The sequence below is a fragment of the Neptunomonas sp. CHC150 genome (assembly GCF_030397555.1).
Lineage (GTDB): Bacteria > Pseudomonadota > Gammaproteobacteria > Pseudomonadales > Balneatricaceae > Neptunomonas > Neptunomonas phycophila.
Window position 1 is genome coordinate 346,029 of record NZ_JAPNXU010000005.1, and the last position, 46,641, is coordinate 392,669.

Here is a 46,641-nt window from a genome sequence, read left to right on the forward strand (position 1 = left end):
AGAAGCGGTGATTGACCGATCTTACTTCCCAAATCACGGTTCCCCAGCTGTGTTGACTATCCTGTCGGGCAAAAGCCGTCATACTACGTGTCATGTCATCCCATCTCGATTAGAATTAGCCTTAGTTCCGATAGTGTAACAGCCTATTAGCTGTCTCTCTATTACGCCAATTGTTAAATAGTACAAGGTATAGCGATCCTATGAGTTCTTCCATCTCTGATCAACTTCAGAATCTTGGCATCACCACTATCCGTCCAAGCGGCCGCCAGCCGGACCAGTTACGCGAGATTAAAATTACCCGTAATTTCACAAAGCACGCCGAAGGTTCTGTGTTGGTTGAGTTTGGTGATACTAAAGTGATCTGCACTGCGAGCGTGGATCGCGGTGTACCGCGCTTTTTACGGGGTTCGGGTTCAGGCTGGGTAACCGCTGAGTACGGCATGCTGCCACGCTCTACTAACACTCGTAACGACCGTGAGGCGGCCCGTGGCAAACAAACTGGCCGTACCATTGAGATTTCTCGCTTAATTGGTCGCTCTTTACGTGCTGCTTTAGATCTTAAGAAGTTGGGCGAAAACACCATCACAATCGATTGCGATGTTATTCAAGCCGATGGCGGTACTCGTACCGCGTCCATTACAGGTGCTTGCGTGGCGCTAATGGATGCGATTAATGTTCTAAAGCAAGATAAGAACGGGGCCTTAAAAGGTAACCCTGTTAAATACATGCTGGGGGCTATTTCGGTGGGGATTTATAAAGGCGAGCCTGTTCTGGATTTAGACTACGCTGAAGATTCCAAAGCCGAAACCGACATGAACGTGATTATGACGGAAAAAGGCGGCTTTATCGAAGTACAAGGCACCGCTGAAGGTGCGCCTTACACGCAAGACGAGCTAAACAAAATGTTGGCGCTTGCTGAAAAAGGCATTAAAGAGATTGTGGCGTTGCAAAAGGCGGCGCTAGCGGCCGAATAAGCGAAAGCCTACCATTAAAAAAGGGTGCCTATTAAGCACCCTTTTTTATTGCCCTAGCGGGCATGCTAGAAGTCGCCTTCGTAGTCGATGATCAAAGGAGCGTGCTCTGAGAACATCTCATCTTTGTAGATCTGAACCGACTTAACCGTTTTGCGTAGGCCTGCCGTGGTAATTTGATAATCCAAACGCGCGCCTTCATTTAAGCTTCGAGCACGGTTGTAGTCTGGCCACCAAGTGTATTGGCGGTCGGCTTTGTTCACTTCGCGGAACGCATCAATGTAGCCCAACTCCCCCAGCATTTCTTCCATCCAAGCACGTTCACTGGGTAAGAAGCCAGACACCGTTTGGTTGGCGTACCAGTTACTTAAATCGATTGTGCGATGCGCGGTGTTAAACGTGCCACAAAAGATAAAGTCGCGGCGTTTGCGTAAGGTCTTTTTAAGGTGCCCCATAAAGTGGGATAAGAACTCATCTTTCGTTAGCTGAGCTTCATGGCTCTTTAGGCCCGAAGGTATGTGTAACGAAGAGACACTTACTTTGTCGAAATCGGCTTGAATAAAACGGCCGTGGAAATCGCACAACTCAAAGCCCAAACCCGTCATGATCGCTTTTGGTACTTGGCGGCAGTATATTGCGACGCCGCTATAGCCATCTTCAAAAGCATCAAAAAAGTAGGTGTTGTAACCCTCTGGATGATAACGATCACCGTCGAGCTGATAATCTTTGGCACGAAGATCCTGCAGGCAAACGACGTCTGCATCCTGATGGATCATCCAGTCAAAGAACCCTCTATCAGCCGCCTGCTCAATACCTTGTGTATTGAAGGTGATAACGCGCATGTATAGTTATTCCTGTAAAGCGAACACGTATTAATATATATACCGGAATTGTATAGGTAAGTTCACCAAAATGAAATTTGATCCCACGGTAAATGTCGTTCTAATGGGCTTGTCAGTGCTAAAATAGCTTTTTTTAATCGTACACAGGACACAGTGATGCAAAAGTACCAGCGAGAGTTTATTCAATTTGCCATCGAACAGAAGGTTTTGCGCTTTGGCGAGTTCACCTTAAAGTCTGGTCGCGTCAGCCCTTACTTCTTTAATGCCGGCCTTTTTAATTCAGGGGCGGTGCTGGCTAAGCTCGGTCGTTTTTATGCCGCGGCTATTCAAGAGGCCAACATAGAGTTCGACGTACTGTTTGGCCCCGCTTATAAAGGGATTCCGCTTGCAACGGCAGCTGTGGTGTCTTTGTCGAACGATTACGGCCTCGATGTACCTTACGTCTTTAACCGCAAAGAAGCGAAAGATCACGGCGAAGGCGGCAACCTTGTTGGCGCCCCACTCCAAGGCCGGGTAATGATTATTGATGATGTGATCACCGCGGGTACGGCTATCCGCGAAGTCATGGATATTATTAACGCTAACCAAGCAACGCCAGCCGCCGTGATGATTGCTTTAAACCGTATGGAAAAAGGCAAAGGTGAGCTATCGGCGATTCAAGAAGTTGAACGCGACTATGGCATGCAGGTGGTGAGTATTGTCTCGTTAACTGACATTGTCGATTACTTAAGCGAAGTCGGCGGCTACGAAGCGTCGGTTAAGGCAATTAACGCTTACCGCGAGCAATACGGTATTGATGCCTAATACTTAGTCGGTAACACGTACTTTAACGGTGCGTGTTGCCGAATCCACCCCGCTACCACAGCGCCCTACACTGTTTATGGTATAGAAATTCTGCCCACTGATCGTTATCACAGCGCAACTGGCTTGATAGTTACAGTCTTGCAAACCGTCCACCGTGAGCGTTCGCGTCGTGTTTGCACAGCTGTTGCCATTATCAGGGTGCAGCAGTTCGGATAAATGTAGCTCTGCACCTGTCTGAGCGGCTAATAACGCACGTGTCGCCAGCGCCTCTTGCGAGCGATACCCCTGCCCTATCGTCATCACTTTCGACATGGCGGCTACTAATAAGGCAATGATGACGATGACAAAAATGGCCGATATTAGGCCCAACCCTGTCTCGTATTTAGCAAGCAAACTCCGATCACGGCGCATTTCGAATTTGCACCTCTTGCTGAATTAATAAAGATTCGCCCTGATTATTGACGGAAAACTCCAGTAACACCAACGCGTTACGCTGTAAGGTCGCATCAATCACTCTAAAGGGGGTTGCTGCACTGACAGGATAAGCCAACAGCCCGCGATCAGGCTCTGTACTCGGCAAGCTGCTCGGCGTTGGCTGAGACGCCCGACGAGTATAGTTGCTGTATCGGTAAAGCCGGTCGCCCACTAGGCAAACACTAACAGGCTGATCAACGAAAAACAGCCGCTGACGCGGGGATGCTCGCTCAAATTGATGTGCGCTGTTTAAGGTCAGTGTTACCGCATTGGATGCCACCAAGCTAGCAGGCGTTGAACTAACCGTCGACGATATCGCTCCCAATGCACCTTCGCGGTAAACCGCGGCCGTACTAATGGGGTAAACCGCCACGCGACTTTGGTTTGCAGTAAAACGAGGCGTGTCACTAAACGGGATAACCGACAGCGAATCGGCTGCAAATCCAATTGGCGCGTCAATATATTGAGTGGCTTCTTGTATTGGGATGTACTCTAAGCAAGTACCAGAGGCATCTGAGGTAGTCCGTACACTATTAGGTAACGCGTTACGTACCTCTCGCACTAAGCGGTCCATAGCAATACGCCCTGCGGCTGCAATCCCTTGCCGACGAGACTGGTCGCTAAAGCCCTTTACAGAGCTAACAATAAAGCCCGTAGTCCCAACAGAAATGATCCCCAGCAACACAATAACAACAATCAATTCAATCAATGTAAAGCCGTGTTGGCGCTGTGTTTTGGGCAACCCTACCATTAGTAATTACCCCGATAAGCGGTAAAACGAATCGCTGTTTCGCCGGGAGGCGTTACCCACACATCGACCTTTTTAGCGGTATGAGCTGGCCGAGAAAAATCACCACCGGCATAGGCCACAACAATCGATACTTGGTAATCATTATATTCGGGGCGCACTAGGCCGAGTGCATTTTCTGAGGGAGTTTCAACCAGTCCATTATAATCATCAACATCATCAAACGCGCTGCGTAATTCCGTTGAGCCATCGCTTTGAGCATCAGGCCCAAGCGCAGATGAGCAGTTCGTTGCGGTGCAAGCAGGAAGTCCGCCTACCGGCGTGTTCTCGTCAAACCGTTTCGTGAGTATTTCTTCGATATAGGCTTGCCCTAAAAATGCGGCTTTGGCTTGGAAAAAAGGATCGCCTGTGCGCTTTGCCATTTGCGCCCACGCCGCAATCATAACCGTGAGCGCCACACCAATAATGGCAATGGTAAGCACTATTTCGATGAGCGAGAAGCCCGCTTCAGAGGCAGGAGCCTTCATAGGCAAACCCCGTTGGTGCAATGCATAGTGCGCGCGTGCCTATGCTAAATTGAACACTGTGTGTCACCGAAAGATTGGTTGGCGAGGTCACTGCCACTAAATCTCCATCGTCGCTGTATTCGGCTCGATAGGTGACACCCTCGTCTAAATCGGCTGAAAAACTGTTTAGCTGAACAGTTATAACCTGCTCTGCATTCAACTGATCATTGACCGTTTGTCCATCAAACTGTAAGGCGATATCCCATTGATCGCCATTACGCGTTAACGTAAAACTTGTGGTGCTATCTTGATGAGCTACCGCAACACGCTGTGTTAACTGAAAATAAGCCAGCAACTCTTGCTGAACAATGGCCTCGGTATACGATGATGTGTTCCCAAAACGCGAAAAGGCCGCAGCACCGAGCACTCCTAAAAGCACCAGCACTGTGACCATTTCAATCATGGAGAAGCCTTGCTGCTTCTTACCTAACAACATAGGTCATGTTAGCAAAATAACTTAATCAAGAGTCACTTCACCTGTCGCTGTATCATAGGTAATAACATCGCTATCCGTGATAGCCGTAGAGTTATTGTAGGTATATACACAATCATCAGACGCCGCCGTTACGATAAAATCAGAACCTGCAGCCGTCGCAACCGAAGGCGCACCCGCTTGTAAAACGGCATCCCACACGGCAACACATCCAGCGGCACTCACTGCTGGGCTTGCTGTAGCACTCGTTACCGCACTTGTACCCGAAGTGACAGGGTATTTAGCGCTGTTCACTACGATATGGTTACTATCCACTTGGACTGAGTTGCCTTGTGTAGTGTTTTCCACAATCGCTTGCGCTTTGACAAGGCTCACAGCGGAGGCTAATGCACCGGCTGTACCTTGGACTGAAGCTCTGTGAGCATCATCAGTGACATCAATAAAGCGAGGCAATGCTACCGCCGCCAGAATACCCAGCAGTGCGATGACTACTACTAATTCGATTATCGTAAAACCTGATTGTCGTTTCATTGTTACAACTCCGCTGTTAAACGACGGTTAACCGCCATACGCTTGCTCTAAAATTGGTTATTCGGGAAGCCTGTTTAGGCTCTTGCGAACAGTAAATTTGATACGCCCTATCAAGGTGACGTATCTATTTGCCACGTAAAAGGTACTGCAGTGCTAAAGACACCGTGATATACCGTTGACGTCGCCGTCTCTGCTTTACCTTGTTTATCGGCCGCTGATTGGTTTAAGTTAAGCACAAATCGTAAGATTTGCTGGTTCTGCCCCTCTATTGTTAAAAATTGATGCCGATTGACTTTGTAAACCAGCTCGCGGTTACTCGTGTCAAAAAACCACACTTCATTCTCTGGCTGATTCATGATGTCGACCAGCGACGCCAGCTCACCTCGATAGTTTTCTGGCGGACGCTCAAGCCACATAAAAGGATTCTCTGCTTGCAATGACTGCAAATCTTTATTACCTGCGATGTAGTATTGCGCCAACTTAATGTTCAACTGCTGTTTTAATTGCCCCAACATGCCTTGCATAGCCGCTCGCTCTGCACGCTCACCCAGAACAACGAGCCTGCTGGATAAAACGCCATACAAGACCGCCACAATGGCTACCACCACCGCCACTTCTAACAAACGCATGCGCCTTAGAGCCATAAACACGCCATCGTTATTTATTAATTGTCGTGCTGAGTTCCCATAAGGGTAAAAACACACCGAGCGCCAAAATCAGCACCATGATGCCTATTGCCACAATCAACACAGGTTCGATAACACTCGATAGGTTTTTGAGGTCGTACTCCACCTCTTCCTCATAGAAGTTAGCTACCTCTTCCAGCATTTCATCCACCCGACCGGTTTCTTCTCCTACCGCTAACATTTGCATGACCAGTGGACTAAACATTTCTGTGCGATAGGCGGTCGAGGTAAAACCTTCCCCGCGCTCGATCCCTCGACGCATGCCCGAGACCTTTTCGCCAATGTATTCATTCCCCATTGCCCGAGAAACGATGGTGAGGCCCTGTTCAATGGGGATACCGGCTTTAAGCACTATGCTAAAGGTACGCGCAAAGCGACCTAACACTGCGCGGTAAAAAATACCGCCAACCAAAGGAAATTTGAGTTTGATTTGATCCCACTTAAGCCGACCTGCGGGCGTTTTCTTCCAGCGCTTAAACATAATAACGCTGCTAACCAATACAAATACGATGATGTACCACCACTGCACCGTAAAATCAGATAACGCAATCAGTGCCCGTGTCTGCCATGGCATATCGCCACCAAAACTCTCGAATACGGACTTAAATGCGGGGATCACAAACACATTGATAATGGCCACCGCTAACCCTATCGCTATAAACACGAACATCGGGTAACGCGTTGCTTGTTTAATATTGCGGGTGGTTTGTCTTTCTAGTTCGAGGTAGACCGCCATCTGCCTAAACGAGTCATCTAAACGACCGGTGTTTTCACCGATATGGATTAAGCTGACATACAAGCTACTAAACAGTTTGGGGTGTTTCGCCATTGTTGTGGATAACGAATTACCCCGCTCTAGATCATCAGCTATCTGAGTCAGCGTTGAAGTAAGTAAGGGGTTACTAACTGTATTTGCAAGACCTCGCATACCATTAGTGATCGGAACTCCCGCACGCGTCAAACTCGACAGCTGTCGGCTGAGCATAATAAGCTCATCAATACTGACGCGCTGGAATAACGCTTTTGACCCAAAACTCTCCTTTGTTGCACCGGCGTCTTCGGCTTTCTCGACCAGCTCAACCTTGACAGGAATAATCCCTTGGTCAGCTAACTGTGCCGCAATATCAGCTTTATTCAGCCCTTCCAAACGCCCTGTTGCTGCTGAGCCATCAGCCGAACGCCCTCGGTACTCAAACGTTGCCATGTTTACTCCAGCTCCAGGCTAGCGTCCGACGGCGCCGCGTCAGGAATGTCCAGGTAAGCTGTTTCGTCCATTTGCTCAGTCACGCGGAACACTTCATCCAACGAAGTAATGCCTTGCGACGCTAACTTCAAAGCACTCACCACTAAGGGTTCATAGCCTTCACTTTGGCGCGCGGCTTTAGCAAAGTCAGAACTATTATTTCGACGCAACGCATCGGTCATTTCGTCATTGAGCTCTAATAGCTCAAAGATCCCTATGCGCCCTTTGTAACCAGTATTATTGCAATACGTACAGCCCTTACCTTGATGCAGATGCTGCGCCTCTACACCGGCTTCTTCGGCTTTAATATCGAGCCATACACTTTCTTGAACCGATGGTTGGTAAGGCGCTTTACAGTTATCGCAAATACGCCGCACTAGACGCTGGGCTAAGATCCCGCGCAACGCCGTACCTGCTAAGTATCCCTCAACACCAATATCAATAAGCCGCATGGCGCTAGAAATGGCATCATTTGTATGAAGCGTGGATAAAACAAAGTGACCTGTCATGGCCGCTCGTAACGCAATATCGGCCGTTTCTAGATCGCGAATCTCACCCACTAATAAAACATCAGGGTCTTGTCGCAAACACGAACGCAGTACTTTAGAAAAGGTTAAACCTATCTGTGGATGAACCTGTACTTGGTTAATCCGCGGCAAACGATATTCGACAGGGTCCTCTACGGTAATAATTTTCCGGCTGGCTTCATTCAGCTCATTTAAGGCGCCGTATAATGTGGTCGTTTTACCACTACCCGTTGGCCCTGTTACTAGCAAAATCCCATGAGGCTGATGAATTAAGCGGCGTAAGCGCGCCAGTAAATAATGGGGTAAGCCGGCCTTATCGAGCCCAATCACCCCACCACTTTGATCTAGCAAACGCATTACCACTGATTCGCCAAACTGCACTGGCAAAGTTGATATACGCACGTCAACAGTATGATTTTTAACATTAATTTGAAAACGCCCATCTTGCGGTAGCCGTTTCTCGGAAATATTGAGCTGCGCCATCAGCTTTAATCTAAGTACCAAAACAGGCGCAATACGCGTCTCCTTCATCACTTGCTCTTGCAAGACACCATCAACACGCTGCCGAATACGCAGCACATTTTCATCTGGCTCGATATGAATATCCGACGCGCCAACCTGCACAGCATCCTCAAATAAGCTCTTTAACAGACGAACAACGGGCGCATCCACCTCATCCGCAGCCGTTAGACGAGACAGGTCGAATGTATCCTCGGCCATCTCCTCATTTACTTCATCGGCGAGTGAGGCAATATCGCTTGTGCGGCGATACATCAAATCAAGAGTCTGTAAGAGCTGGCTCTCGGCAACCACTGCAAGCTCTACCGTCTTGGGTAATAACCGTTGTATTTCATCAAACGCGAAGATGTCTAGCGGGTCCGACATCCCCACCAAAAAGTGGTCAGGGTTGTCTTTGAGCACAATGCAACGAAAACGACGGGCATGCGTCTCTGATAGTTTGAGTACGTCTGGCTGGTTAAAGCTGTAGTGCGCTAAATCAACGAGCGGCACATTCATCTGCTTGGCCAAAAACTCTAAGAACTGTTGCTCTTCTACATAACCTAAGGAGATGAGCGTGCGGCCTAGCTTTTGTCGTGTATCTTTTTGACGCTGCAGTGCCTCCATTAACTGAGGCTCAGAAATCACTCCGCTCTGCACCAACAGATCACCAATACGAATTTTCATTTTAGGCGATGCCATTGTTTTTACCCTTTACTGTAAACGCTGAAGTTGTTGTGCGGCATATTGGCGCAACGCGGGTGGGATATCAGGTATCCGTATTGCATTTTGGTAAGCATCAATGGCTCTACTTCGCTGCTGCAAATGCTCAAGAGAAATCCCCATATTGATCCATGCTCTTGCCTGTTGAGGGTTCAGGGCCAGCACGGTCAAATATGATTGGACAGCTTGTCGGTGGTCTCCTTGCAACTGATAAGCAGACGCCAACAAATCAACATAATCCTCACGAGCTTGCGCTTCGGGATATTGTTGTAATAACGCCAATGCCATATCACCATTGCCTTGCTGCAGTTGCGCTCGTGCATTGAGCAATGCCCATGACAAACTTGCAGGGGCTCCATCGATGACCCGCTGAGCAGACGAATAGTTTTCTGTGGATAAGTAGAGCTGCGCCAACAAATAACGGCTTTGATCACTCTTTTGATATTGCGCTACAAACTTTTCTAAGCGCTGAACAGCGGCATTGATATCATTTTTAGCTAATAGACGACGAGCTTCACGTACGATCGAGCTATCAGTGGGCTTAGTGTTCATCGCCTTTCGCCACGTTCCTGACACTTCGTTGGTGTCGGGCGTATTGTTTTCAGCGCTCACTTCTGGACTGGAGACAGCTGCAGGGCTAGCGGCTGCCGGTGTGGATTCAGGTGTGGATTCAGGTTCAGCCACACGAGCCGCACTCGGCTCCGTTTCAACACGGCTCGATTCCGGTGAACTCTGGTTAGCGACTAATGCTTGGGTTGCTACTGCACCGCTAGGAGCGGCCCGAACCATGGACACATCCACAACCATACGTGCTGGATTTTGACGTAACGATGGCTTAAACCGCATGGGTACACGCGTTTCAATGCGAAAGCGTGTTCCTGTGTCGCTCGGTAGTTGAGTAAAGCGGGAAACGTGGTCTGATAGTGTCTTTGGTAACGCTATTGCTAGTTGCGTTTGTGCAATATCCCATTCAAACGCTTGGGCGCTATTCTCATGAACCGTAAAAGGACGTGTATTGGTTAACCATATAGATAAATAGCCATTGCCATCAGCCAAACCAGTCCAATTAATTTTAGTGACTGTATTAGCGACTGGCTGGGTGGAAGCACCTGCGGGTGTGCTAGTCGCATCGTTATTGACTAACTCGTCGCTTGCTGACTCCAACCCTATCGTTTCAGCGGCTGGCTGCTGCTCTGTTCTAACGGGCGTCAGTGCCTGAGGCTCAGAAACAGATTGAGTCTGCGGTTGTGTTGAAGGAGCAACGAGCTGTTTGTTGATATCTTGTAATATCCAAGGGGCGAATGAGCGCACCGCTAAGTAAGCGGTTAGCAAGCAAAGCACTAAACATACAATGATCGTTACCCACAAACGCTGACGGCTTCGCTTGGGCTTGCTAGACCCTTGTATTGCAGCCACTGCGGATAACTCGCCGCGTTGACGAGCATCCAGATCGCGAAGCATGTCATTCACTAGGCTCATAGCAAGCCTCTTGATTGAGCGGCATAAAGAACTCCAGCGCTGATGAGCGCAATGGTCAGCCCTTTCCACAACCACTGTTGATAGTGATTGGACAGAGTCACTCCCTCGGTATCATCAATAGCGCGCATGACGTGAAAAGCACTCACCGTTGCATCACCTTTGCCATAGGCGCTCATTAGCGCTTTATGCGCCAATATATTCACCAAGCGAGGAATACCGGCTGACGACTCTGACAACAAGCGAATCGCCTTCTTCGAAAAAAGCGATAAGCCGTTATAGCCTGCCCGAGTGGCTCGTTGTTGTAGATATAGTTCTACCGCATCATCGGCCAACGGATGTAAACGACAGCTAAAGGTTATGCGTTGCTTTAACTGGCGTAACGATTGCTGAGCCAGCAAAGTATCTAGCTCTGGCTGCCCTAGTAATACCACCTGAAAAAGCTTTTCGGATTCTGTCTCAAGATTGGTTAACAACCGCAACGCTTCTATTGTCTCTTCCGGCATAGCCTGCGCTTCATCGACAATGAGCACCGTATGCCGCCCCTCGCGCGCATGTGCGACTAACTGCTCGTTAATACGCGCCATGAGCGCTAGATCGCCCAGCTCTAATGCCTCTTCGATACCTATTTCTAATGCAAAGTGCTGACGCAGGGCTTCTGGGTTTAAGAACGGATTAGGTAGGTACGCGGTAATGTAGTCTTGCTCATCTAGCGTGTTTAGTAGTGTGCGGCACAGCATGGTTTTACCGGTACCCACTTCACCCACAACTTTGATAAAGCCATCGCCACCGCTAAGCGCCACCAGCACTAAATTTAATGCCTCTTGATGCGCCGGCAACTGTAAAAAGAAGCGCGTATTAGGCGTTAGTGTAAAAGGCAGCTCTTGTAACCCAAAGTGATCCATATACATATCGAGCGCTCCTATAACCGGTTATTGCAAGCCACGGAAGCTATCTAGCGAGCGTTGCAGCTCTTGCTTCCAGCTATTGCCATCAGCAATCACGGGTCTGAGCAAAATCACCAGCTCACTTTTATCGGAGCTTTGCTGGCGTTGCTGAAACAACTTGCCAACACCCGGTATGTCACCTAAGCCTGGGGCTTTCGCAAGCACATCGTTACTGCTTGATTTCATCAAACCGCCAATCACAATGACTTGCCCACTGCCCGCCCGAACGACACTATCGGATTCACGAATAGAACTTAGCGCCAGCGGAATGTTAAACGCATCATCGCCTATGCTAATGAGCTTTTGCTGATCCTGAACTTCACTCACTGATGGGTGGATATGCAAAATAATTTCGTCGTCATCACTAATTTGGGGAGTCACATCTAAGGCTATCCCAGAGAAGAAAGGGGTTAGTTCTACATCCGGTGTAGATGTGGTTGCCGTACCGGTGGTTGTCGTGTTTTGAATATCGGTCACATAAAACTCGTCTGTCCCCACTTTAATAACTGCTTTTTGATTATTTAACGTAGACACCCGAGGGCTAGACAGTACCTGCACATTACCTTGGCGACCTAGCAAATCGATAAGCGCCGTAAAATCATTTAAGTTAAGTGCAGCACTGAAAATGCCACCAATATTGTCTGGGTTTGTGAAAGATGCAGAACTTTGCCCAACCACGAGGTTATTACGAGAATTAGGCGTACCTATGGCAGACCAATCAATCCCGGCCTGAAAGCCGTTGCTTAGCGTCACTTCTAGGATCTTAGCTTCGATCACCACCTGACGGCGTAATATCAATTCGGCTTTTTCAAGGTATGACTTAAGCGTGAGCAGCTCACTAGGATAAGCACGCGCTACTATTACGCCAGTTTGCGGGGTAACCACAACTCGCTGACCCGCTTCTTGGCCGATAATAGCCGATAATGTTTGTTGTAAATCACCCCAAAAATCCGCTTGGCTACGCGTACTGATTTGCGTACCTTGGACCGTTTGCGTGCTACTGCTATCAGATGAATCAGAGCTATCATCGCTGCTGTCATCATTACTCACTTGCGATACTGAGCCCGAACTCACTGATGTTTGCGACTTGCCTATGCGCTGTATATCCAAGTAGTTAACTTGAAATATCTGTGTTTCTAAGGCTTTAGGGACAACCTGGTACAGATTACCGTTACGCTTATATTCGTAACCGTAGACATCGCGCACCGCTTTCATGACTTCAGCGACCGTCACGTCTTTTAAGTGCAGTGTTATCGCCCCCGCTATCTCTTCATGAACGATCATGTTGTAAGGCGTACCTTCAACCAACCCCATAAAGAACGTGCGAGCACTCAACCGGTCTGCCGACACATCGAAGCGTTCGTCCTCAACCGCCGCTAATTGAGCGATTGACATTGGAGCGAGCGCTAAGGGTGCTGGAGGCGGTTTTAGTGCATTCGTCAGTTGGTTATGCGCAATCGCCTGTTCCAATACTAACTCAGACTCTTTGGCGGGAGGCTCTTGCGTTACATGCCCAACCGTTTGGCAACCAGCCAACACAATCGGCAATAGTAAACAGCCAACTCGAACGGGCATTGGGAGTATCTTTTCTAATTGTATATTCATTAATAATTGGTCTCTCATCTCCGGTGTACCTTCATACCGGATTGATCGGTAACTGATACCCACATCGTCTTTTGATCGATCTGCAATAACACTCGCGTTGGTGTAATTCGAAGCACCTTAGCGCCATCAACAAAACTACCTAAGCTTGCTGGCTGGCCATTGATAATGGCTTGCGCGCCTTTTTTACGTTTAATAATAGACGCTACCTGAAAACTCGCAGCTGGCTGGGCAGCAAAGGCAACCGGCGCTGAGTACTGGCCAGGTCGGGTGGGATCTTTTACTAAAGCGGGCGCTTCTTCAGCTGCCAACCTATTTGTAAACAGCATAGCTAGCAGCAAGCTACTTACTAATAAGGTAGAAACGGTCTTCGGATTTGAGTTAGCCACCCAACCACCCCTCCTCGCCGCTTAACGTATGGATACGCAGCGTCACTTCTGTTGTCGGATATTCTTTAACGTTGAGCTCTAGTACATCCCAAAAGAAAGCTTGGCTTAGTTGTTCCAAGCGATGCAGATATATATATACAGCGGCATAACTGCCACTAACCTTTAGCTCAAAAGCATGTTCATATACTGGAACAGGATCGATCGGGGTTTCTGTAGCTGCTGATAGGCCGGCGGTAGTGTTTGACGCCGCCCCTGCGTTATCGCTAGACGGCTGACCCGTGATATCTAAACGCTGAACAGGCAGTGTTTGTAAGGATAGAAGGCGTAAATCAGATGACTGATCCAAAACCGCCTCTAGTACCCGGCTCATTTGCGTAGGATCAACGAGCTTAGCCGACTCATTAGCGATACGTGACGACATTGCTAAGTCTTGAGAGACTAAGTCATCAATATCCAGGCGAATGGGGGCTGAAGGGTCTTGGGACAACGCACGGTTTAAAATAACCAAACTGGCTTCATTCGCTTTAATAGCCTGCTGCTGTTGAGTGATCCTTTGCGTAGATGACTGGATGGCTTTTTGTTTAGGCTCAATAACCAATAGAAAGAGCAAAACTACCACCAAAACAACCAGCGTTCCTGCGATCAACACACGCTCACGTGGCGTTAAAGCGTTAAATTTCTGGCGCCACGATTCAATCGTTGTAACCCCTTCCGTACTCATTGCGAACCTCCTGTAAGCGTATCCGGATTCGACTTATCAGAGGTCAATTGTTCATCACTATCAGCAAGACGTGACCCGGCGGCATCAAACTGATGATTGTTTGAGCCTTCAAGCGCTGTAGTCGCTAACGTATTGATACTAAACCCCCTAAAAGATGGCATAAGCGATAATTCACTGAAAAACACCGGCATCAAAGATGCCTCCGTGGTGACACCGCTAAAATCAGCAGCCTGCAGAGGGTTATCGAAAGCTAACCGCGTTAGCCACATCCCCTCAGGGATTGTCGCGGCCACATCATGCATCGCGGTAGAGAATCCAGGATGACGATCAGGAGAAATGTGCGACAGCAAGGTCATGAGTCTTTGTTTAGTGCGTAAACGTTGCTCTAAGCGTGCTTGACGCTGCAACAACTGCGCATCAGGCTTTAACAAACCAATCGCTTCTTCAGCCTCTTTAACTTGTTGCTCCAAGGTGTGAGCGCGCAGGGTAACGGCATCCAGCTCGGCAGTCGTTTTCATGTCCATCCAGTACATCCAGGCGGCCCACAATACGGCTACCAGCACAATAGCCACGCAGGCGCGGATGACATAATCAAAGCTGAGCCAATCAGTCTTGGGGGCCACCCTTTCAGGCAATAAATTAATCCGCTGTTTTAACATGCTCATTTCGCCTCCGTATTACGCAAAGACGCGGCAATAGCGATTAAGCACACCTGCTGCAAATCAACGCGCAATGGCTCATCAGAACCAACGACATCGGCTAAGTCCAACGACTGAACATCCGCAGATAGATTGTTACGCAGCTCCATTAACAACGGTGTTTCACCTACTTGCAGCGGCAATATGAGGATACGCACACACGGCGGTTTACCTATCTGGCTTTCGAAGTAATCCATAGAACGCTGGATATCTAGAACCGTATTCTCGACCTGATTAAAAGGGCTATAAGACAACCCTCGGGCTAAATACAAAGCACTGCCCGATAACATGGTGAGGTTACTTCGATCTTCTTCTAAAAAGAGAACAGCCGTGCCCATCTCTTCGGCACATAGCGATTCAGTGATATTTAGTAAGGCCAATTCAGGGATATCAATAGTAACGGCGGACACACCCAGTGCATCCAACCAATCTACGCGTTGATCAATTAACGTCCGCTCGGCCACAACCACATAAATCATCTTACCTCGCCCCCGATAAGCATCGTCGGGTAACTCAATGTAATCGAGATAAGCATCTTCAGGGTTAAATTGGATTAAGTCTTTAACACGCCATAGCAACGCATCTTTTAACTCGTCCACTGGCACATCAGGGGCTTCAATCAGTAACAGTTGGTACTCGCCCTCTTGTAGCACCAAGCTAACAGGGACATCGGTTAAACGGTGCTCAGATAAATACTCAGCAATAACTTTACTGTTTGTAAGCGGTTGAGCTTGCTCAATAAACGCCACCGTCTCTAAATGCGGCGCCCCATCGCGCAAATGATTAACAGCCAACGCCACGCCGTCGGGCATAACCTGTAGCGCCAATAAGCTATCGTGTGTTTTTTTCCGCTTCTTAAATGAAAACACCTACTAATCCCTTCATTCACGCTACACCCAGCTAAACCCGAATGGTTAAGCTCGTAAACCAACAAACGTTTAATTTATAGCGACCAACGCCCCATTAAGTTTAGACGAAGATTCAAAGTTCGCCCGCTCAGTGACTGGGTAGGCCTGTATGACATAGCAAGAAAAAGAGTATCGGAAACAAGGAGGAAGCCCGCTAACACCAACAAGCTCTCGTTTAAAACGCAGAAAAAGCCTAAAGGCCCGTAAGGTCACTGAAAAAAATACGTAAAATCATCAATAATTATGAATTCTTGCTTGCAAGAACTAGGCTTAAATGGTTGAATATGCGCCACTTAAGCCCGGATAGCTCAGTCGGTAGAGCAGAGGATTGAAAATCCTCGTGTCGGTGGTTCGATTCCGCCTCCGGGCACCATTTCCTACAAATGGTACCAAGTAATATATTAAAGCCTCGCCAACCTCACTAGGTGTTAAGCGGGGCTTTTTTGTGGGTGAAATTCATCGATTACCTTTATGTGCTTAGCTAAAGCCCCGATCAAGCATTAGCAAGAGGGGCTAATAATGGCTGCTTACTTCTCGTAAGTATATATCACGTCACCGCCACTGCCCGAGGTACCTGTTTCAGATTCGAAATCCCATTTCGAGCTGAGCTTATACCGCAAGAAGAAGGTGCTGGAGGGTTCCAACAAACCAACGCCATACTTAATATACAAGCGGGGCGAGAGGTACTTGCCAATGAATAACGATGTCTCATTCGCCGAGTCGCCTTCTAGGCCAAAGTCATCCAGCTTTAGGGTTTCGTTTAAATTTTCGGCAATGCTGTTACCACCTTTCATAGCGAGCGCGGCGGCAGCCCGATAAAGTAACGCTTGTTCAGAACTAGAGCCGGTTCCCGGTGCGCGTCCAAACATAAGGTAGGATAACTTACTGCTTTCAGGTAGTGAGGGTGACGAGTAAAGGGTAAAGCGCGGGCTGTTGATGGTGCCAGACACTTGCGCGCCTACCGTAACATCATCACTGTCAATGGTGCGTGATACCCGCAGATCTAGGCCGGGGTTATCCACAGGGCCACCGGTAAATACAACGCTGCCCCGCTCGATGGTCAGGTCTTGTCCATAAAGCGTGTACTCACCCGCGGCTACATCCATATTCCCAGTCGCTCGTGTTGCTTGACGACCGTCATCTTCAATCAAGATGCTACCCAATAGCCGACCTGAGAATCCAAAGGCATCAACATTAACTTTATCACCGAGGGTTAACCGAACAGCGGCATCAATGGCTGGGCCCGCGGCGACTTCGTTTAATTCACTCTCATCCTGCACCACCACTACGTCAGAAGAAACACTCGTACTGTTAACACCACTGGATTTAGGGGGCGTAATGTTCGCTTCCGGTATGGTGAGTTCTCCGCGTACTTTGATCAAGTCAGGGTCGAGCCCCACCTGCAGGTCCGGCGAAATCCATACCTGGATCTCTTTAGTTCCCATCGCTAAGAAGCGCTTGCCTGCTAACGTTAATTCACCCGCCCCCGCCAGAGGGTTGTAATTACCGGCTATATCGATTGTGCCTTCTCCAGATGTTAACGCCCCAGTAATGTCCAGTGTATCGCTACCCTCTCTGTCTTTGATATTGAGCTTGATGGGATCCATCACAATACCAAGAGCGGGTAGTTCTGCGCTGGCATTTTGCAGCTCCATGTAACCTAAAACTTTTGGCTGAGAAAGATTACCTGAGATAGTTAGTTCGGATTGTACTTGCCCTTTTACGGCTTGAACTTGCGGAGAAAACAGCGAGATAAATTTAAGATCACTCAGTTGAGCGTTAAAGCTACCGGCAAGTATCCCTTGATTATAAAGGTCATTCACAGTCATTTTTGCTGTGATACTACCCGCTGGCTGCAACACAGGAATTTGCAAATTCGCGGTGAGGGTTTCTTTTTCACCTATCACGCTCACCAACACATCGCCTGTGGATATATTAAGGTCCTGATCTTCGAGCGAGACTCCACCTTGAAGCACAGTGGCGCTAACATCAAAAATTGGGTTCTTACCCGGCGGTAAGCTGAAATCGGATGATGCCTGCAAAACCCCTTTAGTTACTGTGCCTGCAGGCATAAAGGGTTCCAACAGGGTCAGTGATATTTCTTTTAACGTGGCCGCCCCTTTAGCACCGCTTTTAGTCGACCAACTTCCTTGCACACACGCAGCGCCACTGCCAGTAGGCTGACGATTAAGGCACAATTGTGAAGCGCTTGCTTGCTCCGCACTGCCCGTAATGGCTACCGGGTTGCCTAACTGCCATTTCCCTGCCAATTCATTAGTAATATCAAGCTGCGTTAAGGAGCCTGCCCATTGCGGCGCTTTCCAGCCACCATTTAACGCTAAGGACACATCAACTTCGCCTTCTTTCGCAACCAATGTGAGGTTATGCTGCTCCGGTGTACCTTGCCCTTTAAGCGTAATATCAGACCATTGTTGCCCGCTGAGGTTAACCTGTGTTGCGGTTAGATCTAACGTAGACTGTTGCTGCGCGCCCAGATTAACGTTTACATCAGCTTCGAGCTTAGCGATTCGATTCGTCGAAAACTGTAACGTATCGCCCGCTATATTACCGATGATAACTGGCGCTGTTTGTGTACCTTTTACCGTGCCTTGCCCGGTAATACTGCCCTGAGCATTCGGCAAAATGTCGGCTAGTTTAGGGGCCTTAATCGCCCAGCTTAGGTCAAGGTTGTTTGCTAAGCGCCCGGATGTCGTCAGTTCTGCACCAGCCATCGATAAACGCAGTTGTTCAATATTGACCACATCACCATTCAGCGCGACTTTACCTTGCCCACCGACCGATTGCTCTCGCATAGAACCCGTCAGTTGTTTGATATCAGCCGTTAGTGATAAGACGCCAGCGGTTGATATTTGACCTTGCGATGTCAGCTCAGTCGTCAATTTCCCAGGCCATTCAGGCCACTGAGCACCCGGATTAATACCCTTACCCGTTAATGCAACTTGCCACTTAACCTGCGGGGCCCATTGCGCATTACCAGTGACCGCTAACTCGCCTTCTAGTGTGTTGCCCGTTAGCGAGAATTGCTTAAAGCGCTCGGTGCTTCCTTGAGCATTGAGTTGCCACTGCCCGGCAGGTATGGCATCGCCATTGAGCTGCGTTGACATAGCAATGGTGTACCCATCTAACGGCCCTGTCACACTTAGTGTACCTTGTTCGCTACCCGCGAGGAGTGTATCCCCCGTCAACGGGTAACGCAGCCCTTTCCACACACCGTTTAGATCAAAGGTCGGTTGCTCTTGGATATGTGAGACATCCCCACTCAGCGTTACAGTGCCTTTAGATTGGTCCTGCGTAAATGCAAGTGAAGTCACGGTCACTTGCTCCATGTCGAAGCCGATATCAGCCGAGCCAGACACTGTTTGTCCAGCAAAGTCGGGCACGGCAACGCCTAAGTCGACCAAAAACTGATCGAGCGTTAGCGTACCGGTCGGCGCCTGTAACACATCATTAAGCGTCAAAACCAACTTCGCTTTTAGCAAGCCTGATAATTGCTGCGTTAACTCCAATACATCTGTATTACCGGTCAATTTACCTTCGCCCACTAACGGCGATTTATCCGGAAGGTTTACCGACCAGTTAACGGCGAGATCTAACGGGTATGCATCAGTTGGCGTAACGTCCCCGGCAATCTCAGCTTTACCTTGAGGAGCACTAATGGCTAGCTGATCAATAACGAGCTGATCGCCCTCTGTATGCGTTTTTAGCCGTAAATTATCAATCGTTTGAACAACGCCCGGCGACCCATCCGCTAAGGTTGGCTGTAAAGTTACGCCCGTAATAGTCGCGTTATCGATAGCAAGCTGAACCGGTAAGCTAACGTTCGGTAAACTGATCGGAAATAAGGGTGTTTCACCAACGGGTTCTACTTCGGGCTCCGTATAGGGCAACACCAATGTCGGCTGATCAACCTCCAGCGAGATGACATGTGCAGTCAGGGATAGGAGCGCTGATGGTTCCCAATTAAGATATAAGCGAGGAATAGCCACACGTAGCCCATCCTCTTGCCCGTAGGTTAACGATTGCAGTGTCAGCTCATCTAATAGCGCACCTTCGACCTGCGCCACCGACAACTCACCGGGAGCAAAGCGTTTACCCAAGTCCAATAGTTGACGGGTACCCGATTGCGTACCACCTAAATAAGCCACCGTTCCTACGACCAGCATAATAATCAACAGCACCAGCATTAATAAGCTTAAGCCTGTCCACTTAGCCACTTTACCTGGACTCATAAATCAGCTCCCAAGGTGAAGTGAATGCGGAAACGGTCATCACTGTTATTTTGCGGGAAACCCAAATCCAAGCGAATAGGACCAATTGGAGAAAACCAACGAACCCCAAAACCAACCCCAGTTTTTAAGGATAAATCGGCATCTTCGTAGGCATTACCCATATCGATAAAAGCGGCAACCCCCCAGTCAGAGCCCGTAAACCGGTAATCGGTCTCTAAGCTACCCACTAGCAGGTTAGGTCCACCAACCACATCACCGTCATCGCCCTTAGGGCCTAGGCTTTGGTACGAGTAACCACGTACGCTGGTATCACCACCGGCATAAAAGCGATGAGAGGCCGGTATTTTGTCAAAATCATCCGCCGCTGTTATACCGGCTTCAACACGAGCCAGAACACGAATTTGGTCCGTCAAACTGTGGATAACTTTACCGCTAGCCTGCACTTGCACAAAGTTGGTATCAGACAACACTGAATCAGCGCCACCGATGATCTGCCCTGACAAACGGTAACCATTTTTTACATTCAATCGATTACCCGTGGAAACCGTCGAGGCACTAAATAAGGGGTACAGTAACGTAGAACTATCCGTCTCACCGTCCAGCGTATAGGTTTCTTCTTCATACTGTAATGAAGTCACCATCTGCCATTGCTTCCATTGCCACTGCTCAGAAACACCGATAGACAAACTCTCTGAATCAACGGTATCGGAATGCTCATCCTCATAGTTCAAATTGATGGTATAACGCTCAGTCATGGGGTTTTGGCCAGGAATCGCGTACTCCAATGAAGCGGAGTTAGTAATTTGCGATAACTGCACGTCCCCGCTTAACTGATGGCCAAGCGAGTTAACCCAACGCCGGGTTACTCCTAAACGCACTCGCGCACCGGTATCAGTACCATAGCCACCACCGGCCTCATAACGTGTACGTTTTTGAGGTTCGAGGATAATATCAATAGGGACTTGCTGGTTACTTGCATCGCTCCATAGCGGGCGAACCTCAACACGAGAAAAGTAATCGCTATCTAACAAGTTCGTTTGCAGCTCAACCAGCTCACTCGTTTTAACAGCCTGCCCTTCTTCAAATGGCAAATAACGAGTCAGCAGCTTTTCAGAAATCGGGCTATCAGAAAAATTAACCTGACCAATGCTGTATCGAGGGCCGCTGGCAAAGTGGAGCTGAACATCAGCCGTGTAGCTGTCTATTTTTACCAAGACCTGACTCTTAGTCACTTCCCCTTCATGGTATCCCCGCTCAGCGGCCAACGATAAAATTTGGCTTTTAAGCCCGTCATACTCACTGTGTATTAAAGGGTTACCCGGCTTAACAGGTGTACTCGCTAGTAGCCTCTTAAATACTACATCCTCGGCAGCGGCTCCATCAATCGCGATATCAACTTTGCCATACGGTATAGGGTTGCCCGGTACGATGGAGTAGGTCGCCACCCAAACATCGGGGCCATCTTTAAGCTCTGAGGTAATAATAGGGTTGTAGTAACCAAAAGGCTGCAAGGCGGTACGAATTTCGTCTTCAGCTTTGCGGTTTAAATACCGCACACGGCTCTCACTTGTGAAGGTTTCACCGTTAAGGGACTCAATCGTTAAAAAGGCTTTTACGTTGTCAGCAACTTTACCCTCTACACCTTGAATAACCACATCAAGCTTGGCTGCCGATGCATTGGAAGTAAATGCCCACAAACTCACTAAGAAACAAACGATGGCTCTACTGCGGTAACGACTCAATACTCATACTCCTACAATCGCCAGCAAGACGCTATTCAAGCAGGCTATTTTTCAATCGTCCATAATTAAGAGGCAGCACGCTTTTTGCTGCTGCCTCTTACTATAAAAATTACAAAAATATGGATGATAGCAAAGCGTGTACGTAAGACACTAAAAACCCGATTTAATTATCGGGTTTTATATAAAAACGAGGCATTGAGCAAGCAGCAACTTTTATTGAAACGCCCCGGCATACAAAGCTGTTACCTCATTCATACGCTTTAGTACTTTTTCTGCAGAACGATCAATTAAACCGGGCACGTAGACATGTTCGTCCGCTGCTTGCGAGGTCATAGTAAAGCGCTTAAATTGCTGCCGCACATCGGCTAATGATGATGAAATAGCAGAGCTATTGGTCGGGTTAGATGATAAGTAATCCAAGGCGGAATCAAACTCTTGATAGGCTTGTTCATAAATAGGCTTAATTTCTGCTTCAAAACCCCACGCCATCAATGCGTAGCTGGCAGCCATGCGCTGACTTAACATCCGTTGACGGCCTGCTACATTGACCAACTGCCCTGTTCTTGTCTGAGATTGGTGCTCCAGCGACAAGACAACTTGATTCGCCGCCGCCAACAGCGCATCATTTTTATTTCGCAGTGATAAGGCTTTGTTTTTTTGCGGTGTTTGCTGAAACTCTTTTTTAACAATAGCCCACTGTTCAGTGACGTTCGCTAACAACTCAAGCGTTTCCAAATCATTCGAATAGCGCTTTAAATTGACAAGCTGCTGATCAAAAAGCGCAATCGATTCATCTAGCTGCTGTTGCGCACTGCGGCCACGAATTGACTGCCCTATTAAGGCATAATTTTTCAGCATTCGCTGCGTCAACATACGCTGGCTGCCAGCTTGATTAATCGCATCACCAAGCGTATTGATTGACTCTGCCTGCACGTTGGCGGTCGGTAATGCTATGCCTACTACAAGCATCATTATCAAAGCTAGCATCAACACCACACGATGCCTTACTTGATAAAAAGCGGTTAGCATTAAGTTCGTACTCATCAGGACTGAAGTTCCACTGTACAATTGATACATGTTTTTTCCCGCTGACTGTTCCTTGTTTACTATTCAATAACCGCCAGTTTACGTCATCACCGCCTGTAAACTTTTATTGGCCACCTTACCCAGCAAGGCTTCCACATGATCCAACAATTCATTCTCATTCCACGGTTTGGTGAGGTAGACACTCACACCGGCTGCGGCGGCCTCTACACGATGCTTTTGGGTCGAGCGTGATGTAATCATCATGACAGGAATATCCGCCAACTCACTTCGGCTAATCACAGTGGACGCTAACTCCATGCCATTCATGCGTGGCATTTCTAAATCGGTCACTATTAAGTGAGGCGCTTTTTTCTCTATCTGACGAATAGCATCCACACCATCAATGGCAGTGCACACCTCAAAGCCGGCATCTTTAAGCAACAAAGCCAACGACTTTCGCGCACTCAATGAATCATCTACGACCATAATCAACGGCAGCTCAGAAACCGGCTGCTGTTCAAGCTGCGACAACCAATTGTGATTCTGGCCGGTCAGTCGATCGAGTCGCGTGGCTAAGTCAATCACAGGGGCGACAGCACCATTGGATAATAATGTTAGCCCTGGAATTCCCGGAATTTCAGGGACATACGGCCCCATTTGCTTAAAGACGAGCTCACGTAATGTAATCACTTCGCTGACTAATACAGCGACAGTTTCGCCTCCGGCTTCAACCAATATGACCTGAAAGATAGGATGTTGGCGGTAGTCCACCAAGGGTTCGCCCACCAAAGACTCTAACGGATAAGCTGTATAACGCTCCCCTTGGTGCTCAAAATAGAGCTCTCCTTGCGACTCAATCAGCGCCCCATCTAATGACAATATCGTTTGTCCCAAGCCCGAGGATGACAGCGCGTACACTTGCTGGCGCGAACGCACTAGCAAAGCTCTAATCATAAGCGAACTTGAAGGTAACGAAATTAAAAAGCGGGTGCCTTGCCCTTGGCGCGCCTCAATGGAGAGCGTGCCATGCAAACGGCGAATCTCTTGATGCACTACATCCATGCCGATACCACGCCCCGACAGCTGGCTAGTATCACGGCGTGTCGAAAACCCAGGTAATAGAATCAACTGCTGTATATCGGCTGTTGATACTTCCTGCGATTCGCTAATGAGCCTTCTTTCTATCGCCTTAGCTCGAACCAAATCAGCGTCAATGCCTGCACCATCATCTTCACACTCAATTAAGATGCGATCTTGTTGCTGACGAAAACGCAATGTTAGGCGCCCAGTTTCAGGCTTAGATGCTTCAAAACGTAGATGTGGTGTTTCAATACCATGATCAACGGCGTTACGAATTAGGTGCATCAACGGGCCCGTCAACTGATTGAGGATTTGACTGTCGATGAGCGTACTACCGCCTTCGATTGTCAACTCAACCCGTTTATCCGTTGCACGACAAGCTTGGCGCATAATCCGCTCAAAGCGGGCCGTTAAGGTACTCACCGCTACTTGGCGTGCGCGCATCACTGCATCCAAGGTTTCTCGCTGCACACCGGCTTGAGCTATTTGTAGGTCATTCAGCTTTTGTACGCGCCCGGCCATTTGCAAGTCGACTTCCCGCACATCCGCCGCGGTCTCATTCAACATCGAAAAGCTAGTGTGCATTTCGTGGTAACGGTCCATTTCTAATGGATCAAACACGCTGGATTCGTCACCTTCCTCTGGAGAGTGCGATGTTTGCTCGTCTGATTGCAGTGTGTAAGATTCGTTGAGGTGCTGCTCTAGCTCTAACAATAGCTTTTGAAGCTGGCGGTGTCGGTCTCGGCTGATCCTCGTAAGCCCTCGCAGCTCAGCGAGCTCGTCACTAAGCTGAGATGTTAACGCGGTATTTTCACCCGTTATACGGAACAAGTCGTCAAGCAAGACACGCGGTACTCTAAATTGCGTATCATCAACAGCGGGTGCACTGGAAACTACGGCTACCGGAGGCTCAGCTTCTACTTCCTCTTGAACCACCTCGCGGGCCTCAAACACACTGGCGCTATCATCATCGTCAGACGACATGGCATCACCGGCAACAGCATCAACTCCTTGGCTGCGCAATGTGTAATACCAATCCATCATCGACTGCAATGCGGTACTGGCTACATCAGGTACTGGAGAGCCGGCCAACAAAGCATCGACTATTTGCGCCAAGCTATCCGTTGCCATTTGCAGGTCGTTTCTAATCGCGCGTCCTAACGAGACCTTCGCATCGCAGACGGCCTCCAGAATATCTTCCATCCGGTGGGTAATATGCGAAATAGCGGATAAACCTGCCATGTTAGCCAAGCCTTTAAGCGTGTGGGCATAACGTTGTGCATCCATGAGCTGAGCCGCAGCCATTTGCTTGTCACTGTCGGCTTTTTGAGCATGTTGTAAGGACAGCATCAATGAATCGACAAGCATTGGTAGCTCGTCATGAAGCATCGTCATCAAGCCTTCATCGATATCTCCGGCATCAGGCATTGATAAGTGATCATCTGTCACTACTTCAGGTTCAATTACCGTTGCGGTTTTAACCGAGGCAACAGCCATTAACTGGCGCAAATATTCAGCTTGGTCAGGCGTTAGAGGCACAGGCAAACTAGGCTGGCTAAATAGCGGCAGCAAGGCATCGCTCAATGCGTCATCCGCGGTGGACTCAGCTAAGCTATCTAGATACGCAGCAACAGCCGATACGCATGAGGTTACCCAACGAATATCCGCGTCTTCCACGCCCTGCTCGGCGACACTGTGCACATTAATGCATAAGCCTTCTAACAAGCATTGAACAGCGTATAACTGGACTGACTTAGCAGCACGTATAATAGGGGCTAAGTCCGTGGGCAACTGTTGCAATGCTTGGGTAGATAGATCCTCATCAATATCGCTTAGTAAAGCGCGTATTGAGTCACTTAGCATCGATAATACTTCGCCATCGACTTGGCTTATATCATCCGTTAATAACGCCGGATCTTGTGTGCAAAATACGATTTCCTCTTCGTCCAAGGAAGCACTTTGCGCCGGTTCGTCGTTCGTTTGTTTCGCGACAATAGCGGCACAATCGTCATGCAGTAACTCAAGCAGAAAAGTAAGATCATCTAACGAGATAGGTCGCGGCCAAATGTCGCTACTGAGCACCTCAATAATGTCATCAACTGCGCTAGAATCCCCTGCCAATAGGCGCAGTAAATCTTTGGGGAATAGCACTAACAACTGGCAGGCCGAATTCATCGAAGCGCTAGATACATCCGGCAGTTGACCGTAAAGTTCTAGCTGCAGCGCTAAGGCATCCGCAGCGCCTGGCAGCTCTTCTTCACTCGCCTGTTCAACAAGCGTCTCAACCATTTCGTCAAGAGAAGCCACCGCTTCGGATCGTTCATTACTTGTCAGCACCTGCTGCAAATACGGTATAAAATCCGTAATTGATTGGGATAACTCACTCATGACAACGCCCCTTAAGCCGCAGGCGACGAAGCCAATTTAAAGACACTCACAGATGACTGCAACGATTCGGCTGAAGCCACCAGCTCATTAGACAGCTCGGCTTGGCGAATCATCTCGTCGTTGGTGGCCGCTGTTGAATCATTAATCCGCGCCGCACGCACCTGTAGCTGTTCGGCCAACTTCGCCTGTTTAACCGCACTCTGGGAAATACGTACAACGGACTCTACCAATGTACTCGTGGTGGCTCGTGTTTCTTCCATCCGCGCACCCGCTTCCTCGGCAAGACGTGTCCCCTCAACAACGTCGGTTATTACGTCGTTCATAACGGCAATAGTGTCAGCGGTCTCTGTCTGGATATTACTAATTAAGCTTTCAATTTCAGCGGTAGCCTCTCGCGAACTTTCAGCCAAACGTTGTACCTCATCTACCACGACCATCAACCCACGCCCGGCTTCACCAGCAGAGGCAGCGTGCATACTCGCATTCAAAGAGAGCACATGCGTACGCTCAGATATACTGTTGATCAGGTTGATAATGCCGCCGATCTCTTGCGAACGTTCGCCCAAGCGCTTGATACGCTTTTCGGCGTTATGAATCGTTTGATGAATTTTGTTGATGCTCGTTACCGTTTGCGACACCGACTGCATGGCATTCTCTGACGTATTCATGGCTCGTTGCGATGCTTTACTGGATAAATGCGCCAACTTAGAAATTAACTGCATGGCACGTACCACCGACTCCAATCCCTTAAGAGTTTGGTGAATCTCATCCTGTTCACGCTCTGCATAGGTAATAACCGTACCCGATTGCTGCTTTACCTGTTGCGAAGCGTTGTTAACGTGCTCAGCAAAGCGCGTTACGTCATGTAAAACCTCATTCATTGAGCCCGCTAACTGGTTAATAGAGTCGGCCACCGCTCCGGTAATATCTTCGGATACAGGCACCCTCACCGTTAGATCTTTTTCACTTAGCATAAATACGTTTTGGATCAACGAGATAACTGATGTGTTTAACCGTGCGTTTTCTTGCTCTTTTTCTCGTAAGCTTTTTTCTTTTTCATCCAAAAGCGAGTCCAACAAGGTACTTAGCTGGCCGACCTCATCCTCATGGCGAAAACCTGTGCGCGCATAGTTATCCCCATCTCGGATACGCTCTATTGTTTGCTGCATTGAAGACAGCGGGTTAATTACACCACTTTGCAAAATCCATAATGCGATGCCTAACGCGATTAACATCAAAACAATAGACAAGAAGAACAACGAGTTCATATCTTTGGCATTCTCGTTACGCGTTACCGCATCAGCCGCACGATAATCCTCTACAAGTGCACCGAGAGACACAATCTGCGGCTCTATTTTAGCGATTGTCTGCGCCATCATTTGCGTCTGCTCAGTTAACCGCTGACGTACATCGGTTAACCGGGATAGCTGCTCTTCCATGCGGCTAATATCTGCCAAAATTTCACGGCGTAGAACTTGGTCACCAATTGGCGTAGTGCTAACTGCTCGTGACAGCGAAGCAAGCTCAGCCATCAGTTCCGATTGCGTCGCGAGTAAGTTGTCACGCTCTAATGCTCGGTAGGCGTTTGCAGTTAATGCATCAACCCGTTCGGTCAGTGTGGTCACCGTCGAGTTTTCCACTAACACTTCCAAGGTTAACAACTGACTAATAAAATCGCTTTGCACCCCATCTTCACTAGTCAAACCCAGCTCAATAGAGGTATCAACGGCTTCATAAAAATGGTCTTGGTACTCATCAACAATAGAGTGGAAGACCTCAATCATCTTTCGGTCTTTATCACTGATCAAGTAACCATCAAGACTGTTAATTGTAGTGTCGAGCTCATTCATTCGTTGGTTAAATACATTCAAGTTTTCCAAATCTTTGGTGAGGAAGAACTCTTTTTCCGACAGCTCACCTTGCAAAACATTCGAGGTAATCGAGTCAATTTGGTCGGAAAATGCCTGCATCTTCTCAGTTCTTAGCTGTGCCAAGCGCTCTAACGAAAGCGTTTGGTAGTAGGAGTAACCCAAGAAAACCAAGCCAGCAAAAAGAAGTAATACGGCTAGCATAAACTTAACCGAAAGCTTTAAATTCTGGAAAGCTGAGAACGATTGCATAGAAAATCCCTAGGTGCACTCACCTGTAAAACGAAAGCATGAGGTATGTTACCTCGACTATTTCACTGGCATCCTTACCGAATAACCGCTCCATCCTAAAGCGGTTACTTACTTGTTGTCAGTGTTAGGCATTAAATTGCGGAATAAGCGATGTGAACAACGCTTTATGGTCTAGCTCCAGCCATACATGGTCATTCGCCAAATAGGCTTGGTTAACAAACCCCTCCAAAGCCGACGCAATGTCAGTTGGCAAATCACATGGCTGATAATCGGTTAGTGATGCCGGATAGTCATCGGTCATGATACCTACCGTATCGGGTGTGCTATCTAGTAGCAGCACCCACTTAGGAGGGACTAAATCAGCGTTTTTACCATTAAGCAGCACACCCATATTAAACACGGGGATTACATCACCACGGTGATTAATAAAGCCACTAAACCAATCAGGAGCTCCCGGAATACGGCACCCAGATGCCATCGGCACAAGCTCACTGCGTGTCCCTACCGGTACCAACAAGCGCACACCAGCAACAAGCACACCATGGCGTACCTGAGCACCGGTGTCGTTTGGCAATAAAACGTCCTGGGGTAGCGAGTCCGTCACCCTAGGCCTCGCACATGCTGCAACACATCTTCGTCTTGGTAAGGCTTATTTACAACGGCCGACGCCCCTTGGAGCTTAGCCCAAACATGATCCGCCTCTTGGTTTTTACCCGAAACAATAACGACGGGGATTCCTCGTGTTGCCTCATGACGTGTTATCTGACGGCATGCGGCAAACCCATCGACTTCAGGCATCACAATGTCCATAAAAATCAAATCGGGGTGGTAAGATATGGCTTTTTCAAACCCCTGCTTACCATTATCGGCCATCACAACTTCCGCATCCACTTGCTTCAAAACATCGCGAATACGAGCTTGCTGAAGAGGATCATCCTCAACCACAAGAATTTTTTTCACACTCATTTAATCACCTGTAAAAAGAAAACCGATTTAATTTGTACGCGCTTGGCTCGCCGCACGCTCAGGCCTATATTCAGTAATCCACTTGGAAACCCGGCGAATAACCTTTTGGAACTCATCTGGCACAATAGGCTTGGTAAGATAAGTAGAACACCCCGCCATAATCCCCTTTACCTCATCCAGCGGTGAAGTTTTGGAAGACAGCATAATAATAGGCGTTTTTTTGATATGTGCTTTTTGGCGTAATTGGGTACAGGTTTCAAAACCATCAATACCCGGCATCATGATATCCAAAAAGATCAGATCAAAATGCTGTTGATCCGTTACCGATAATGCAGACGCCCCATCTTCGGCAAAGCTAATCTGCATCGCCATGGGTAACGCCATCAATTGATCAGCCAAGGCTTGTCGCATAGGTGCGCTGTCATCCACCACAAGCACACGTAAAGCGTTATCGTCCGGTTCCGTTTCCTGTGTACGACTCTCGTCAGACAAGGCTGCTTTTTTGTTCTCAGATACATCAGCAGCTAGAGGGGCATCAGAGTCTGTCAAAGGAACAGAATCTATCGTCCGATCAACAATGCCATCAAGAACGCGGATCACACGCGAAGATATTAACGGATAACCGATATGAGGGAGGCTCACTTCTTTAGGCTTTTGTCGGGAAACTACCACTAAGCGTCGGCGATAATCAGCAGGCAACGCGCTAACGCTCGGTTCGGACAGCGCCTCTTCGCCAAAGACGAGCAAAACGTCAGGCAAAGCTGTTTCATCAAACGCGACTAACTCGTAATCGCGCCGCCGTGACAATCGTAATATTTTTTCAACTTTCGAACGCTGCTGTTCTGGGAACCCAAATGACCCCACCTGCATAGCAATTCCTTAATACACCTAAACATCTTTAATGAATTGCAGCCGCTTTTACGAAGCAAGCGGCCAACACGTACTACATAATAGGTCATCAATTGGGAGTGCGCTAACCAACAATCAATAAAGATGGACCCATTAAAAACAACCTTTCATAGCAATTTTAAGGCCATTAGTGTTCAGTGTACATTAATGAACGTAAATAAGATTCATTACCATTAAAGAAGCGACCGCACGCCTAATCTGCTCAGTTATTCTCTCTCAGCAAGCACGAATAAGGATTCAAAACGCCCCTGCCGAAGTCGCACCAAAATGGAGCGAAGAGCCAAAATAGCGCATCCCTTAAGGCAAAACAAGGAGTTCGATAATTGTCGCAATAGGCAAAGGGTAAGATAATGAGATGAAAGAAATGTGACAGGCCTGCAGAAATCAGGCCTATCGAATCAAGCGCCGTCTTCGCGATCAAGACGACCTATATTTAAGACAGGAGCTGCATCAATATGATCAGCATCCAAAAGAGCCGCTATTCGCTCTAAAGAAGCAATGGCCATGGACTGTTCCCAATCGTGCATGTCATCAAATTGCTGGGTAAAGCGGTCTTGCTGTGTTGTCGGTGCGCTTTTTAGCAGCTCCAAGCCTGAGTCCGTTAGCTGAACCCACATCTTACGCTTATCCTCTTTCCCGCGCTCTCGCAGTATTAACTGCTTCTTTTCAAGCCTATCAAGAATACTGGTTACCGTTGCCTGAGCCACATTCAAATGGCGCGCTAAATCGCCCGTTGTCATAGGCGATCTTTCACGCAACGTTTGCAGCACCATCAACTGTGGCAAGGTTAACCCTGTCGAACGGCTGATATTTTTTTCTTGAATTTCAGTAGCGCGGATGATTTGACGCAAAATCATTAACGCTTGCAGGCTCTTTTCCATAGATATTCAAAGCTTACTATATATTAGGACGCGAAATTATACGCGATATTCTTCTTAGATAGCTACATTTTTATTTATACCTTTCAGATAAATTTAGAAAAGCAAACATTAAATCAAACAAAAAAGCCCACAAAAACAGATTTGATATCTATTTCCAGGTGTGTTTTATAATAAAAGTACTTTGATAATCTAAATATTACACATTTGAAACTATATGACTAAAACATCAACGTGTTCGATTACATTTCGCAAGCCAACAGCATGTGATGGTTTAGCGCTTAATGCGCTTATTGAGCGTTGCCCGCCGTTAGATACAAATTCTGCTTATTGCAACTTGTTGCAAGCTAGCCACTTTGCAGATACGGCCATTATCGCCGTCGATAAAAACAACGCCCTCGTCGGCTCAATAACAGGCTATATGCTGCCAAACAAACCGGACACGCTATTCGTCTGGCAGGTAGCGTTAGCGCCAGAAGCCCGCGGTCAGGGGTTAGCCTTATCCATGCTGTCTCACTTATTCGACCGTTGCGAGCAGGCCAAGAATATTGAAACAAGCATCTCACCAAATAATCACGCCTCACAAAAACTATTCACACGTTTTTTTGAGCAGCGAGGTTTTTGTGTTGAGCAAACCACACTATTTGATGAAACGCTGCATTTTGCGGGTCGGCATGAAACAGAGGTGCTATATCGCGCCACATTGCCAGATGTCGCAACACGCTAACCATCAGCACAACTTGCAGCCCAATTCTTTCACTTTCAAAGGAACGAATCATGACAACATTTACCAACTATGAATCAGAAGTTCGCGGCTATTGCCGCTCATTTCCTGTTACATTTGATCATGCCAAAGGCGCTACTCTTTACAGCGAAGGCCGTGAATATATTGACTTTCTAGCGGGTGCCGGCTCTCTAAATTACGGCCATAACAACCCCGTTATGAAACAGACCTTATTAAACTATATTGAAGCAGACGGCATTACACACGGCCTAGATATGCACTCTGTTGCCAAAGAAGAGTTCATTCGCCTCTTTCAAGAAAAGATTCTACAACCGCGTAAACTCAATGATTATGTTATGCAGTTTACGGGGCCTACTGGCGCCAATGCCGTTGAAGCAGCGCTCAAGTTAGCTCGTAAAGTAAAAGGCCGTGAAAACATCATCGCCTTTACCAATGGTTTCCACGGTGTAACCGCAGGCGCTCTTAGCTGTACAGCGAACCAACACCATCGTGGCGCAGCAGGGCATAGCTTAAACCACGTCGATCGCATGCCCTTTGATGGCTATTTAGGCACAAACACCAATACGCTGACTTACGTGGACAAGATGTTATCTGATCCAAGCAGCGGCATTGATAAACCCGCCGCCGTGATTCTTGAAACCATTCAGGGTGAGGGCGGATTAAACACGGCATCTGATGAGTGGCTAAAAGGGCTTCGTAAGTTGTGCGATAAGCACGATTTGCTGATGATTGTTGATGATATTCAAGCCGGCTGTGGTCGCAGTGGTGACTTCTTTAGTTTTGAAAGCGCAGGCATTCAGCCGGATATCATCACATTATCCAAATCATTAAGTGGATATGGCCTACCCCTTGCCGTGACTGTATTTCGCAAGTCTATCGATGAATGGAAACCCGGCGAGCATAACGGTACTTTCCGAGGTAACAACCATGCTTTTGTGACCGCATCAGCCGCCATCGAAACCTATTGGAGCGACGACAGCTTTAGCAAGGAAGTAAAAGCCAAAGCCGACTTGCTTAAAAATCGTCTGCAACAAATTGCCCGCCGCTATGGGCCTGAATCTCTTACCGTCAGAGGACGTGGAATGATGACGGGCATCGTTTGCCCTAACGAAGAGATCGCCAGCAAGATAGTCGCTCATGCATTTGAACAAAATCTCATTATTGAAACCTGCGGCAACCATGACCAAGTCGTTAAGTGTTTTTGCCCTCTGACAATCAGCGAAGAGCAACTCCTAGAAGGACTCTCCCGCTTAGACAATGCCTTTGCCCTAACAATGGCTGACTATCAGGAAGCACAACAAGCCTCATAAGCGGGCTGTTTGTCCAATTAACACTGATATTCACCCAGAGGAGACACTAATGATTGTTCGCACACTAGAAAACGCAGAAAACAGCGACCGCCGCATTACCGCTGATAATTGGGAAAGCACACGCATGATCCTTAAAGAGGATAACATGGGCTTTTCTTTCCATATAACGACTATTTATGCCAACACAGAAACACATATCTGGTACCAAAACCATCTTGAATCTGTTTACTGTATGTCCGGCGAAGGCGAAATAGAAACCATTGCCGACGGGAAGGTCTACCCCATTAAACCGGGGACTTTATACGTGTTAGACAAGCATGATGAGCACCTTCTACGCGGTACCACTGAAATGAAAATGGCCTGCGTATTCAATCCTCCGCTCAACGGAAAAGAAACGCATGATGAGAACGGTGTGTACCCGTTAGATGCCAGCAGCCTGGGCGCTTAACTTGATTGAGGTCTTTCAAAAAACACCATGACAAACCCAACCGTAGAAAAGATAGGCGGCACTTCAATGAGCCGCTTTAACGAAATTAAGCACAATATTTTTTTGCGCTCGCAGCCTGATCAATCTCTCTATAATCGTGTCTTTGTGGTATCGGCCTATGCCGGTATCACAAACCTGCTGCTCGAACATAAAAAAACGGGTGATGCCGGCGTCTATAGCAGCTTTGCAGAAGCCGAAAATGAACACGCATGGCGTAAACATTTATCAAACGTACGCACAGCGATGCTCGCAATTAACACGGAAATGTTCACCGATGAGCTATCGCTACAGCAAGCCAATCACTTTATCTTAGAGCGGCTAAATGATGCAGAGCTGTGCATGGAAAACCTGCAAAAACTCTGCGCCCACGGGCACTTCCAAGTAAAAAGCCAGCTCATACGCGTGCGTGAAATGCTAGCCTCCTTAGGAGAAGCTCACAGCGCCTTTAATACCGTGTTAATGCTTAAAGCACAGAAAGTGAATGCCAGAATGATCGATTTAAGCGGTTGGAACGAGCCCGAGCCTCTGCCCTTTGACGCCATGATCGAAAAACACCTGAGCCGTGCACAGCCAGACAATGAGCTACTTATCGTCACAGGATACACGCACTGCGAAGAAGGTTTGATGCAAACGTTTGATCGTGGCTACAGTGAGATGACTTTCGCTAAAATAGCAACCCACCTCCATGCCCGCGAAGCGATTATCCACAAAGAGTACCACCTAAGCAGCGCGGATCCTGGTGTGGTTGGTGCTGACTGTGTGCTACCGATCGGTCGAACCAATTATGACGTGGCCGATCAACTCTCTAACTTAGGCATGGAAGCGATTCACCCCAAAGCTGCCCGAGGTTTACGCCGACAGCAGATCCCCCTGCGTATCAAGAATGCCTTTGAACCCGAGCATACCGGCACGTTAATCACTCAAGATTATAAAAACACACGCCCGTGTGTCGAAATCATAGCGGGGCGCAAAGACGTCGTGGGGATCGAAGTATTTGATCAAGAGATGCTAGGCACACCAGAGTACGATATTGAGATCTCGCGTTTACTCAACCAGCTCAAACTCTACACAATCAACAAAGATGCCGACGCCAACACCATCACGTATTACGTGACCGGAAATCGGAAAATGATTAACCGTGCCGTCCGCTTGATTGAAGAGCAATACCCATTAGCAGTCGTTGACCTGCATAATATCTCCGTAGTGTCGGCCATTGGCTCAGATATGAAAGTACGCGGTATCTTAGCCAAAACAGTTGCTGCGCTGTCTAACGCCAGCATCAATATCATGGCCTTACACCAATCGGTACGGCAAGTAGAAATTCAATGCATCGTAGCGGAAGAAGATTATGACGCCGCTATTAAAGCATTGCATGCTCAACTCATCGAAGAAGAGAACCACGGCACTGTCATACGCGCCGCTTAATGCCACTCCTCCCAGAGCCCAATGTGGGCTCTATTTCCCCGCCCGCTACTTTTATTCTGCTAATTCTCAGCTATCTTTATTTTTAGAGATTACACTTTTCCCTGAGCATTAAGCCGCATTTGGTGTAATGACAACCCAAATAATGAGGACATAGATGACGACACCTACTACCCAGCCTAGCAGGCCGCATCTAATGCTTCATGAAAGGCCGAAACCGGTTTGGCCTATTATGATGGTCGGCTTCGACCCCGACCTGTGTACTCATATCGCACACCTCTTCTCTGACTATGCTATTTCTGGCCATGTCATCAAGGTAATGCCATGTCACACGCCTGAAAAAGCACTTCAGCAACTCTTAGAGCGCCGCTACGCGCTGGTTATCATTAATGCCGGTTTACTGGACTTAAATGATCCAGACAACTTAGTGCGCGTCATGCGAGAAGACTTCCAGCAACATCACACGCGCTATATTGTAGTGGATAGTGAACCAGGCGAAACACCTATGGCTGAATGGCTGCTGGAAATGCATATTCAGGACTATAGACACCTTCAACACATCAACGACAATGATTGGCTAATGATCGTCACCCAAGCCTGTCAAAATTATCAGTTGAGTATGGCGAACAACCGGCAAGAACGAGGACTGGAAAAGGTCATCAGTGCCACAACCGACTTGCTCAATAAAACATCGTTGCGCCACTTTGCAGAAGGTATTTTGGACCAGCTATCCGCTAGTTTAGGGCTAGATGAAGATGGGTTAATTTGTGTTCAGCGCCGCGTCAGAACCCCGAACTCGCCCTGCAGTCCGCTTTACATAACTGCAGCTACTGGCCAGCATGCCTCTTTAATAGGTGAGCCACTCAGCCAGCTCGCCGCTCTTGATATACAATCCGCTTTTGAAACCTGTATTGAACAGCAAGGCCCGATATTCGATACCCACTACACGGCACTGTACTACAACAACAGCCACTGGGAAGGGGCTATCTATATAGATTGTGAGTGCTGCCCTAGCGATGATTATCAACAACTATTGGAAATTTTTGCTAGCAACATTTCACAATCTAATGAGCTAATTAGCAAAGTTAACAAGCTGAGTTTTATTGCTTATCACGACACATTAACAAAAGTACCTAACCGAACACGGTTCTTGCTAGAACTGGATCAACGCGCCAAAACCCAAGACGTAAATACAGTGATAGCGCTGATTGATTTATCTCACTTTGCCGACCTTAATGAGGGATTAGGCGTAGAAACAGGTAATAGGCTGCTAATCAACGTGACGGAGCGTCTGCAAAATTACCTTGGCGATACATGCTACATAGCGCGCATTGGAGCCGATGTTTTTGGTCTGATAGGGCAACAACAAGATCTGAATCCCGACAGCATTCGAGCCACACTCTCTACACCATTTGACGTCGGAGAACTCAGTTATTCGATGCGATACAATGTTGGCTTATGCCGCTTGCTCGCAGGGGAAATGACCGGTTTGACCTTGTTAAAACGCAGCTACATCGCACTGGCTCGGGCAAAACGTAATAGCGCGCGTAATTACGAGTTCTTCTTAGAAGAAATGGAATTTGATAACCGTTGGCGTACTGACATTATCAACCAGCTCAAAAATGATTTTTATGAAGGCCACTTATCATTGTGGTACCAGCCTCAAATTAATCTAAAAACAGGAGCTGTCTGCGGCATAGAAGCCCTTGTACGCTGGCCAGATTCCGCTGGAGGCTTTATTCAGCCCCCTTCAATCTTTATACCCTTGGCTGAATATTCAGGACTCATCATCGACATTGGCGATTGGATATTAGAAGAGGCGTGCAGAACATTTGACAAACTGAAGCGACAACAACATACGCTTCAAAGCGTATGCGTGAATATAGGTATTCCACAGTTTAAACAGTTTAACCTCATCAAGATCATTCAACGGCTAACGCAAGAATACAAGTTGCCGGCCGGCACTCTCGTTATTGAAGTCACTGAACAACTCGCTATGCATGACCCGCAACTAGTTATCGAAAACCTGCACACGCTGCAAAAGCTTGGTGTGCACGCCGCTATTGATGACTTTGGCACCGGTTACTCATCATTAAACACACTCCGGCATCTTGCTATCGACCGTCTAAAAATTGATACGCAATTTATACATGAAATTTCCCACTCAAATGCTGAACACGCCCGGCCGCCGTTTGCTGAAACATTAATATCATTAGGGCAAAAGCTAGGGTTAAAATTAGTAGCAGAAGGTGTAGAAACGCAAGCGCAAGCCAACACGCTTCGTCAGATAGGCTGCCATCAAGCACAAGGGTTCTTTTTTGCTAAACCAATGCCATTTGACGAGTTGCTAGACTGGCTCAACGACAACCCATCATTGTCATTTTAAGCATAGGTGATATAAGAATCCGCTGATAAGATTAAGGCTTCTATTCGCTATTTTGGAAGCCTCACATGGAAGTCGACCTCCTTACCCTGCTCATTTTATCAGGGGTTGCTTTGTTAGCCGGTATCGTAGATTCCATTGCGGGCGGCGGCGGACTCATCACTATTCCCGCACTACTGGCCACAGGCATGCCTCCAACAATGGCGCTAGGCACTAACAAACTACAAAGTAGCTTTGGTGCGTTAGCCGCTACCCTTTATTTTGTGAAACGCGGGCTAATCGACCTCGCCTCGATGCGCCTAGCCATTGTTTGCACCTTTGCAGGGGGTGTATTAGGGACAATTTTAGTGCAACAGCTTGACCCTAGTTTTCTCAGTAAGCTGCTTCCTCTATTACTGGCCGGTTTTGCTCTCTATTTTCTGTTCTCACCACGCATAAGCGATCAAGATAGCCATCAGCGCATCAGCTCCTTGAGTTTTGCATTAGTGATAGGTACGACCGTGGGCTTTTATGATGGCTTTTTTGGCCCTGGAACCGGCTCTTTCTTCGCTATCGCCTTCGTTTCTTTGTTAGGGTTCGGTATGGCGAAAGCAACCGCTCATACCAAGCTACTAAACTTAACATCCAACCTCGCTTCTCTCTTGTTTTTTGCCATTGGCGGCCAGATTGTCTGGAGTATTGGTTTTAGCATGGCCGTGGGCCAATATATCGGAGGCAGAATAGGTTCAGGATTAGTGGTTAGTAAAGGCGTTAAGCTTATTCGACCTTTACTGGTGTGTATCTCAATCGTGATGTGTATCCGCCTACTATGGCAAGATCACCCTCAATGGTTCAGCTGGATCACTGGCTAATGGTCAATTGGATCATATCGCGATTACCTTGCTCATCAACCACACTAATTTGATGCAGTCCCACGCTAGAAAATTGATAGGATAACGCACGCTCGCTGCTCCCAACGTAACGACCGTCCACATACCAATCGCGCGCTCCGCTCCCGCCCTGAGCCATTAAATCAGCGCGTAACTCCCCTCCATGCGGTGGTATTTTAACAAGAGCCTTATCCGGCCATGTCGTGATGCGTATCGTTTTTTGTTCGGCGGCAAACAGTGCACACTCGGGGGCTAAGGAAGGCAGTCGCTGCTGGTTTCGCCAAAACGTCGGTAGCCAGGGCTCTGCCGCCTCTGGCCAGAGCGCAATTTCCCTCGTTAGTAAAGGTGATCGTTTAGCGCACGAGGGATCGACCCGCAGCCCAGAGACAGGATCCACCCAAATTTGAGTAATAAGGCGCTGTGTCGTTAGATCAGGTAGCTCATGCAATGTCGGAGGAACAACGCCCTCTAACACCCATGCCGCATGATGACGTAAGCATTGACCATTCTGATTCTCTGGGCGCGTTAGCGCCGTGCCTGACGGCCAGCAAATCTCTTCTTTTGTAACCCCACTAGGCTTTATGAGACGCCGTTCGCCATCAGACAAGGCACTGTGTACGCGGAACAACAAAGGAGCGGCAGTGTCACGACCAAACTTACCGGGGCTAGGGCTACCATCGGGCCGTCCAACCCATACTCCTATTGTCCATCGAGGTGAGACGCCCATCGCCCAGGCTTCTCGGTAACCGTAACTCGTTCCCGTTTTCCAAGCGAGATTCCATTGTCCCTGTGTTTTTTGATGCATACTACGATACGGGTGCTGAGCGAGCGCATCCCAAATAATCCAGGCGCTGCCCGTTGATAATAACCGGCGCTCCTGCTGAGATTGCTCTGGGCGCAAACGCGGCTTAATTGCCAACCCTTGGCGGGCAAACGCACTGTATAAACCCACCATTTGCTCCATCTTGACACCCACCCCACCCAGTATCACTGATGGATTAGGATCAGCGCTACCCGGACCAAAGCTTTTCAAGCCACCGTGTTGTAAACGTGTCAAAAAGCGCCCGGCTTCTATAAATTCTATTAACTGAACAGCCGGCACATTCAACGAGCGTTGCAGGGCTTCGGTCGCCGTGACAGGGCCGTTAAATTGACCTGTAAAGTTGTGAGGTCGGTATTGGCTTTTCGATCGAGGCGCATCAAGTAACAACGAATGCGAATGGATTAACCCCTCATCAATAGCCATACCATAGAGAAAGGGTTTGAGCGTAGACCCCGGCGAACGAACCGCTTGTATCATATCTACTTGCCCATGACGTGTCGCCGACCAAAAATCGCCAGAGCCGATATAGCTTTTAACAGAGCCGTCTCTGTTATCCATTACCATAACCGCCACGGATTGCTCCGGTGACAGCTGATAAAGATACTGATCAACCAGCGCCTCAAGCTGCAATTGCAGCCCGTAATCAATAGTGGAGTGGATAACATTACACGACGTACATTGCTGATAAAGGCGACGACTCAAGATTGGTGCAACCTTGGGTACCCCTTCTGCAAAAACAAGCAACGGTTCAGCTTGCGCCTCTGCCACCCGGCTTTGGCTCCACACACCGAGCACCGCCATACGAGCCAATGCTTTATTGCGTGCTTTTAAAGCCGCCTGCGGATGCCGATCAGGGCGATAGTCGCTGGGTCTTTGCGGTAAAACAGCAAGTAAAGCGGCTTCGGCATCACTCAATTGGTTGGCCTGCTTGCCAAAATAAAAAAAACTGGCTGCTTGCACTCCGGACAACATGCCACCAAAGGGCGCTAAGTTAAGGTACAAGTCGATAATTTCGGGTTTGCTGTAGTGCCACTCCAACTGAAAAGCACGCAGCACTTGCACCAACTTTCCTCGATAACTACGGTCGTGTGGATGCAACAAACGAGCGACTTGCATCGTTAAGGTGGAGCCACCTGAGACAATGCCCGACGATTGTGCATTTTGCCAAAAAGCACGTACTAAAGAGAATGGGTTCACACCAGGGTGCCAATAGAACCATCGATCCTCGTAGGTAAGCAGAACCTCTAAATAATGAGGCGATATATCGTCAATACCAACAGGGTAACGCCACTGATCTCCATCACCGGGAAAGGCACGCAGAGGAGTACCATCATCAGCCAACACAAGAGTGCTCACTTGTGGCAACGGTGCTAACGGGTATCGCCAATCTAGATACTTAAGCAGCAAACACCCGAGAACGACCAACCCGATGCTAAGAACGGTTAGGCGTAACCGCCAGCACCATCCTTCTTTTTTCGGCGTTCCTACCATGTATTACGGAACCTGTACCGTTACCTTACCGGCCTGCCCACCAATGTGGCGATAATCAGGCTTATACATATCTTGCGCAAACGTCGGCGGAATAATAAACGTCCCCGGCGATACTGCGCGAGCTAGGTAGTATAGTTTTGATTCACGACTCCAGTTAATATTTACCGCTGCTACATATCGATCATCTCTAAACTCTTGATGACGAATATCCTGCTGTTGCATCAGTTCAACAATTGACTGGCCTCCAATCTTTAAATCTTCCATATCCAAAGAAGTAGCAAGGTTTTGGTTTTCCAGCTCAAGCCCTGCAGGCAACAAGTCAACAATCAAGGCATGCGGCATTGGATCATCCGTCTTCGCCGTTAACTCAACAATCACCATATCACCCGTTGCAAGGTGAAGCGGCTGTAGTGCGTTTCCATTAGCATCAAAGTACCGGCGTTGGACCCGTATCCCGTTGCTTTGGGCTTTAGGGTTATTCTTAGGGTAGCCACGTAACTGAACATCGACATAAACAGGCCTATCGCCGGCATTAATCAATGTTAGATCGCCAACCGCCGAGGTTCCTGAGCGCTGCTCCCGCCAATCACCTTCAGACTGAATAGCGGACGTACCCGCCCCTTGCAATAAAGTGAGCGCTAGCGGTTCGCCACCCATTATTTGCAGTTGGCGTCCGGCTAAGAAGAGCGCATTTTGTTCTTGGGTGCTCAACCATCGGCGTTTCGTTAGCTGCTCTTTTAAACGATAAAGCAGCGGCTCCCAAAACTCAGCCGGTTGATGGTGCTCAATACTCATAAAAACAGCCAACGCTAAATCTCGCACACGACTGCCATAATCAGAATATCGCCAAGTAGAAGATAATAAGCGTTCAGAGGCGCTTGCTAGCGCGGCCTGGGCCCGTGTGCTATCACCGGCAGTATCTAGCGCCATTCCTAGCTGCAGTAGCCCAAGACCATTCCATTTATCCCCTCGCTGATCATATATCGTTCGTAGATCAGACAACGATGCCTGCCCTAAATCAGCTAACACCAGCGCTGCGTACGAACGCACAGCAAAGCGAGTGACCGAATCATCATGAGTATACTCGCTGCTGATCCGCCGCGGATCTCGTACATAGCTTTGTAGGCGCTTCACACTGCGCTCCACATTATGAGCCGGCACGTCATACCCTGCCTGTTGCGCGCGTAACAAGAAATCGGTGACATACACAGTGAGCCAATATTCTTCTGGGCTATCCGCTCCCCATAGCCCAAACCCACCACTACTATTTTGCATTCCCATCAGCCGTTGTATAGCGACTCTCATCGTCTCTTCACGGTGTTCGTTGCTCTCTCCCGTTAAACCCAGTTCAAGCAGTAACGCAGGGTCTGTATAAATTTGAGCAAACATTCCACTGGTGGTTTGCTCCAAACAACCATAGGGATAAGCTTTTAAGGCGCGTAAATAAGATGCAAGGTTCAGCGGTGGGCGTGATGAGGCGCTCATGGCTAACGTAGCACTGCTTGGAATCAAAGTATTAAGTGTTGTTTTAGAGAGCACGAGCGACTTTTCAGGTGCAAGACGCTTTTGCCATTGCTCGGTAATGGAGGGCCATGCAGGACGAGAACTCAGTGTCCATTGGCGTGTAAATGAGTGATCGCTGCCTTGCGGTAGATTAGTCAATCCTGTTACCTGAAGAACAATCGGGGTGCGACCAAAAACCTCCGTCGCTTTAACCGGAATTCTTAGCGTCGTCTTTTCTTGATCCGCGAGCGTGATAGCCTTTGTGAGTGGCGCTGCGCCTTCGCTAGACTCTAAGCCTTCACCTAACGTAACTTCTATCGCCATTTGCTGCTCGCTGCCACTTAAATTATGCAAATCTAAAGCAAGCTCAGACTGATCACCTATCGCAAGAAAACGCGGCATCGATAACTGTGTTACTACCGGTGCGGCTACCTGCAGTTCGGCCTCTGCCGAACCAACGTGGTTTTCGCCAAACGCAACGGCCATTAATCGAACCCGACCATTAAAATCAGGCATGTTTAGCGGTATCTCGGCGTTACCTTGCTCATCTACAGGAATAACACCCGAAAACAAAGAGACTATTTGCACATCGGAAGGTGCTTCCGTTCCACCTCGTTGGAGATCAGCATCACCACCAAAGCGCAACTCAGCCAACGCACCTTCATCTCCATCGACTAACTCACCATAACTATCACGCACTTGTGGTGAGTAAGCCCGCTGACCAAATAACCCGTCAAAAGGATCCGGCGTTTTAAACCGTGTGATATTGAGCACCCCCATATCAACAGCAGACAATGTCATCTGCACAGCAGAGGGTAATTTGCCACTCGAGGTCGATACCTTCACTGGAATAGTGAGCTGTTTCTCGGGCAGCGCTCGCTCAGGCAGCTCTAGGCTAACCGTTAAACGACGATCCTCTCTGTCTAGCGGTAGAGGCTGTATACCCATCATCCTGCGCGGTAAATGTTCCTCACGTTCCTGACCTGCTTGCAGCAAGGTGACAGAAATATACAAATCATGCTGTTTCCACTCAGGGCTCATCGTGAACTCAACTGCCCCTCCATCCGCGGGTATATCAATCGGTTGTGAATGAAGCGGCTTATCGCCTTCCACTATTAACCAACCTTTACCTGCTGCTGGCGGTTGCAAACGCACTTTGACCTTATCGCCTGGCATATATTTTTGCTTATCCAGTGACATACCTATTCGATCAGGCCTACCCGATAAGGTTTGTGACTGCTCACTCCAGCCAGCATTAAAACGGTAGTTCGATACCAAGTTGGTGCTAGGGTCTTTAATTTCTAAACGATAATAGCCCCACTCGACTGGTACCGATATAGAGGTACTTGAATCGGCATTAATATCAACAATTTGGGAAAAAACGGGATAGTGGCGCTCTGTATAATTGCTGCTCCAGCCATCAGAATCGGAATAAACCCAATGGTACTGACGATGCTCACGAATCAGCTGGACTGTTACGTCTTGGCGTGCGAATTTATCCACACCGTTCGTCACTACTAGCTCAAAATTAGCTGTACTGCCGTAATCTACCGTACCCTGCTCAAACAATGGTCGGATGCCTATTAATTCATCGGCCGGCATGACTGTGCTGGTTACACTGCGACTAACTGGCCGGCCTCCTGTATCCAGCAAACTCTCAAACAGCTTTAAGCGCAGCGGGACTTTAGCCTCTTGCCAAAACGAAGGAACACTAACCGTCGCCTTACCCTCTCCATTTAATACAAGCGGATCAAGATCAACTTGTCGATCCAATTCGGTTTGCTGTATATCCCCAAAATGGAATGCCTCAAAGGCTCTAAATGGGTGAGGTTCCATTGACGCTATCAGCTTACTCTGCAACTTATTACCAGTAGCCGGAGCCCCATAAAGGTATTGTCCATCAACCTCTAACTTATATTGGCTGTCGAGTGATAATTGTTCCGGGGCTTTTAAATCAAGCGTCATCCTTTCAGGCAAAAAATCTTCAACTTGTATCGGGTACTCAACAACTCGACTATCAGGCAACGTCATGGTGATTCGCCATTGCCCAGTCGGTGCATCATTTGTAATCGGAAAAGTCACTTCATAATAATTAAGTGCTGACGCAGCTAGCCGCCTAGTAGCGACAATCCGGCCATCCGGTTGCTGCAATGAAGCTTCTAATGTAGCGCCATTAACCATGTCGCCGTCAGCTCCTCGAAGCAATCCACTGACGGTTACACTTTCACCAGGCCGGTATAAATCACGACTACTATAAAGAAACAATGTTTGTTGATGAGAGGCGTGCCCTGTAACTGGAAACTCAGACAAGTCCAATGCAGGCCCAAAAAGCTTAACCAAAGTCGTGTCTTTACCCGACTGCGCTAACAATAGCTTAGGTTCCGTTTTCAATGCAGACCGCTCAAAGCTTACAACGCCCTCTTTATTAGTCACCTGATCGGCCAGCGCACCACCTTCAGCATCAAGCAAGGCAACGTGAACGCCTTCTTTTTCATCGGCAGAGGCCAGTGAATTAACATGTACATCGATCTGATCTTTAAAGATTTTTAACTGAACCCCCAAATCAGTTACTGCAAACCAAGTGGATGGGTATTGGTAGTCGTAACTTCCTGCAGGCTTCATCACAGTAAGATACACCCCTCGCTTTTGAAGGGGTGCTATTGATTTAACAGGGATATAGCGCGTGGCTTGTTGGTTTTCTAACACTTTAAGATCAAAACGCCCTGTGTACACCAAATCAAATTGCTTTAGGGAATCACGCACACGCCAAAAATCTAATTGACCACGCCCACTATTTTCACTCAAAAAATCGTACAATTTACTCTCAGGTATACGATAAAAATCAAGATCCACCTGACTAACATTAACGGTAAGGACGGGTAAGCCTTTGGTTAATTGATGAGCTAATAAGTTACCTTGATTTAAAAAACCGACCATCGGCTCTAAGGTATCGGTTGTAAAAGAGACGGTCTTATCTGACTCCAGCGATTTACCAAAAGCAGAGGGAAGGCCTTTACGCACAGTGATGTGATAGGTTTCATTAGGAGATAAGCCCGGGAAATATAGGACGGTGCGGGTATCATTAGCGGCCCACTCTCCGCTCAGTGATTCCTGATCATCGGTGGTGACACTTAGCCAATCATTAAACAACTGATCGGAGGGCAAAGGGGTACTAAACGTGACTGCCGCGGCAAGCCGGCCTTGATAGGTTTGTGCACTTACATCAGAAACCACAAAATCAGACTGCTTATATAAAGAATCAGCGGGGTCATCTGACTCTTCATTGGTACTTGTAACCTGATTACTGCCCGCGGCTTGATCATTGACAGCTAAACTCGTGCCTGTACTCTTTGGTAAAGCCTCAGCAGTAACCTGTGGCTCTTCTGATACCACACTAGTGGATGACGACGTCTCATCACCTGAACCATTACAAGCGATCAAAAAGATACTAACGAAACTAATTAGTAGAAAAGCTGTTAACTTCCTTGCGTGGCCTAGCATTAATCACTCCCTGAAAAAGTAGTCTATACAACGAGCGCTAGTATGAAGCGACATAGACCTCTTTCCAAGGAGCAGGTGCTTTTTTATGCCATGATATGGTGCCCTGCATCGACATAAATAAGACTTCCTGTCTGCGCTTTCGCCCAATCACTGATTAAGAAAGCAACCATATGGCCTACATCATCCGGTGTCGCTAATTGGTGTAAGGGGGAATGTTGTATTGCCGCATCCATCAGCAGCGTAAATTCAGCCAATCCAGACGCCGCTCGAGTAGGCATAGGTCCGGGTGAAATGGAGTGTACTCGAATTTTAGATTCACCCAGCTCAGCGGCTAAGTACCTAACTGATGACTCTAAAGCGGCTTTAATTGGTCCCATCATATCGTAATGAGCAACCACTTTATCCGCCCCGTAATAGCTCATAGTTATTAAAGTTCCGCCTCTTTCTTTCATGAGCCGCTCGGCCTGTTTTGCCGAACGTATGAATGAGTGGCATGAGATATCTACCGCCTTACTGAATCCATCCCCTGATGTATCAACTAACCGACCTTGTAGCTCTGCAAGTGGTGACCACGCGATAGAATGAATAACAAAATCTATTGTGCCCCATTCTTTTTCTGCCGCTTCAAAAACCGCCTCCAATTCGCCCGGATTAGATACATCGCACGGCAAAAACAAAGCAGGGGACAGCACATCAGCTAACGGTTGAACATAAGGTTTAGACTTCTCATTAAGGTAGGTAATACATAACTGCGCACCCAGCTCATGAAGCACTTTTGCACAGCCGAAGGCAATGGAGTGACGGTTAGCAATGCCTAATATGATGCCGCGCTTACCCGCTATTGAAAAGCTCATACCTGCCTCCTAATTTATATTGCTGCAGTGCAGTATAAACCTGAATTTATGACAAGCAGTAGACACAAAACAAATAAAACATCATTAAAAAACAATAACCATAAAAA

The 46,641-nt window shown here is 48.0% G+C and carries 37 protein-coding genes and 1 tRNA gene (1 of these 38 cut by a window edge); 9 read left to right on the forward strand and 29 right to left on the reverse strand.

Translation table 11 applies throughout. The features are described 5' to 3' along the window. Positions 1 to 94: the beginning of a YicC/YloC family endoribonuclease gene (locus tag OW491_RS06005; RefSeq protein ID WP_290035115.1), read on the reverse strand. The gene continues 770 nt to the left of window position 1, outside the view; only the first 94 of its 864 coding nucleotides appear in the window; it begins with the start codon at positions 92 to 94; its stop codon lies off the left edge, out of view. A 106-nt stretch (positions 95 to 200) separates the two neighbouring features. Here OW491_RS06005 and rph point away from each other — a divergent pair, with 106 nt between their 5' ends. Beyond that, on the forward strand, positions 201 to 974 hold the full coding sequence (gene rph, locus OW491_RS06010) for a ribonuclease PH (protein WP_075173328.1): 774 nt from the start codon (positions 201 to 203) through the stop codon (positions 972 to 974). Positions 975 to 1,039: 65 nt separating this feature from the next. Here rph and OW491_RS06015 read toward each other — a convergent pair whose 3' ends face one another. Beyond that, positions 1,040 to 1,813, reverse strand: coding sequence for an exodeoxyribonuclease III (locus OW491_RS06015; protein ID WP_075173329.1), 774 nt, complete (start codon positions 1,811 to 1,813; stop codon positions 1,040 to 1,042). A gap of 156 nt (positions 1,814 to 1,969) precedes the next feature. Here OW491_RS06015 and pyrE point away from each other — a divergent pair, with 156 nt between their 5' ends. Further along, entirely contained in the window at positions 1,970 to 2,617 is a 648-nt protein-coding gene (gene pyrE, locus OW491_RS06020) for an orotate phosphoribosyltransferase (RefSeq protein WP_075173330.1), read from the forward strand. 3 nt (positions 2,618 to 2,620) lie between these two features. Here pyrE and OW491_RS06025 read toward each other — a convergent pair whose 3' ends face one another. The 15 genes from OW491_RS06025 to OW491_RS06095 form a co-directional block, all read right to left on the reverse strand. Continuing rightward, on the reverse strand, positions 2,621 to 3,028 hold the full coding sequence (locus tag OW491_RS06025) for a hypothetical protein (protein WP_075173331.1): 408 nt from the start codon (positions 3,026 to 3,028) through the stop codon (positions 2,621 to 2,623). Then, positions 3,018 to 3,842, reverse strand: coding sequence for a type II secretion system protein (locus OW491_RS06030; protein WP_290035119.1), 825 nt, complete (start codon positions 3,840 to 3,842; stop codon positions 3,018 to 3,020). The genes OW491_RS06025 and OW491_RS06030 overlap by 11 nt, the downstream gene beginning before the upstream one ends. Continuing rightward, positions 3,842 to 4,366 (reverse strand): type II secretion system protein, encoded by a 525-nt coding sequence (locus OW491_RS06035; RefSeq protein WP_277253767.1) that lies wholly within the window; start codon positions 4,364 to 4,366, stop codon positions 3,842 to 3,844. Before OW491_RS06035 ends, OW491_RS06030 begins: the two co-directional genes overlap by 1 nt. Continuing rightward, positions 4,347 to 4,841: a prepilin-type N-terminal cleavage/methylation domain-containing protein gene (locus OW491_RS06040; protein WP_075173333.1), complete on the reverse strand. Its 495-nt coding sequence runs from the start codon at positions 4,839 to 4,841 to the stop codon at positions 4,347 to 4,349. The genes OW491_RS06035 and OW491_RS06040 overlap by 20 nt, the downstream gene beginning before the upstream one ends. Positions 4,842 to 4,862: 21 nt before the next feature. Beyond that, positions 4,863 to 5,369 (reverse strand): type II secretion system protein, encoded by a 507-nt coding sequence (locus OW491_RS06045; RefSeq protein ID WP_290035120.1) that lies wholly within the window; start codon positions 5,367 to 5,369, stop codon positions 4,863 to 4,865. Positions 5,370 to 5,479: 110 nt separating this feature from the next. Beyond that, positions 5,480 to 6,013, reverse strand: coding sequence for a hypothetical protein (locus OW491_RS06050; RefSeq protein WP_290035121.1), 534 nt, complete (start codon positions 6,011 to 6,013; stop codon positions 5,480 to 5,482). 13 nt (positions 6,014 to 6,026) lie between these two features. Then, a complete protein-coding gene (locus OW491_RS06055; RefSeq protein ID WP_290035122.1) occupies positions 6,027 to 7,259 on the reverse strand; it encodes a type II secretion system F family protein in 1,233 nt (410 codons plus the stop codon). 2 nt (positions 7,260 to 7,261) lie between these two features. Further along, positions 7,262 to 9,025, reverse strand: a complete 1,764-nt coding sequence (locus OW491_RS06060) for an ATPase, T2SS/T4P/T4SS family (protein WP_075179481.1) — start codon at positions 9,023 to 9,025, stop codon at positions 7,262 to 7,264. 12 nt (positions 9,026 to 9,037) lie between these two features. Beyond that, entirely contained in the window at positions 9,038 to 10,525 is a 1,488-nt protein-coding gene (locus OW491_RS06065) for a tetratricopeptide repeat protein (protein ID WP_290035124.1), read from the reverse strand. Next, positions 10,522 to 11,433, reverse strand: coding sequence for an AAA family ATPase (locus OW491_RS06070; RefSeq protein WP_290035125.1), 912 nt, complete (start codon positions 11,431 to 11,433; stop codon positions 10,522 to 10,524). The genes OW491_RS06065 and OW491_RS06070 overlap by 4 nt, the downstream gene beginning before the upstream one ends. A gap of 21 nt (positions 11,434 to 11,454) precedes the next feature. Next, positions 11,455 to 13,092, reverse strand: coding sequence for a pilus (MSHA type) biogenesis protein MshL (gene mshL, locus OW491_RS06075; protein WP_246283286.1), 1,638 nt, complete (start codon positions 13,090 to 13,092; stop codon positions 11,455 to 11,457). Further along, positions 13,089 to 13,460 (reverse strand): hypothetical protein, encoded by a 372-nt coding sequence (locus tag OW491_RS06080; RefSeq protein WP_290035126.1) that lies wholly within the window; start codon positions 13,458 to 13,460, stop codon positions 13,089 to 13,091. The genes mshL and OW491_RS06080 overlap by 4 nt, the downstream gene beginning before the upstream one ends. Next, positions 13,453 to 14,181, reverse strand: coding sequence for a type II secretion system protein GspM (gene gspM / locus OW491_RS06085; protein ID WP_290035128.1), 729 nt, complete (start codon positions 14,179 to 14,181; stop codon positions 13,453 to 13,455). Before gspM ends, OW491_RS06080 begins: the two co-directional genes overlap by 8 nt. Continuing rightward, entirely contained in the window at positions 14,178 to 14,846 is a 669-nt protein-coding gene (locus tag OW491_RS06090) for a hypothetical protein (RefSeq protein ID WP_277253468.1), read from the reverse strand. The genes gspM and OW491_RS06090 overlap by 4 nt, the downstream gene beginning before the upstream one ends. Then, complete coding sequence (locus tag OW491_RS06095) at positions 14,843 to 15,748, reverse strand: hypothetical protein (protein ID WP_290035130.1); 906 nt, start codon at positions 15,746 to 15,748, stop codon at positions 14,843 to 14,845. Before OW491_RS06095 ends, OW491_RS06090 begins: the two co-directional genes overlap by 4 nt. 336 nt (positions 15,749 to 16,084) lie before the next feature. Here OW491_RS06095 and OW491_RS06100 point away from each other — a divergent pair. Further along, a tRNA-Phe gene (locus OW491_RS06100) sits at positions 16,085 to 16,160 on the forward strand. Positions 16,161 to 16,314: 154 nt separating this feature from the next. Here the strand turns inward: OW491_RS06100 and OW491_RS06105 are convergent. The 9 genes from OW491_RS06105 to OW491_RS06145 form a co-directional block, all read right to left on the reverse strand. Continuing rightward, the gene (locus tag OW491_RS06105) at positions 16,315 to 20,037 is read right to left on the reverse strand and encodes a translocation/assembly module TamB domain-containing protein (protein WP_290035132.1); all 3,723 of its coding nucleotides are present in this window, start codon (positions 20,035 to 20,037) and stop codon (positions 16,315 to 16,317) included. After that, a complete protein-coding gene (locus OW491_RS06110) occupies positions 20,034 to 21,779 on the reverse strand; it encodes an autotransporter assembly complex family protein (RefSeq protein WP_290035133.1) in 1,746 nt (581 codons plus the stop codon). The genes OW491_RS06105 and OW491_RS06110 overlap by 4 nt, the downstream gene beginning before the upstream one ends. A 213-nt stretch (positions 21,780 to 21,992) precedes the next feature. Further along, entirely contained in the window at positions 21,993 to 22,823 is an 831-nt protein-coding gene (locus OW491_RS06115) for a type IV pili methyl-accepting chemotaxis transducer N-terminal domain-containing protein (protein ID WP_290035134.1), read from the reverse strand. Positions 22,824 to 22,904: 81 nt separating this feature from the next. Further along, on the reverse strand, positions 22,905 to 26,273 hold the full coding sequence (locus tag OW491_RS06120) for a response regulator (protein WP_290035135.1): 3,369 nt from the start codon (positions 26,271 to 26,273) through the stop codon (positions 22,905 to 22,907). A gap of 11 nt (positions 26,274 to 26,284) precedes the next feature. Then, positions 26,285 to 28,393 carry a methyl-accepting chemotaxis protein gene (locus OW491_RS06125; RefSeq protein WP_178969570.1) on the reverse strand — a complete coding sequence of 703 codons (2,109 nt, stop codon included), beginning with the start codon at positions 28,391 to 28,393 and terminating at the stop codon, positions 26,285 to 26,287. 124 nt (positions 28,394 to 28,517) lie between these two features. Continuing rightward, a complete protein-coding gene (locus OW491_RS06130; RefSeq protein WP_290035136.1) occupies positions 28,518 to 28,967 on the reverse strand; it encodes a chemotaxis protein CheW in 450 nt (149 codons plus the stop codon). Between the two features lie 26 nt (positions 28,968 to 28,993). Next, complete coding sequence (locus tag OW491_RS06135; protein WP_083610047.1) at positions 28,994 to 29,359, reverse strand: response regulator; 366 nt, start codon at positions 29,357 to 29,359, stop codon at positions 28,994 to 28,996. Between the two features lie 27 nt (positions 29,360 to 29,386). Further along, positions 29,387 to 30,229, reverse strand: a complete 843-nt coding sequence (locus tag OW491_RS06140; protein WP_290035138.1) for a response regulator — start codon at positions 30,227 to 30,229, stop codon at positions 29,387 to 29,389. A gap of 437 nt (positions 30,230 to 30,666) precedes the next feature. Next, entirely contained in the window at positions 30,667 to 31,149 is a 483-nt protein-coding gene (locus OW491_RS06145) for a MarR family transcriptional regulator (protein WP_075173348.1), read from the reverse strand. 214 nt (positions 31,150 to 31,363) lie between these two features. Between OW491_RS06145 and ectA the strand changes: the two genes are divergently transcribed. From ectA to OW491_RS06175, 6 genes are all read left to right on the forward strand, one after another. Continuing rightward, positions 31,364 to 31,873: a diaminobutyrate acetyltransferase gene (gene ectA, locus OW491_RS06150; protein WP_290035139.1), complete on the forward strand. Its 510-nt coding sequence runs from the start codon at positions 31,364 to 31,366 to the stop codon at positions 31,871 to 31,873. A 50-nt stretch (positions 31,874 to 31,923) separates the two neighbouring features. Then, a complete protein-coding gene (gene ectB, locus OW491_RS06155) occupies positions 31,924 to 33,201 on the forward strand; it encodes a diaminobutyrate--2-oxoglutarate transaminase (protein ID WP_290035140.1) in 1,278 nt (425 codons plus the stop codon). Positions 33,202 to 33,250: 49 nt separating this feature from the next. After that, the gene (locus OW491_RS06160) at positions 33,251 to 33,649 is read left to right on the forward strand and encodes an ectoine synthase (protein ID WP_075179500.1); all 399 of its coding nucleotides are present in this window, start codon (positions 33,251 to 33,253) and stop codon (positions 33,647 to 33,649) included. 27 nt (positions 33,650 to 33,676) lie between these two features. Continuing rightward, positions 33,677 to 35,113, forward strand: coding sequence for an aspartate kinase (locus OW491_RS06165; protein WP_290035141.1), 1,437 nt, complete (start codon positions 33,677 to 33,679; stop codon positions 35,111 to 35,113). A 154-nt stretch (positions 35,114 to 35,267) separates the two neighbouring features. After that, the gene (locus tag OW491_RS06170) at positions 35,268 to 37,496 is read left to right on the forward strand and encodes an EAL domain-containing protein (RefSeq protein WP_290035142.1); all 2,229 of its coding nucleotides are present in this window, start codon (positions 35,268 to 35,270) and stop codon (positions 37,494 to 37,496) included. A gap of 65 nt (positions 37,497 to 37,561) precedes the next feature. Next, the gene (locus OW491_RS06175; protein WP_075173354.1) at positions 37,562 to 38,344 is read left to right on the forward strand and encodes a TSUP family transporter; all 783 of its coding nucleotides are present in this window, start codon (positions 37,562 to 37,564) and stop codon (positions 38,342 to 38,344) included. On the opposite strand, the gene pbpC is transcribed toward OW491_RS06175, so the two are convergent. The 3 genes from pbpC to fabI all read right to left on the reverse strand — a co-directional run bounded on the left by pbpC (position 38,334) and on the right by fabI (position 46,534). Next, positions 38,334 to 40,676 carry a penicillin-binding protein 1C gene (gene pbpC, locus OW491_RS06180; RefSeq protein WP_290035144.1) on the reverse strand — a complete coding sequence of 781 codons (2,343 nt, stop codon included), beginning with the start codon at positions 40,674 to 40,676 and terminating at the stop codon, positions 38,334 to 38,336. The two genes, OW491_RS06175 and pbpC, sit on opposite strands and share 11 nt — an antisense overlap. Before the next feature lie 3 nt (positions 40,677 to 40,679). Further along, on the reverse strand, positions 40,680 to 45,680 hold the full coding sequence (locus tag OW491_RS06185) for an alpha-2-macroglobulin (protein WP_290035146.1): 5,001 nt from the start codon (positions 45,678 to 45,680) through the stop codon (positions 40,680 to 40,682). Positions 45,681 to 45,763: 83 nt separating this feature from the next. Beyond that, positions 45,764 to 46,534 (reverse strand): enoyl-ACP reductase FabI, encoded by a 771-nt coding sequence (gene fabI / locus OW491_RS06190; protein WP_290035147.1) that lies wholly within the window; start codon positions 46,532 to 46,534, stop codon positions 45,764 to 45,766. Positions 46,535 to 46,641: the final 107 nt, after the last annotated feature.

Coding starts and splice junctions, on each gene's coding strand:
- rph (WP_075173328.1), top strand. CDS start 201: ATGAGTTCTTCCATCTCTGATCAACTTCAGAATCTTGGCATCACCACT.
- OW491_RS06015 (WP_075173329.1), bottom strand. CDS start 1,813: ATGCGCGTTATCACCTTCAATACACAAGGTATTGAGCAGGCGGCTGAT.
- pyrE (WP_075173330.1), top strand. CDS start 1,970: ATGCAAAAGTACCAGCGAGAGTTTATTCAATTTGCCATCGAACAGAAG.
- OW491_RS06025 (WP_075173331.1), bottom strand. CDS start 3,028: ATGCGCCGTGATCGGAGTTTGCTTGCTAAATACGAGACAGGGTTGGGC.
- OW491_RS06030 (WP_290035119.1), bottom strand. CDS start 3,842: ATGGTAGGGTTGCCCAAAACACAGCGCCAACACGGCTTTACATTGATT.
- OW491_RS06035 (WP_277253767.1), bottom strand. CDS start 4,366: ATGAAGGCTCCTGCCTCTGAAGCGGGCTTCTCGCTCATCGAAATAGTG.
- OW491_RS06040 (WP_075173333.1), bottom strand. CDS start 4,841: ATGTTGTTAGGTAAGAAGCAGCAAGGCTTCTCCATGATTGAAATGGTC.
- OW491_RS06045 (WP_290035120.1), bottom strand. CDS start 5,369: ATGAAACGACAATCAGGTTTTACGATAATCGAATTAGTAGTAGTCATC.
- OW491_RS06050 (WP_290035121.1), bottom strand. CDS start 6,013: ATGGCTCTAAGGCGCATGCGTTTGTTAGAAGTGGCGGTGGTGGTAGCC.
- OW491_RS06055 (WP_290035122.1), bottom strand. CDS start 7,259: ATGGCAACGTTTGAGTACCGAGGGCGTTCGGCTGATGGCTCAGCAGCA.
- OW491_RS06060 (WP_075179481.1), bottom strand. CDS start 9,025: ATGGCATCGCCTAAAATGAAAATTCGTATTGGTGATCTGTTGGTGCAG.
- OW491_RS06065 (WP_290035124.1), bottom strand. CDS start 10,525: ATGAGCCTAGTGAATGACATGCTTCGCGATCTGGATGCTCGTCAACGC.
- OW491_RS06070 (WP_290035125.1), bottom strand. CDS start 11,433: ATGTATATGGATCACTTTGGGTTACAAGAGCTGCCTTTTACACTAACG.
- mshL (WP_246283286.1), bottom strand. CDS start 13,092: ATGAGAGACCAATTATTAATGAATATACAATTAGAAAAGATACTCCCA.
- gspM (WP_290035128.1), bottom strand. CDS start 14,181: ATGAGTACGGAAGGGGTTACAACGATTGAATCGTGGCGCCAGAAATTT.
- OW491_RS06090 (WP_277253468.1), bottom strand. CDS start 14,846: ATGAGCATGTTAAAACAGCGGATTAATTTATTGCCTGAAAGGGTGGCC.
- OW491_RS06105 (WP_290035132.1), bottom strand. CDS start 20,037: ATGAGTCCAGGTAAAGTGGCTAAGTGGACAGGCTTAAGCTTATTAATG.
- OW491_RS06115 (WP_290035134.1), bottom strand. CDS start 22,823: ATGAGTACGAACTTAATGCTAACCGCTTTTTATCAAGTAAGGCATCGT.
- OW491_RS06120 (WP_290035135.1), bottom strand. CDS start 26,273: ATGAGTGAGTTATCCCAATCAATTACGGATTTTATACCGTATTTGCAG.
- OW491_RS06125 (WP_178969570.1), bottom strand. CDS start 28,393: ATGCAATCGTTCTCAGCTTTCCAGAATTTAAAGCTTTCGGTTAAGTTT.
- OW491_RS06135 (WP_083610047.1), bottom strand. CDS start 29,359: ATGAGTGTGAAAAAAATTCTTGTGGTTGAGGATGATCCTCTTCAGCAA.
- OW491_RS06140 (WP_290035138.1), bottom strand. CDS start 30,229: ATGCAGGTGGGGTCATTTGGGTTCCCAGAACAGCAGCGTTCGAAAGTT.
- OW491_RS06145 (WP_075173348.1), bottom strand. CDS start 31,149: ATGGAAAAGAGCCTGCAAGCGTTAATGATTTTGCGTCAAATCATCCGC.
- ectA (WP_290035139.1), top strand. CDS start 31,364: ATGACTAAAACATCAACGTGTTCGATTACATTTCGCAAGCCAACAGCA.
- ectB (WP_290035140.1), top strand. CDS start 31,924: ATGACAACATTTACCAACTATGAATCAGAAGTTCGCGGCTATTGCCGC.
- OW491_RS06160 (WP_075179500.1), top strand. CDS start 33,251: ATGATTGTTCGCACACTAGAAAACGCAGAAAACAGCGACCGCCGCATT.
- OW491_RS06165 (WP_290035141.1), top strand. CDS start 33,677: ATGACAAACCCAACCGTAGAAAAGATAGGCGGCACTTCAATGAGCCGC.
- OW491_RS06170 (WP_290035142.1), top strand. CDS start 35,268: ATGACGACACCTACTACCCAGCCTAGCAGGCCGCATCTAATGCTTCAT.
- OW491_RS06175 (WP_075173354.1), top strand. CDS start 37,562: ATGGAAGTCGACCTCCTTACCCTGCTCATTTTATCAGGGGTTGCTTTG.
- pbpC (WP_290035144.1), bottom strand. CDS start 40,676: ATGGTAGGAACGCCGAAAAAAGAAGGATGGTGCTGGCGGTTACGCCTA.
- OW491_RS06185 (WP_290035146.1), bottom strand. CDS start 45,680: ATGCTAGGCCACGCAAGGAAGTTAACAGCTTTTCTACTAATTAGTTTC.
- fabI (WP_290035147.1), bottom strand. CDS start 46,534: ATGAGCTTTTCAATAGCGGGTAAGCGCGGCATCATATTAGGCATTGCT.